Origin of the sequence: Rhizobium sp. CF142, from assembly GCF_000281145.1 — a bacterium.
In the GTDB taxonomy this organism is placed as follows: domain Bacteria; phylum Pseudomonadota; class Alphaproteobacteria; order Rhizobiales; family Rhizobiaceae; genus Rhizobium.
Genome location: NZ_AJWE01000103.1, coordinates 1 through 56005, shown reverse-complemented (window position 1 = coordinate 56005; position 56005 = coordinate 1). Strand labels below are relative to the sequence as shown.

The 56005-nt window shown below is 60.1% G+C and carries 54 protein-coding genes, 1 tRNA gene, 1 pseudogene and 1 riboswitch (1 of these 57 cut by a window edge); of the genes and pseudogenes, 30 read left to right on the top strand and 26 right to left on the bottom strand.

What is annotated here, in order from left to right; translation table 11 throughout:
* From PMI11_RS23935 to PMI11_RS23925, 3 genes are all read right to left on the bottom strand, one after another.
* Positions 1–786 carry the 5' portion of an ABC transporter permease gene (locus PMI11_RS23935; protein WP_025668737.1) on the bottom strand. It extends 6 nt beyond the left edge of the window, so only the first 786 of its 792 coding nucleotides appear in the window; its start codon is at positions 784–786; the stop codon falls past the left edge of the window.
* Positions 787–800: 14 nt separating this feature from the next.
* A complete protein-coding gene (locus PMI11_RS23930; protein WP_007822318.1) occupies positions 801–1409 on the bottom strand; it encodes a YkoF family thiamine/hydroxymethylpyrimidine-binding protein in 609 nt (202 codons plus the stop codon).
* Positions 1400–1513: riboswitch (TPP riboswitch) on the bottom strand. Its footprint overlaps the gene before it by 10 nt.
* A 190-nt stretch (positions 1514–1703) precedes the next feature.
* Complete coding sequence (locus PMI11_RS23925) at positions 1704–2279, bottom strand: NADPH-dependent FMN reductase (protein WP_007822316.1); 576 nt, start codon at positions 2277–2279, stop codon at positions 1704–1706.
* An 81-nt stretch (positions 2280–2360) separates the two neighbouring features.
* Here PMI11_RS23925 and soxR point away from each other — a divergent pair, with 81 nt between their 5' ends.
* From soxR to PMI11_RS23880, 9 genes are all read left to right on the top strand, one after another.
* Entirely contained in the window at positions 2361–2825 is a 465-nt protein-coding gene (gene soxR / locus PMI11_RS23920; protein ID WP_007822313.1) for a redox-sensitive transcriptional activator SoxR, read from the top strand.
* An 86-nt stretch (positions 2826–2911) separates the two neighbouring features.
* On the top strand, positions 2912–3682 hold the full coding sequence (locus PMI11_RS23915; protein WP_007822311.1) for an SDR family NAD(P)-dependent oxidoreductase: 771 nt from the start codon (positions 2912–2914) through the stop codon (positions 3680–3682).
* A gap of 101 nt (positions 3683–3783) precedes the next feature.
* Positions 3784–4125 (top strand): ArsR/SmtB family transcription factor, encoded by a 342-nt coding sequence (locus tag PMI11_RS23910; protein ID WP_007822309.1) that lies wholly within the window; start codon positions 3784–3786, stop codon positions 4123–4125.
* A 72-nt stretch (positions 4126–4197) separates the two neighbouring features.
* On the top strand, positions 4198–5091 hold the full coding sequence (locus PMI11_RS23905) for a LysR family transcriptional regulator (RefSeq protein WP_007822306.1): 894 nt from the start codon (positions 4198–4200) through the stop codon (positions 5089–5091).
* Positions 5092–5226: 135 nt separating this feature from the next.
* Complete coding sequence (locus tag PMI11_RS23900; protein WP_007822299.1) at positions 5227–5706, top strand: formate dehydrogenase subunit gamma; 480 nt, start codon at positions 5227–5229, stop codon at positions 5704–5706.
* Positions 5703–7259 carry a formate dehydrogenase beta subunit gene (locus PMI11_RS23895; RefSeq protein WP_007822297.1) on the top strand — a complete coding sequence of 519 codons (1557 nt, stop codon included), beginning with the start codon at positions 5703–5705 and terminating at the stop codon, positions 7257–7259. The genes PMI11_RS23900 and PMI11_RS23895 overlap by 4 nt, the downstream gene beginning before the upstream one ends.
* A 3-nt stretch (positions 7260–7262) precedes the next feature.
* Positions 7263–10142: a formate dehydrogenase subunit alpha gene (gene fdhF, locus PMI11_RS23890; RefSeq protein ID WP_007822296.1), complete on the top strand. Its 2880-nt coding sequence runs from the start codon at positions 7263–7265 to the stop codon at positions 10140–10142.
* On the top strand, positions 10142–10969 hold the full coding sequence (gene fdhD, locus PMI11_RS23885; protein WP_007822293.1) for a formate dehydrogenase accessory sulfurtransferase FdhD: 828 nt from the start codon (positions 10142–10144) through the stop codon (positions 10967–10969). The genes fdhF and fdhD overlap by 1 nt, the downstream gene beginning before the upstream one ends.
* Positions 10959–11204, top strand: coding sequence for a formate dehydrogenase subunit delta (locus PMI11_RS23880; protein ID WP_007822292.1), 246 nt, complete (start codon positions 10959–10961; stop codon positions 11202–11204). Before fdhD ends, PMI11_RS23880 begins: the two co-directional genes overlap by 11 nt.
* 103 nt (positions 11205–11307) lie before the next feature.
* Here the strand turns inward: PMI11_RS23880 and PMI11_RS23875 are convergent, their stop codons facing one another.
* The 5 genes from PMI11_RS23875 to rocF form a co-directional block, all read right to left on the bottom strand.
* Positions 11308–13068, bottom strand: coding sequence for a methyl-accepting chemotaxis protein (locus PMI11_RS23875; protein WP_007822290.1), 1761 nt, complete (start codon positions 13066–13068; stop codon positions 11308–11310).
* A gap of 319 nt (positions 13069–13387) precedes the next feature.
* Complete coding sequence (locus tag PMI11_RS23870; RefSeq protein WP_007822287.1) at positions 13388–13864, bottom strand: chemotaxis protein CheW; 477 nt, start codon at positions 13862–13864, stop codon at positions 13388–13390.
* Positions 13864–15654 carry a methyl-accepting chemotaxis protein gene (locus PMI11_RS23865; RefSeq protein WP_007822286.1) on the bottom strand — a complete coding sequence of 597 codons (1791 nt, stop codon included), beginning with the start codon at positions 15652–15654 and terminating at the stop codon, positions 13864–13866. The genes PMI11_RS23870 and PMI11_RS23865 overlap by 1 nt, the downstream gene beginning before the upstream one ends.
* Positions 15655–16005: 351 nt before the next feature.
* Entirely contained in the window at positions 16006–17205 is a 1200-nt protein-coding gene (rocD, locus tag PMI11_RS23860; protein WP_007822277.1) for an ornithine--oxo-acid transaminase, read from the bottom strand.
* 13 nt (positions 17206–17218) lie between these two features.
* Positions 17219–18154, bottom strand: coding sequence for an arginase (gene rocF, locus PMI11_RS23855; protein WP_007822276.1), 936 nt, complete (start codon positions 18152–18154; stop codon positions 17219–17221).
* A 131-nt stretch (positions 18155–18285) separates the two neighbouring features.
* On the opposite strand from rocF, the gene PMI11_RS23850 reads away from it, so the two are divergent.
* Entirely contained in the window at positions 18286–18714 is a 429-nt protein-coding gene (locus tag PMI11_RS23850) for an Lrp/AsnC family transcriptional regulator (RefSeq protein ID WP_007822268.1), read from the top strand.
* Between the two features lie 22 nt (positions 18715–18736).
* Here the strand turns inward: PMI11_RS23850 and PMI11_RS23845 are convergent, their stop codons facing one another.
* The 3 genes from PMI11_RS23845 to PMI11_RS23835 form a co-directional block, all read right to left on the bottom strand.
* Positions 18737–24844, bottom strand: a complete 6108-nt coding sequence (locus tag PMI11_RS23845) for a translocation/assembly module TamB domain-containing protein (RefSeq protein ID WP_007822266.1) — start codon at positions 24842–24844, stop codon at positions 18737–18739.
* Positions 24845–24952: 108 nt separating this feature from the next.
* Positions 24953–26878 carry an autotransporter assembly complex protein TamA gene (locus PMI11_RS23840; protein WP_193385628.1) on the bottom strand — a complete coding sequence of 642 codons (1926 nt, stop codon included), beginning with the start codon at positions 26876–26878 and terminating at the stop codon, positions 24953–24955.
* Positions 26879–27051: 173 nt separating this feature from the next.
* The gene (locus PMI11_RS23835; RefSeq protein WP_007822262.1) at positions 27052–27306 is read right to left on the bottom strand and encodes a YMGG-like glycine zipper-containing protein; all 255 of its coding nucleotides are present in this window, start codon (positions 27304–27306) and stop codon (positions 27052–27054) included.
* Positions 27307–27639: 333 nt separating this feature from the next.
* Here PMI11_RS23835 and hemA point away from each other — a divergent pair, with 333 nt between their 5' ends.
* Positions 27640–28854, top strand: coding sequence for a 5-aminolevulinate synthase (gene hemA, locus PMI11_RS23830; protein ID WP_007822260.1), 1215 nt, complete (start codon positions 27640–27642; stop codon positions 28852–28854).
* A 33-nt stretch (positions 28855–28887) separates the two neighbouring features.
* Here the strand turns inward: hemA and dxr are convergent, their stop codons facing one another.
* On the bottom strand, positions 28888–30063 hold the full coding sequence (gene dxr, locus PMI11_RS23825; RefSeq protein WP_037072003.1) for a 1-deoxy-D-xylulose-5-phosphate reductoisomerase: 1176 nt from the start codon (positions 30061–30063) through the stop codon (positions 28888–28890).
* A gap of 375 nt (positions 30064–30438) precedes the next feature.
* On the opposite strand from dxr, the gene PMI11_RS23820 reads away from it, so the two are divergent.
* The 3 genes from PMI11_RS23820 (at position 30439) to PMI11_RS23810 (ending at position 32328) form a co-directional block, all read left to right on the top strand.
* The gene (locus PMI11_RS23820; protein WP_007822257.1) at positions 30439–31086 is read left to right on the top strand and encodes a hypothetical protein; all 648 of its coding nucleotides are present in this window, start codon (positions 30439–30441) and stop codon (positions 31084–31086) included.
* 57 nt (positions 31087–31143) lie between these two features.
* Positions 31144–31434 (top strand): BON domain-containing protein, encoded by a 291-nt coding sequence (locus tag PMI11_RS23815; protein WP_007822254.1) that lies wholly within the window; start codon positions 31144–31146, stop codon positions 31432–31434.
* 105 nt (positions 31435–31539) lie between these two features.
* Positions 31540–32328, top strand: coding sequence for a class I SAM-dependent methyltransferase (locus PMI11_RS23810; protein WP_244430671.1), 789 nt, complete (start codon positions 31540–31542; stop codon positions 32326–32328).
* Here the strand turns inward: PMI11_RS23810 and PMI11_RS37765 are convergent, their stop codons facing one another.
* Both PMI11_RS37765 and PMI11_RS23805 read right to left on the bottom strand, forming a co-directional pair.
* Entirely contained in the window at positions 32329–32490 is a 162-nt protein-coding gene (locus PMI11_RS37765) for a hypothetical protein (protein WP_007822250.1), read from the bottom strand.
* Between the two features lie 104 nt (positions 32491–32594).
* On the bottom strand, positions 32595–32843 hold the full coding sequence (locus PMI11_RS23805) for a hypothetical protein (protein WP_007822248.1): 249 nt from the start codon (positions 32841–32843) through the stop codon (positions 32595–32597).
* 144 nt (positions 32844–32987) lie between these two features.
* Between PMI11_RS23805 and PMI11_RS23800 the strand changes: the two genes are divergently transcribed.
* Positions 32988–33497: a DUF2937 family protein gene (locus PMI11_RS23800; protein WP_007822246.1), complete on the top strand. Its 510-nt coding sequence runs from the start codon at positions 32988–32990 to the stop codon at positions 33495–33497.
* Positions 33498–33502: 5 nt separating this feature from the next.
* Here the strand turns inward: PMI11_RS23800 and PMI11_RS23795 are convergent.
* Together PMI11_RS23795 and PMI11_RS23790 are read right to left on the bottom strand one after the other, a co-directional pair.
* Positions 33503–33579 (bottom strand) — tRNA-Arg (locus PMI11_RS23795).
* A gap of 73 nt (positions 33580–33652) precedes the next feature.
* Complete coding sequence (locus PMI11_RS23790; protein WP_007822244.1) at positions 33653–34816, bottom strand: M20 aminoacylase family protein; 1164 nt, start codon at positions 34814–34816, stop codon at positions 33653–33655.
* 156 nt (positions 34817–34972) lie between these two features.
* Here PMI11_RS23790 and PMI11_RS23785 point away from each other — a divergent pair, with 156 nt between their 5' ends.
* Both PMI11_RS23785 and PMI11_RS23780 read left to right on the top strand, forming a co-directional pair.
* Positions 34973–36106, top strand: a complete 1134-nt coding sequence (locus tag PMI11_RS23785; protein ID WP_007822243.1) for a D-alanyl-D-alanine carboxypeptidase family protein — start codon at positions 34973–34975, stop codon at positions 36104–36106.
* An 8-nt stretch (positions 36107–36114) separates the two neighbouring features.
* Positions 36115–37260, top strand: coding sequence for a CobW family GTP-binding protein (locus tag PMI11_RS23780; protein WP_007822241.1), 1146 nt, complete (start codon positions 36115–36117; stop codon positions 37258–37260).
* 370 nt (positions 37261–37630) lie between these two features.
* Here the strand turns inward: PMI11_RS23780 and PMI11_RS23775 are convergent, their stop codons facing one another.
* The 5 genes from PMI11_RS23775 to PMI11_RS37760 form a co-directional block, all read right to left on the bottom strand.
* Complete coding sequence (locus PMI11_RS23775) at positions 37631–37855, bottom strand: sulfurtransferase TusA family protein (protein ID WP_007822239.1); 225 nt, start codon at positions 37853–37855, stop codon at positions 37631–37633.
* Positions 37856–37860: 5 nt separating this feature from the next.
* A complete protein-coding gene (locus tag PMI11_RS23770) occupies positions 37861–39087 on the bottom strand; it encodes a L,D-transpeptidase family protein (RefSeq protein ID WP_007822238.1) in 1227 nt (408 codons plus the stop codon).
* 194 nt (positions 39088–39281) lie between these two features.
* Positions 39282–40235 carry an acetyl-CoA carboxylase carboxyltransferase subunit alpha gene (locus PMI11_RS23765; RefSeq protein WP_007822237.1) on the bottom strand — a complete coding sequence of 318 codons (954 nt, stop codon included), beginning with the start codon at positions 40233–40235 and terminating at the stop codon, positions 39282–39284.
* 62 nt (positions 40236–40297) lie between these two features.
* Entirely contained in the window at positions 40298–41251 is a 954-nt protein-coding gene (xerD, locus tag PMI11_RS23760; RefSeq protein ID WP_007822236.1) for a site-specific tyrosine recombinase XerD, read from the bottom strand.
* Positions 41252–41255: 4 nt separating this feature from the next.
* Positions 41256–41432 carry a hypothetical protein gene (locus PMI11_RS37760; RefSeq protein ID WP_007822234.1) on the bottom strand — a complete coding sequence of 59 codons (177 nt, stop codon included), beginning with the start codon at positions 41430–41432 and terminating at the stop codon, positions 41256–41258.
* A gap of 148 nt (positions 41433–41580) precedes the next feature.
* Here PMI11_RS37760 and PMI11_RS23750 point away from each other — a divergent pair, with 148 nt between their 5' ends.
* Genes PMI11_RS23750 through PMI11_RS23735 form a run of 4 tightly spaced genes read left to right on the top strand, consistent with a single transcriptional unit; the run spans position 41581 to position 45146 of the window.
* Positions 41581–42171 carry a shikimate kinase gene (locus PMI11_RS23750; RefSeq protein WP_007822233.1) on the top strand — a complete coding sequence of 197 codons (591 nt, stop codon included), beginning with the start codon at positions 41581–41583 and terminating at the stop codon, positions 42169–42171.
* Positions 42168–43298, top strand: a complete 1131-nt coding sequence (gene aroB / locus PMI11_RS23745; RefSeq protein ID WP_007822232.1) for a 3-dehydroquinate synthase — start codon at positions 42168–42170, stop codon at positions 43296–43298. The genes PMI11_RS23750 and aroB overlap by 4 nt, the downstream gene beginning before the upstream one ends.
* Positions 43295–44608, top strand: coding sequence for an HlyC/CorC family transporter (locus tag PMI11_RS23740; RefSeq protein ID WP_081493297.1), 1314 nt, complete (start codon positions 43295–43297; stop codon positions 44606–44608). The genes aroB and PMI11_RS23740 overlap by 4 nt, the downstream gene beginning before the upstream one ends.
* Positions 44609–44666: 58 nt before the next feature.
* Positions 44667–45146: a DUF2938 domain-containing protein gene (locus PMI11_RS23735; protein ID WP_007822230.1), complete on the top strand. Its 480-nt coding sequence runs from the start codon at positions 44667–44669 to the stop codon at positions 45144–45146.
* 57 nt (positions 45147–45203) lie between these two features.
* Here PMI11_RS23735 and PMI11_RS23730 read toward each other — a convergent pair whose 3' ends face one another.
* Positions 45204–45485, bottom strand: coding sequence for a BolA family protein (locus tag PMI11_RS23730; RefSeq protein ID WP_037071995.1), 282 nt, complete (start codon positions 45483–45485; stop codon positions 45204–45206).
* Positions 45486–45590: 105 nt separating this feature from the next.
* Here PMI11_RS23730 and PMI11_RS23725 point away from each other — a divergent pair, with 105 nt between their 5' ends.
* The 5 genes from PMI11_RS23725 to PMI11_RS23705 all read left to right on the top strand — a co-directional run bounded on the left by PMI11_RS23725 (position 45591) and on the right by PMI11_RS23705 (position 51093).
* Complete coding sequence (locus tag PMI11_RS23725; RefSeq protein ID WP_007822228.1) at positions 45591–46211, top strand: J domain-containing protein; 621 nt, start codon at positions 45591–45593, stop codon at positions 46209–46211.
* Between the two features lie 313 nt (positions 46212–46524).
* Positions 46525–47517 (top strand): cobaltochelatase subunit CobS, encoded by a 993-nt coding sequence (gene cobS / locus PMI11_RS23720; protein ID WP_007822226.1) that lies wholly within the window; start codon positions 46525–46527, stop codon positions 47515–47517.
* Positions 47518–47529: 12 nt separating this feature from the next.
* A complete protein-coding gene (gene cobT / locus PMI11_RS23715) occupies positions 47530–49431 on the top strand; it encodes a cobaltochelatase subunit CobT (protein ID WP_007822217.1) in 1902 nt (633 codons plus the stop codon).
* Between the two features lie 23 nt (positions 49432–49454).
* A complete protein-coding gene (locus PMI11_RS23710) occupies positions 49455–50453 on the top strand; it encodes an esterase-like activity of phytase family protein (protein ID WP_007822215.1) in 999 nt (332 codons plus the stop codon).
* Between the two features lie 76 nt (positions 50454–50529).
* Positions 50530–51093 carry an AAA family ATPase gene (locus PMI11_RS23705; protein WP_037071994.1) on the top strand — a complete coding sequence of 188 codons (564 nt, stop codon included), beginning with the start codon at positions 50530–50532 and terminating at the stop codon, positions 51091–51093.
* Positions 51094–51261: 168 nt separating this feature from the next.
* On the opposite strand, the gene PMI11_RS23700 is transcribed toward PMI11_RS23705, so the two are convergent.
* Both PMI11_RS23700 and rpmB read right to left on the bottom strand, forming a co-directional pair.
* Positions 51262–51897, bottom strand: coding sequence for a VUT family protein (locus PMI11_RS23700; RefSeq protein WP_007822212.1), 636 nt, complete (start codon positions 51895–51897; stop codon positions 51262–51264).
* A 137-nt stretch (positions 51898–52034) separates the two neighbouring features.
* Positions 52035–52331, bottom strand: coding sequence for a 50S ribosomal protein L28 (gene rpmB / locus PMI11_RS23695; protein WP_007822210.1), 297 nt, complete (start codon positions 52329–52331; stop codon positions 52035–52037).
* A gap of 242 nt (positions 52332–52573) precedes the next feature.
* Here rpmB and PMI11_RS23690 point away from each other — a divergent pair, with 242 nt between their 5' ends.
* From PMI11_RS23690 to PMI11_RS38535, 3 genes are read left to right on the top strand one after another with little or no spacing between them, the layout of a single operon-like run.
* On the top strand, positions 52574–53356 hold the full coding sequence (locus tag PMI11_RS23690; protein ID WP_007822208.1) for a DUF3108 domain-containing protein: 783 nt from the start codon (positions 52574–52576) through the stop codon (positions 53354–53356).
* A 33-nt stretch (positions 53357–53389) separates the two neighbouring features.
* Positions 53390–54286, top strand: a complete 897-nt coding sequence (locus tag PMI11_RS23685) for an aromatic amino acid exporter YddG (protein ID WP_007822206.1) — start codon at positions 53390–53392, stop codon at positions 54284–54286.
* Between the two features lie 49 nt (positions 54287–54335).
* Complete coding sequence (locus PMI11_RS38535) at positions 54336–54563, top strand: hypothetical protein (protein WP_007822204.1); 228 nt, start codon at positions 54336–54338, stop codon at positions 54561–54563.
* A gap of 12 nt (positions 54564–54575) precedes the next feature.
* Here the strand turns inward: PMI11_RS38535 and PMI11_RS23675 are convergent, their stop codons facing one another.
* Together PMI11_RS23675 and gloB are read right to left on the bottom strand one after the other, a co-directional pair.
* Complete coding sequence (locus tag PMI11_RS23675; protein WP_037072001.1) at positions 54576–55001, bottom strand: cupin domain-containing protein; 426 nt, start codon at positions 54999–55001, stop codon at positions 54576–54578.
* 18 nt (positions 55002–55019) lie between these two features.
* Positions 55020–55790, bottom strand: coding sequence for a hydroxyacylglutathione hydrolase (gloB, locus tag PMI11_RS23670; RefSeq protein WP_007822201.1), 771 nt, complete (start codon positions 55788–55790; stop codon positions 55020–55022).
* 54 nt (positions 55791–55844) lie between these two features.
* On the opposite strand from gloB, the pseudogene PMI11_RS36740 reads away from it, so the two are divergent.
* A pseudogene (locus PMI11_RS36740) lies at positions 55845–56005 on the top strand (SAM-dependent methyltransferase); the annotation flags it as partial.

Sequence of the window (56005 nt, the reverse complement as noted above, 5' to 3'; positions counted from 1 at the left end):
GCGTTTCTCCGCGGGAGATTGCCAGGGCATGACGAAACGCTGCACCGCCAGCGTGAGACCGAAGAGGCAAAGGGTCAGGAGGGCGCTCACGACGACGGCGGCAAGCACGAGGTCGGGCCGGAAATTGTTCTTGGCATTGAGGATATAGATCCCGAGGCCACGTGCGGCGCCTGCATATTCGGCGAAGATGGCGCCGACCACAGCATAGGTGATCGAAATGCGCAGGCCGGCAAAGAAGAAAGGCATGGCGGAGGGAAGCCTTGCCAGGCAGAAGATGCGCCAGCGGCTTGCCTTCATCGAACTCAGAAGCTCGGCGATATCCCGGTCCGTCGCTTCATAACCCTGCAGCAGGGCGACCAGCAGCGGAAAGAAGGTGACGAGAGCGACGAGCAGAAGCTTCGGCAGCAGCCCGAAACCGAACCAGAGCACGACGAGAGGGGCGATCGCGACCAGCGGCAATGTCTGGCTGACGATGAAGAGCGGCAGCAGCGCGCGGCGCATGAAGGGCACGAAATCCATCAGCACCGACGAGGCGAAGGCGAAGACCAGCGACAAAGCGAAACCGCCGAGCGTCGCGCCAAGCGTCGGCCAGGTATTGTCGAGCAGCGCCTGCCTGTTCAGCCAGCCCTGCGTAAGGATGCGCGAAGGCGAGGGCAGGATGGAGGGTTTGATGCCGGAGAGATCCACATAGAGCTCCCAGACGGCCAGGAAGGCAAGCACGGCAAGAATGGCGGGCAAGGCCCGCCTCAGTGGCGCAAATGTCGAATCCGGTTTCGATAAGGTCATTGCCGTCAAGCGTCTCAGGCTTTGCTCGGGCTGTTCGCGGAGACCGTGATATCCAGCGTCACATGACCTTCGGGATCGCCGAAGCGATAGAAGGCTTCATGGATGGTCGCGAAGATCGCGCCGGCATCGCCGCGCAGCTTGGTGCAGAAATTCTTGGAGCGGTCGAATGTGCCCGAGCGCTTCAGGAAATCGATGCAGCCGTAGATCTCGTCCATATGGGTGCCCGTTCCCATAACGTACAGAGAAAATTGGGCGGCCGTTGGCTGGCCGGTTTCTGTGGTGTCCCTGACTGCCGTGATCGCGGCTTCCACCCGCTCGGCGAGCGGCTCGGATCGGATGGAAGACAGGCCGGCGCCGCAGATCGCATCATCCGGTTCGCCGGGGCAGCCGCGCGAGATCGCGGCGGACAACACGCAATGCTCGCCGCTTGCGGCAGCCGAGACGAAGAGATCGCGCATGGCGGCAAACAGCACATCATGCGGGCCGACCATCAGCGTGGAAATATCGTCGGTTTCGATACGAAGATGATCGCGATAGGGCTCGAGAGCCTTGATCGCGTCAAGGATGATGCCGACGAAATTGCCGGACATCGGATATAGAGACACTTGTGCGCCGGAAAACATCTAGACCTCGCTCCGCTGGCATTACCCAGATCAGCTTTGAAGGGTCCGGAGGCATGCGCCTCACATCTCAGCCCCGGCAATTCGGAGCTCCCCCGTGAAATTGTGGCGGAAGCTAGCACCGGGCCTGCGATACCGCAACCGTAAAATTCCTATCCGGCTACACGGTCGGAAAGAGGGCAATGGCAGTTCGGGCGCACCTGTCGGTGTCAGAGGAAGGAAACACCCGGACGGAGGTCCTGTCCGGGTGTCCAGCCGGTTCCGTACCTGCCAGAAACGGAATCGGATGTCGTTGTCTCAGGCGGCGATGCCGGCATAAGGAGAGTCACTGCGGGCAGTGATCAGCGCCTCAGTCCACCATTGCAACTGGGCCATCATTCGGGAAAGCCGGCGCAATGCGTCCTCTGGATCCTGCAGCCGGCCGTCATTGTCGAAACGGCGCCAGGGGGAACTGAAGCTGACGGCACCGCAGATCGTGACGGCATGAAGCTCTGCAAAGACGAGGCGGAGCTGTTCGACCGCCCGCAATCCGCCGGAGACGCCGCCATAGCAGACGAAGGCGATCGGCTTGCCGTGCCAGGGCTCGGCGAAGAGATCGATGAGGAATTTCAGGGAAGCGGTGAAGCTGTGGTTATATTCCGGCGTGACGAGAATGAAGCCATCGGCCTGATGGAGCCTGTCAGCAAGCCGTCTTGCCTCCGGATGATGCGGTGCATGCTCTCGCGGCAGCGAAAATGCCAGCGGGTCGATGATGTCGATCTCGAATTGCGGAAAGCGGGTCAGCTCTCTTTCGAGCCATTTCACAACCCTGTCGCAGATGCGCCCCTCGCGCGTACTGCCGTAGATGACGGCAAGCCTCATCGGTTTCTGCATGCATTGCTCCTTCTCGTTTCGGCTTTACGGCCTCGGGAGCGCAGTCTATAAAACCTCAACTAATATTGAGGTCAATAGGCCATGCGGCAAAATCCGGCATTCTCCCTGAGCAGGCTCCTGACGGTGGGCGAGGTGGCAGAGCGCAGCGGACTTGCGGTTTCCGCCCTGCATTTCTACGAGGCGAAGGGGCTGATCTCCAGCATCCGCACCCGCGGCAACCAGCGCCGCTACGGCCGCGATGTATTACGGCGCCTCGGCATTATCAAGGTGGCGCAACGCGTCGGCATTCCGCTTGCCGAAATCCAGACTGCCTTCGAGACTCTGCCGCAGAGCCGGACGCCGACAGTCGAGGATTGGCAGAAACTGTCGGCGCTCTGGAAGGATGATCTCGATGCGCGCATCAAGCAGCTGAGCCTGCTGCGCGACCATCTGACGAGCTGCATTGGCTGCGGCTGCCTCTCGATCGACGCCTGTCCGCTGCGCAATCCCTTCGACGTGCTCGGCAGGCAAGGTGCTGGCGCGCGGCTTCTCGACCCGGGGGCATAGACCTTCGGGCTTTCTTTTGGCTGATGGCCGCATATGTTAGGCCTGATAGCGCAAGCGGCGGGCCGGCCCGTAAGGAGGAGAGCTTCGTGTTTCATCCCAAATTGTTCGAAAACCGCAATGTCGTCGTGACAGGTGCAGGCCGCGGTATCGGCCTCGAAGTTGCCCGACAGTTTCTGGATTGCGGTGCGCGCGTGCTTGTCCATATCGGGCGCCAAGGGGAACGCGAACTGCCGGATTTTCTGCTGACCGCCGAATCGGAGCGCCGGGCCCTGCTGTTGCCGGCAGATTTCCTGCAGCCGAGCGGGGCTGCGCAGTTTGCGGAAGAGGCGCTCGAATTCTTCGACAAGGTGCATGTGCTGGTCAACAACGCCGGCACGATGCATGGGCGTTTTCCGGCCGGTGAGCTGACCGATGCCGATTATGAGACTGTCGTGCGCCTCAACCAAACGTCGGTGGTGGAGTTGACGCGGGCGTTGCTTCCAGCGCTCCGGGCGGCGCAGGGCGCTGCTATCGTCAATACGGTTTCGATTTCGGCGCTGACGGGCGGAAGCCCGGGTTCTGCAATCTATTCCGCATCGAAGGCATTTGTTGCGACCTATTCGAAAGCGCTGGCCCGAGAGCTTGCGCCTGATGGTATAAGGGTCAACTGCGTCTCGCCCGGCACGATCGAAACCGATTTCCATGCACGCTATTCATCGCGTGAAAAGCTGGAGCAGACCCGCAAGTCGATACCACTGCAGCGGCTCGGAACGGCGGAGGATTGTGCCCCCGCCTATCTCTTCCTAGCGGCTCCATCACTCTCCGGTTACATCACAGGTCAAGTCCTGGAGATCAATGGTGGCCAGCTTATTTGCTGATTTGTTTGGACTTTTTTTGGGATTTCGCGACATTTGACGAATTCGCTTCTGCGAATATGATATTGTACTGATCTATCCTATTACCTCCTTCCGAGAAGCAAATGCCATTGCCTAAACCGAAGCCGGGCATGACCGGCCAGGACTTGCAGAAGCTTGCTGACAAAGCCCACGAGGCGAGCGATCTCCTGAAGGCGCTAGCCCATCAGACCCGGTTGCTCATCCTCTGTATCCTGTCGGAAGGGGAAAAGACGGTCGGCGAAATCGAGGATATCCTTGGTATACAGCAGGCTATGGTGTCTCAGCAGCTTGCGCGACTGAGGCTCGAAGGTCTCGTCAATACGAGGCGCGAAGGGCGGCTTGTCTATTACAGCATGGGCAATGAAAGCGTCATGGCTTTCCTCGAATCACTTTTCAGTCTCTTTCCGGTTGCCGAGACGGGCTGAGCCTGCCGGCTCTTGCGAAGCGGCCGGCAAGCCGCAAAGATAGGCCTCATCCCGAATTCGGCAGGAGGCCGGATGATCGACAAGCTGGAATTCTTCATCGCACTCGCCAACGAGAAACATTTCGGTCGTGCGGCAGAGGAATGCGGCGTCTCCCAACCCACGCTCTCGGCCGCCATTCGCCAGCTCGAAGATCAGCTGGGCGTCATGCTGGTGCAGCGCGGCTCCCGCTTTCAGGGATTGACGCCGGAAGGGCAGCGCGTGCTTGAATGGGCGCGCCGCATCGTCGGCGACACGCGCACGATGCGCGAGGAAATGCGCGCCGCCCGCAAAGGTCTCTCCGGCCACCTGCGTCTGGCTTCCATCCCGACCGCGCTCGCAATGCTGTCGCGAATCACGACGCCTTTCCAGGAAAGGCATCCCGACGTCACCTTCTCCATCGTCTCGCGCAATTCGCTGCAGGTGCTGAGCATGCTCGAAAATCTCGAGATCGATGCCGGCATCACCTATCTGGAAAACGAGCCGCTCGGGCGCGTCACTTCGGTGCCGCTCTATGCGGAGCGCTATAATCTCATCACCGCCGCTGGCAGTCCGCTCTCGGATCGCGAGAGTGTGACATGGCGTGAAGTGGGGGATCTTCGGCTTTGCCTATTGACGGCTGACATGCAGAACCGGCGTATCATCAACCGGCATTTGGCCGAAGCAGGCGCGACAGTCCATCCGACACTCGAATCGAATTCAATGATCGTTCTTTTTTCGCACGTGCGGACTGGCCGCTGGGCAAGCATCATGCCGCGTAACGTTGCGATATCATTCGGCTTTCCTGCGGAGATCCGGATGATCCCGATCGTCGAGCCGGAGGCGCATCATCTCGTCGGTCTTGTCGCTCCTTATCGGGAACCTTTCACGCCGCTTGTCTCCGCCTTGTTGCATGAAGCAAGAACACTCGTTGAAGGCGCGGAACTTTGATAGAAAAAAGCTATCAAGCAACAAGACTGCTTTATTGATTGCGGCCCGCTTCCCTGAAACAGTTCGGTAGAATTCGCAATGACATGGGGAGTTTTGCGGTTTTCACGGAACGCGCAAGCCGAAGGGAGGCTGCTTATGAACATACGTATCGCTCAGGGCGATATCGCCGGGCGTATCCGCTCGATCGTAGCTGATCTTCGATCCCTCGAAGGCCCACTGCTCCCCATTCTGCATGAGGTTCAGGACGAGTTCGGTTACGTGCCGCAGGAGGCCCTGCCAGTCATCGCTGACGAGCTCAATCTTTCTCGCGCCGAGGTCCACGGTGTCGTAACCTTCTATCATGATTATCGTGATCATCCCGCCGGTCGGCACGTGCTGAAGCTCTGTCGCGCCGAAGCCTGCCAGTCGATGGGTGGCGATGCTCTGGCCGAGCGTATCAAGATCCTGCTCGGCATCGATTTTCATCAGACGACACTCGACGGCAGCGTCACGCTGGAGCCCGTTTACTGTCTCGGTCTCTGTGCCTGCGCGCCGGCCGCCATGTTCGATGGCGAGGTGCATGGCCGCGTCGATGACGAACTGGCGGCCGAACTCGTCGAGGAGGCGCGCCGATGACTGTGAAGATTTATGTTCCGCGCGATGCCGCAGCGCTCTCGCTCGGGGCCGAGAAGGTGGCAATGGCGATTACCCAGGAGATCGCCGCCCGCGGCCTCGATGCGACCGTCGTGCGCAACGGCTCGCGCGGAATGTTCTGGCTGGAGCCGCTGGTCGAGGTTGAGATATCCGGGAAACGGATCGGCTATGGGCCGGTCAAGGCGAAGGATGTCGCCGGGCTGTTCGACGCGGGACTGATGGACGGCGGGGCGCATGCGATCTGTCTTGGGGAGGTCGAGGACCTCCCGTTCCTGAAAGGCCAGAGCCGTCTCACCTTCGCCCGCTGCGGCATTACCGATCCGCTTTCGCTTGACGATTACGAGGCCCACGGTGGGCTTGCCGGTCTTCGCCGTGCAGTGTCGATGCAGCCTGCCGATGTCGTCAAGGAAGTCACCGATTCCGGCCTTCGCGGTCGTGGCGGCGCGGGCTTTCCGACCGGCATCAAATGGAAGACAGTGCTCGATGCGGCGGGTTCGCGCAAATATATCGTCTGCAATGCAGATGAGGGCGACAGCGGTACCTTTGCCGACAGGATGATCATGGAAGGCGATCCTTTCGTGCTCATCGAAGGCATGGCGATTGCCGGGCTTGCGACTGGCGCCACGAAAGGTTTTGTCTATACGCGCTCGGAATATCCGCATGCGATCGCCACGATGACGCAGGCGGTGGAGATCGCCCGCAAGGCCGGCATTCTGGGCGCTTCGGTGCTCGGCTCCGGCAAGGGATTCGACATGGAGATCCGCACCGGTGCGGGTGCTTATGTATGCGGCGAGGAAACGGCGCTGCTCAACAGCCTCGAAGGCAAGCGGGGCATCGTGCGCGCCAAGCCACCGCTGCCGGCGCATAAGGGCCTGTTCAACTGTCCGACCGTCATCAACAACGTGATCTCACTCGCGTCCGTACCTGTGATCATGGACAAGGGGGCCGCCTTCTATCGCGATTTCGGCATGGGCCGGTCACGCGGCACCATCCCGCTGCAGATCGCCGGCAATGTAAAATATGGCGGTCTCTACGAAACTGCCTTCGGTCTTTCGCTCGGCGATATCGTCGAGAAGATCGGCGGCGGCACGGCGTCCGGCCGGCCGGTGAAGGCGGTACAGGTGGGCGGGCCGCTCGGTGCCTATTTCCCGCGGGCGCTCTTCGACACGCCGTTCGACTATGAGGCCTTTGCAGCCGAGGACGGCCTTATCGGCCATGCCGGTCTCGTCATCTTCGACGATACGGCCGATATGCTGAAGCAGGCGCGTTTCGCGATGGAATTCTGCGCGGTGGAAAGTTGCGGCAAGTGCACGCCCTGCCGCATCGGCTCGACCCGAGGGGTCGAAACGGCTGACAAGATTGCCCGGGGTATAGAACCTGAAAAGAACCGTGAGTTGCTCGCAGATCTCTGCAACACGATGAAGTTCGGTTCGCTCTGCGCGCTTGGTGGTTTCACGCCCTATCCGGTGCTGAGCGCCATGACGCACTTCCCGGACGATTTTGCTCCGGTCCCTCTCATTGAAGCGGCGGAATAGGCCATGTCTCTCATTCATGAAATCGACTACGGAACGCCGGCTTCGAAATCCGAAACGATGGTGACGCTGACCATCGACGGCCGGCAGGTGACGGTTCCCGAGGGAACCTCGATCATGCGCGCCTCGATGGAGGCCGGCATTCAGGTGCCGAAGCTCTGCGCGACCGATATGGTCGATGCCTTCGGTTCCTGCCGTCTCTGTCTGATCGAAATCGACGGCCGCAACGGAACGCCCGCCTCCTGCACCACGCCGGTGGCGTCCGGCATCGTCGTCCATACGCAGACGGAGCGGCTGAAGAATATCCGCCGCGGCGTCATGGAGCTTTATATCTCCGACCATCCGCTCGACTGTCTGACCTGTGCGGCCAATGGTGATTGCGAGCTGCAGGATATGGCAGGCGCCGTCGGTCTGCGCGACGTGCGTTATGGCTATGAGGGCGACAATCACGTCAAGGCGCGCAACAGCGGCGAGATCAATCTGAAATGGATGCCGAAGGACGAGTCCAATCCCTACTTCACCTATGATCCGTCGAAGTGCATCGTCTGCTCCCGTTGCGTGCGCGCCTGCGAGGAAGTGCAGGGCACCTTCGCGCTGACGATCGAGGGGCGTGGTTTCGGGTCTCGCGTTTCGCCTGGTATGCACGAGCATTTCGTCGATTCCGAATGCGTGTCCTGCGGCGCCTGCGTGCAGGCTTGCCCGACGGCGACGCTGACGGAAAAATCAGTCATCCGCATCGGCCAGCCGGAACATTCAGCTGTCACGACCTGCGCTTATTGCGGCGTCGGCTGCTCCTTCAAGGCGGAAATGCGCGGCGAAGAGCTGGTGCGCATGGTTCCGTGGAAGGATGGGCAGGCAAACCGCGGCCATTCCTGCGTCAAGGGTCGCTTCGCCTATGGCTACTCAACCCACAAGGACCGCATCCTAAATCCGATGATCCGCGAGAAGGTGACGGATCCCTGGCGTGAGGTGACCTGGGATGAGGCCTACGCTCATGTCGCTTCCGAGTTCCGCCGCATCCAGTATCAGTATGGCCGCGAAGCGATCGGCGGTATCACATCGTCCCGCTGCACCAACGAAGAGACCTACCTTGTCCAGAAGCTGATCCGCGCCGGGTTCGGCAATAATAATGTCGATACCTGTGCTCGCGTCTGCCATTCGCCGACCGGATATGGGCTCGGTCAGGCCTTCGGCACGTCGGCTGGCACGCAGAATTTCGACAGCGTCGAACAGTCCGATGTGGTCGTCATCATCGGTGCCAATCCGACCGATGGCCATCCGGTCTTCGGTTCGCGCCTTAAGAAGCGGCTGCGGCAGGGTGCCAAGCTTATTGTCATCGATCCGCGCCGTATCGATATTATTCGCTCGCCGCATGTGGAGGCATCCTTCCATCTGCCGCTGAAGCCCGGCACCAATGTCGCAATCATGACGGCGCTTGCGCATGTGATCGTGACCGAAGGCCTCTACGACGAGAAATTCATCCGGGAGCGTTGCGACTGGTCGGAGTTCGAGGATTGGGCGGCTTTTGTCGCCGAGCCACAGCATAGCCCGGAGGCCGTCGAGAAGTTTACCGGCGTGAAGCCGGAGGATGTGCGCGGCGCTGCCCGGCTTTTCGCGACCGGCGGCAATGGAGCCATCTATTACGGTCTCGGCGTGACCGAACACAGCCAGGGCTCGACGACGGTCATGGCGATCGCCAATCTTGCCATGGCGACCGGCAATATCGGCCGTCCCGGTGTCGGCGTGAATCCGCTGCGTGGCCAGAACAATGTGCAGGGCTCCTGCGACATGGGCTCCTTCCCGCATGAGCTGCCGGGCTATCGCCACATCTCCGACGATGCGACGCGCGATATCTTCGAAAAGCTCTGGGGCGTGAAGCTCAACAACGAGCCGGGCCTGCGTATTCCGAACATGCTGGATGCTGCCGTCGATGGCTCCTTCAAGGGTATCTACATTCAGGGCGAGGACATCCTGCAGTCCGATCCCGATACCAAACATGTCGCCGCCGGTCTTGCCGCCATGGAATGCGTCGTCGTGCAGGATCTCTTCCTAAACGAGACGGCGAACTATGCTCATGTCTTCCTGCCGGGCTCTACCTTCCTGGAAAAGGACGGCACCTTCACCAATGCCGAGCGCCGCATCAACCGCGTGCGCAAGGTTATGACGCCACGCAACGGCTATGGCGACTGGGAAGTGACGCAGAAGCTCGCCCAAGCCATGGGCCTCGACTGGCACTATACGCATCCGTCCGAGATCATGGACGAGATTGCCGCCACGACTCCAAGCTTCGCTTCGGTCTCTTACGATTATCTCGACAAGATGGGCTCCGTTCAGTGGCCTTGCAACGAGCAACATCCGCTCGGCTCGCCGATCATGCATGTGGATGGATTCGTGCGCGGCAAAGGCAAGTTCATCCGCACGGAATATGTGGCGACCGACGAGCGCACAGGTCCGCGCTTCCCGCTGCTTCTCACCACCGGCCGCATTCTTAGCCAGTACAATGTCGGGGCGCAGACACGCCGCACCGATAATGTCATCTGGCACTCCGAAGACCGGCTGGAAATTCATCCGCATGATGCCGAACAGCGCGGCATCCGCGATGGCGATTGGGTGAAGCTCGGCAGCCGCTCCGGCGATACGACGCTCCGTGCATTGATTACCGATCGCGTAGCGCCTGGCGTCGTCTATACGACCTTCCACCATCCGGATACGCAGGCAAATGTCATCACGACGGACTTTTCCGACTGGGCGACCAATTGCCCGGAATACAAGGTGACGGCAGTGCAGGTTTCGCCCTCCAACGGCCCGTCCGAGTGGCAGGTCGAGTATGACGAGCAGGCCCGCCAGTCCCGCCGCATCGCCAGCAAGATGGAGGCGGCGGAATAATGACCGAAAGGCCGACGCGCATAAGCGTGACGGAGGTTGCCCGGAGGGGCGGCGTCATGACACGGGGCGAGCGTATCGTGCCCGAGGAAGTGCCGATCGCCTTTTCCTATGGCGGCAGTTCGCATGCGGTCATGATGGGCACGCCTGGCGATCTCGAGGATTTTGCTGTCGGTTTCAGCCTTACGGAAGGCATTATCACCGACCGCAGCCAGGTCGCTGGTGTCGAGCTCATCGAGGACGAGAAGGGTATCGACGTCCAAGTGACGCTTGTTGATGATGTCGAGGACGCGCTCAGAAAGCGGCGGCGCAGCATGGCGGGGCCTGTCGGCTGCGGTCTCTGCGGTATCGAGTCGATCGAGCAGGCGGTCAGGAAGGTGCCGGATGTTTCCAAGACCGAGCTGTCGCTATCGCATGTCGATATTGTGCAGGCGATCGCGCTGCTCAACGATTCCCAGCCGCTGCATCGCGAGACGCGAGCCGTTCATGGCGCCGGTTTCTACATCCCCGGCAAGGGATTGATCGCCGTGCGTGAGGATGTCGGCCGGCACAATGCGCTCGACAAGCTTTGTGGCGCAGTCGTCAGGGCGGGGGAGGCGGGCGCTTCCGGCGCTGTCGCCGTTACCAGCCGCCTCTCCGTCGAAATGGTTCAGAAGACGGCGATCCTCGGCGCGCCGGTGCTGATCGCCATTTCCGCGCCGACGGCACTCGCCATCCGCACGGCCGAGGAAGCCGGCATGACGCTTGTCGCCCTCGTGCGCGGCGAGGATTTCGAGATTTTCACCCACCCGCATCGCCTGTCGCCCGGAAGCATCGCCGATGTCGCATGATACAAAGACCAAACTCGTCTATATGGCAAACCAGATCGCAACCTTCTTCAAGACCCAGCCCGAAAGCGAGGCTGCGCAGGGGGTTGCGACGCATATCAACAAATTCTGGGAGCCGCGCATGCGGCGGCAACTCTTTGAAATCCTGGAAAAGGAAGATAACGGCCTCGACGCACTCGTGCTGCAGGCGGTGCCCCTGATCCGGAAACCGGAGCCGGTAGAACAGCCATTTCGATAAACCGACATCAGCGGGCGGTTCTTCGGGCTGCCGACCAAAGGCTATGATCAGTAAGAGCTCGTGCCGCCCTCGCGGCGGCACGAGCTCTTCGAATGAAACTGGTTCAGAATTCTTCCGAGCTTTCGGCGGCTGGCGCCGCGGCGCCGTGGGCTCTCGAGATGCGGGCAACAAGATGCAGGGCCGGAGCGGCAGCTGGCTTTGCCGCGTGCCGCGTCGCGGCGATATTGCCGCCGGGGAGCTGGAACTGCGTGAGCAGCCTCCGCAGCGCATCGGCTTCCGCTGCGAGGTTATGACTGGCGGCTGTGCTTTCCTCTACCATCGCAGCGTTCTGTTGTGTTGCCTGGTCGAGCGTGTTGACGGCCTGATTGATCTCCTTGAGGCCAGTCGCCTGTTCCTTCGAGGCCTCGACGATCGCCACGACGTTTGAATTGATGCTGGCGACCTGAACGACGATTTCCTCCAGCGCCTTGCCGGTCTGGCCGACCAGTCCAACGCCGTTTTTCACGAGTTCGCTCGATGTGTTGATCAACGCCTTGATCTCCTTGGCCGCGGTCGCGGAGCGCTGCGCGAGCTCGCGGACTTCCTGGGCGACGACCGCAAAGCCCTTGCCGGCTTCCCCGGCACGCGCTGCTTCGACACCGGCATTGAGCGCCAGCAGATTGGTCTGGAAGGCGATATCGTCGATCACGCCGATGATGTTGGTGATCTCTCGGGAGGATTGCTCGATCTGGTCCATCGCCGCGACCGCCTTGCGCACGACCGTGCCGGATTGTTCCGCGCCTTGCTTCGTCTGTGCAACGAGGCGGCCTGCCTCGTCGGCACGATGACTTGAATCGTTGACCGTGGTCGTGATCTCTTCCAGTGCCGCCGCCGTTTCTTCGATGGAGGCGGCCTGCTGTTCCGTTCGCTTGGAGAAGGAGTCTGCCGAAGAGCCGATCTCGCGTGAACTATCGGCGATAGCCATTGCATTCTCGCCGATGGTCTTCAGCGTCTCTGAGAGTTTGTCGATCGTCGCGTTGAAATCGTGACGCAACTGCTCCATCGAAGGCACGAAGGCCGTGTCCAGAGTCCGGGTCAGATCGCCTTCGGAAAGCTGGCGCAGGGCGGTGCCGAGAAGGGCAATCGCGCTCATACGTTGAGTCACGTCGGTTGCGAATTTCACAACCTTGTAGATCCTGCCATCTGCATCGGTGATCGGATTATAGGCGGCCTGAATCCAGATTTCCTTGCCGCCCTTGCCGTAGCGGACAAATTCGTTGGCGATGAATTCGCCCTTTGCCAACCGTGGCCAGAACTGTCTGTATTCGTCGCTGCGGGCATAGGCGGGATCGCAGAACATGCTGTGATGCTTGCCAACAATCTCCGACAGCGAATAGCCAAGACCATTGCAGAAGTTTTCGTTGGCCGTGAGTATGTCGCCTGTGGGAGTAAATTCGATCACGGCCTGCGAGCGCGAAATGGCTTCGAGCTTGCCGGCGTCCTCGACGGCGCGCTTCTTGGCCTCGGTAATGTTAGAGGCGAATTTCACCACCTTGAAAGGTTTGCCGTGCTTGAAGACAGGGTTGTAGGAGGCCTGGATCCAGATCTCGCGGCCGCCTTTTGCCAGGCGTTTGTAGGCGCCGGCGTCATATTCGCCACGGCCGAGGCGGGTCCAGAAATCCCGGTAGCTGGTGGTTGCCGCATAGGCCGGTTCGCAGAACATGCTGTGATGTTTGCCGGCAATCTCGTTCAGACTGTAACCGAGCGCCTTGCAGAAATTTTCGTTCGCCGTGAGAACATTTCCGGCCAGATCGAATTCGATGATCGCCTGCGATCTGGAAATGGCATCAAAAACGTATTTCGAATCGGATGATAGACCAAACATTTCCGTCCCCTCTGAATATGGCGCGTCTATTCGCACCCAGCCCCTGAAATCGAAGACCAAACAGGCACGGGTTCGCGGCCTGGAAATGCAGCCGGGCAACAGTCGCCATTTCCGCCTATCAGAAATCGTATCGGGTTGATGCTTCACAACCGATGATGATCGGCGGTGGTAAATTTTCTGTATAAAAGCAAATACTAATAAATAAGTATTTTGGAGAGAAAATTACAGGTCGTGCATGTATAGGGGCCGGGTAACAAAAAACCGCCCTCGTGAGGCGGTTCTTCATCTCAATTATTTGCCAAACTGCTTGGCGTGGCGATCAGGCGGCCAGTTCGTCGGTTTCGTTTTCCTTGAACATCTTTGCGAGATTCAGGAAGCAGATCATGCCGTTTTCGGAAGCGATGATGCCTTCACAGAAAGCACGATCGAAGGAAGCGGTCACTTCCGGAACGGGTTGAACATGGCTGGAAGAAATCGTCAGGATGTCGGAAACGCGATCAACCAGCATGCCGATGACCATATTGTGCACTTCTGCGACGACAATGGCGCTGCGCTCATTGGCGACAGTGCTCTTCATGCCGAGCTTATAGGCGAGGTCGATGATCGGGATGACCGAACCGCGCAGGTTCATGACGCCGATGACATCTGCCGGAGAGTGCGGGATCGGCGTCGACGGCGCCCAGCCGCGGATTTCGCGGATGGTCGTGGTCTTCACGCAAAACTCCTGATCGTGCAGGCGGAAGGCAATGATTTCGAGCGTGTCGCCGCTGAAGCTAGTGGAGTTGATCGTGGCCATTAGAATTCTTCCCAACTATCGTAAGCCAGGGCAGAAGCGACAGCGCCACCATTGGCGCGGACGAGCTTTGCCTTCATACCACGCGATGGCTTTGCACCCGGCGAAGCATCGTTACGGTTATCGATGATATTAACGGAAGAGTGTTGCCCAAATCTAAACTGTGAGACGAGATTGCGAAGGTTTTCAGTCTCGGATGAAAGTCGGGCGCTTGCCGCGGTTGTCTCCTCCACCATGGCAGCATTCTGCTGCGTGCCTTGGTCCATGATGTTGACGGCCTTGTTGATTTCCACAAGCCCGGTCGATTGTTCGCGCGAGGACTCGACGATCGCCGTGACGTTGACGTCGATATTGCCGACCTGGGTGACGATCCGTTCCAGTGCCTGGCCGGTCTGGCCGACAAGGTCGACACCGCTTTTCACGTGCTCCGAGGAGGTGGTAATGAGCGCCTTGATCTCCTTGGCGGCGCTGGCCGAGCGCTGTGCGAGTTCACGCACTTCCTGGGCGACGACGGCAAAACCCTTGCCGGCTTCGCCGGCACGCGCTGCCTCGACGCCGGCGTTCAGCGCCAGCAAGTTGGTCTGGAAGGCGATTTCGTCGATTACTCCGATGATATTGCTGATCTCGCGCGAGGATTTCTCGATCTGGCCCATGGCGTCGACCGCCTTGCGGACGATATTGCCGGAATGTTCTGCACCGCGCTTCGTTTCCGCGACTAGCCCGCCTGCTTCGGCGGCGCGGCCGGCGCTGTCGGCAACGGTCTGGGTGATTTCATCGAGCGCCGCGGCCGTCTCTTCAACGGTTGCAGCCTGCTGTTCGGTGCGTTTGGACAGGACGTCGGCGGCTTCCTTCGTTTCGCGCGCACCGCTGGCGATCGCCTCGGCATTGATGAGGACCGTGCGCATGGCGCTGCCGAGTTTGTCGATTGCGGCGTTGAAATCGGTCCGGACTTTCTCCAGCGCCGGCGGGAAAGGATTTTCGACCCGCTTCGTCAGGTCGCCGTCGGCAAGCGCGGTCAGGCCGGTTGCCAGATCATCGACGGCACGGACGCGTTCGGTGACGTCGGTTGCGAATTTGACGACCTTAAAGACGCGGCCGCTCATGTCGAAGATAGGATTATAGGATGCCTGTATCCAGACGACCTTGCCGCCCTTGCCGACGCGCAGAAATTCCTCGGCGACGAACTGGCCGGCGGCAAGCTTCCTCCAGAATTCCTTATAGGCTTCGGAGCGAACATAGGCCGGCTCGCAGAACATGCTGTGGTGCTTGCCGCGGATCTCCTCCAGCCGGTAACCCATGACCGAGAGGAAATTGTCGTTCGCCTGCAGGATCTCGCCATCCGGCGTGAACTCGATGACGGCCTGAGCCCGCGAGAGGGCAGCGATCTTGCCTTCGGCATCGGCGGCTTTCAGCTTGATGGTGGTCACATCGCTTGCCAGCTTGACGATCTTGTAGGGTTTGCCGCCCGACATCAGCGGGTTGTAGCTAGCCTGGATCCAGACCTCGCGGCCATCCTTGCCGATGCGCTTGTATTCACCGGCATCGAATTCGCCCCTGCCAAGCTTCTGCCAGAATTCCCGGTAGGCTGAGGAGGCGACATAATCCGGCTCGCAGAAGATGCTGTGATGCTTGCCGATAATCTCGCCGAGCTTGTAACCGAGTGCCCGGCAGAAATTTTCGTTTGCGTTGAGGATCTTTCCCTGCAGGTCGAATTCGATCGTTGCCTGCGACTTCATGAGAGCTGTGACGGTTGCACGTGAATCCGACGTCGCACCCAGCGAAAACAATGACATTTCAATCCTCCGATGTGTGGTTGCTACCAGCCGATCTCTCGGAGAATGGACCGGATTTGAGTAAGGCGGAGCCACCGCAAAACTGCAGTATATCCGGCAATACTTGAAGTCTGTCCTGCTTCACAAACGAGGCTGATCGGTATCAATTCTATCGTGAATCTCGGTCCTTGGCGCTGAGACGCGGGGATGATCTGTATTCACATCAAATAAATATAATTTTCACGATTAACAATGAGTAACCAAATCCGATTTTGATCGGATTGCGACATCATTTTTACAATTTTTTACAGAGGAGAATTAGTTTTTCTCCTGATAAAATATTAAAAGTTGCAAAATTTCTGTAGTTTTACTTTAGGTTATTGTCTTTTCAATTTGCGAGACCGCCCAATCCACCTGCTGTCTGGTGATGACCAGTGGCGGCGCGAAGCGAATCGTGTGGTCGTGTGTATCCTTGGCGAGAAGGCCGCGATCCTTCAGGGCGTAACAATATTGCCGGGCACCACCGGCCTCCGGCTCCAGTTCGACCGCGAGCATCAGGCCACGGCCGCGCACATCCTTGACGATGTTGGAGCGAATGGAGCGCAGACCTTCGAGGAAATAGTCGCCCATCGTCTCGGCGTTCTCGATCATTCCTTCTTCGGTCAGCACCTTCAGGGCCGCGCGGGCGACCGCACAGGCCAGCGGGTTGCCGCCGAAGGTCGAGCCATGCTGGCCAGGCTTGAGCACGCCGAGGACCTCCGAATTCGAAAGCACGGCTGAAACAGGATAAAAGCCGCCGGAAAGCGCCTTGCCGATCAGCGTCACGTCGGCCTCGATACCTTCATGTTCTTCGGCGAGCAGCTTGCCGGTGCGCCCAAGGCCGGTCTGGATTTCGTCGAGGATGAGCGTGACGTTGTTTGCCGTGCAGAGTTCGCGCACGCGGGTGAAGTAACCGGTCGGCGGAATGATGACGCCAGCCTCGCCCTGGATCGGCTCGATCAGTGCTGCGACGGTATTGGCATTGATGGCCGCCGCGAAGGCTTCTGCATCACCGAAGGGAACGATGCGGAAGCCCGGCGTATAAGGCCCGAAGCCGGTACGGGCGTCGGGGTCAGTCGAGAAGCTAATGATGCTCAGCGTGCGGCCGTGGAAATTGTTGGCGCAGACGATGATCTCCGCCTTGCCCTCCGGGACGCCCTTCACCTCATAGCCCCATTTGCGAACCGCCTTGATGGCGGTCTCGACGGCTTCCGCGCCTGAATTCATAGGCAGGATCTTATGGGAGCCAGTCAGTGCGGCGAGCTCCTCATAGAGATAGGCGAGCTGGTCGTTGCGGAAGGCGCGCGAGGTGAGTGTCAGGCGGCCGGCCTGCTCGACCATGGCGGCAAGGATCTTCGGATGGCAATGGCCCTGGTTGACGGCGGAATAGGCCGAGAGGCAGTCGAGGTAGCGCTTGCCATCCGTGTCCCAGACATGAACACCTTCACCCCGCGTCAGCACGACATCAAGCGGCTTGTAGTTATTGGCTCCAAGGCGCTGTTCGGTGGCGATGAGGTTCGACGAGATGTTCATGGCCGGTGCTCCCTTATGCGGCGCGTGTAGGACGATCGAAGATACGGCGGCCGAAGAGGCTTGCCGTCATCTCCACCATGATGCGGGCGCTCTTGCCGCGGTCATCAAGGAAAGGATTGAGCTCGACGAGATCGAGCGAGGAGACGAGACCGCTGTCGGACAGCATCTCCATGATGAGGTGTGCTTCGCGGAAGGTGGCGCCGCCGGGAACGGTGGTGCCGACGCCCGGCGCAAAATCGGGATCGAGGAAATCGACATCGAAGCTGACATGCAGCAGGCCGTTCGCCTTCTCGATCGTTTCCAGGATCTGGCGGAGGATCACAGCCACGCCCTGTTCATCGAGCGAGCGCATGTCGAAGACATTGACGCCGTGCTTGCGGATTTCGACGCGCTCGGAGGCGTCGACCGAGCGGATGCCCACCTGGAAGATCTTCTTGGGATCGACGAGTGCACGGTCCTTCGGCAGGATTTCGGCAAAATCCGCCAGACCGCAGAAGAAGGCGACGGGCATGCCGTGAATATTGCCTGACGGCGAGGTCTCGGGCGTATTGAAATCCGAATGGGCGTCGAGCCACAGCACGAAGAGCGGGCGGTCGTTTTCGGCGGCATAACGCGCCATGCCGGAGACGCTGCCCATGGAAAGGCTGTGGTCTCCCCCGAGGATCAGCGGGAAGTGGCCGGCTTTCGCCGCATCATAGGTGGCTGCTTCGAGCGCACGCGTATAGGCGCCGACGATGCGAAGATTATGTGCTTTCGAATGATTGGGAAGGTCCCTGGCCGGGACGATGCTGAGATCGCCCGTGTCGACAACAGTGTGGCCGAGTTCAGTCAGCGCCTTGTCGACACCCGCAATGCGCAATGCTGTCGGTCCCATGCCCGCGCCTCTGCGGCCGGAACCTTCTTCAAGGGGGACACCGATAAGGGCGACAGATCGAGATTGTACTTCCATTCCGAGGGCTCCGTTCTGAGGCCTGTTTTGGCCGATAGTGGGATAAAGTGGCGGCGGCAAATAGATGGAAAAGTGTCAGAAATGGATTATGATTGCGCAGATTGATAAAGCTAATTTGACAAAGTGAAACCGTGGACGATCTCGATAACGAGCTTCTGAGTGCGCTTCGGCACAATGCGCGAATCTCCGTCTCCTCGCTTGCGGCGCTGACGGGAGCTTCGCGGGCGACGGTTTCCACGCGCATCGATAGGCTGGTGGAAAACGGCACGATTGCCGGTTTCACCATCCGCACCGGTCACGAGACGCGTTCGGCCGGCGTTCGGGCCATCGTCATGATCGAAGTGCATGGCAAGCTTGCCGACAAGGTGGCAACCCAGCTTCGTGGCTTGCCGCAGGTGCGCGCGCTGCACAGCACCAACGGCAAATGGGATCTCGTTGCCGAGCTTGAGGATCGCGACCTCGTCTCCTTCGACGAGACGCTGCGCCGGATACGTCTCATCGACGGCATCAATACCACCGAAACCAACATTCTGCTGAAGACCAGCAAGGCGAGCTTTTAGGCTTCAAGTTTCCAGGTTGGCCTCAATATTCATGCTCGTAGACGATGCCGGCTTCACCCGAGCCATTGCCGCCGGCGGCACCCCGCAGCTTCACGCCGCGGCCGACATCCAGATTGATGATTGCCTTGGCGCCGGCTTCTCCGCCCTGCTGCAGCTCGAAATAGGTCCGTTCGTTGAGGTAGCGGCCGACACTGACGCTGGTCCGTCCCTTCGCATCCGTGCTGATGTCGAGGTCGTCGACGCCGAGCTGGTTGCGGAGCCCTTCGAAGAGCGAGGTCGAGCGGTTGCCGGCGAGCTGGCTGACGGCATCGGCAAGCTGGGCAATCTGCACTGGTGACAGGCGGGACATGGATTGGCCGAAGATGAGCTGGGCCAGCACTTCGTCCTGAGGCAGGGCAGGCGACGAGGAGAAGGTGATGGCGGGGTCGGTCGCGAGACCCGTGACATCCACCGTGAGCGTCGTCGTACCTGACGTGGAAGTGGCCTCCATGTCGAGGGCGGGCGTCAGGTCGCCGGCAAATGTGATGCGGCTGCGGTCGGAGAAATCGAGACGGCGGTTGAGGATCGTCAGACGGCCGCGGCGCATGGTGAAGGCACCGGCAACTTCGGGCGCGGCAGCCGAGCCGCGGATCGTAATGTTTCCGCCGACTTCCGCATCAATGCCACGGCCGCGCACGAAGATCTGCGAGGGTGCATCGAGCTGGATATCCAGCATGATGGTCGAAGATTTTTCCCGGGGCTGCTGCTGAGCATTGTCCCTGAGCTGGGCGAGCACGGCGGGCGGCGCGTGGATATGACGGATATCGATTTCACGCAGCGATGTCGGCAGCCTCTCCGGCACGGTGATCGAAGCCTTGTCGATGTGAAGCTTACCATCAAGCGTGGGATTGGAAAGCAGCGGTCCCCTCAGGCCGAGCGTGCCGTCGACCGTTGCGACAACCAGCGTGCCGTCGACATAGACCGCGTGGTCCAGGCGGATGGAAAGATCGGCGGGGAAGGTGCCGCTGATGCCAACCGAGCCGCTCGCCGAGATCGAGCCGCCGCTTGCGAGCCTGCCGTTCAGCCGCGAAATGACCGCCTGCTGGCCGTTGAAGGTAATGGTTGCGCCAAGGCCTTCGAGGGCGAGGTTGCGGCGCACGTCGATCAGCTTTGCGCCATCCGTCGTCACTGTGCCGTTGATGACCGGGGCATCCGTCGTGCCGCTGACCTCAAGATTCACATTGGCGACGCCTTCGGCAACGAGACCTTGCTGGGCAAGCTGTGCACCGAGAACGGCGAAGGGAAGACTGCCGTTGAAACGCATCGACATGGTGCGGTTGCCTGTCATTGCGAGAGTGCCGCCGCCTTTCAGTGACAATCCGCCGTCGCCGGCAAGGCTGGTGTCGACCGTCAGACGGTTGTCGGCCAGCTTGCCGCTTGCGCCAAGGGTGAGTGGGGCAAGGCCGGCGCCCTTCGTCTGGCTCGTTTGGGCATTCTTCCAGTCGACCTTGAAATCGACCGAGGGAAGGGGAAGCGATCCCGAGGCAGTCGCTGTCGCCGTGATGGCGCCTTCGGCACCAAGGTTCGGAACAAACCCATTGGCGACGGCCGCCGGCAGATTGGCGATCTCGGCCTTGGCATTGACGCCCTTGATGGTGGTTCCGGCTATATCGAGATTGCCCGCTGCCTTCAGCGAGACACCGCCATTGCCGTTGAGATTGGCGTCGAAATCCAGCCGGTCTTTGCTGAGTTTGCCCGAAGCGGCGAGCGTCAGGCCGGAGAGGCCGGCAGTTCTGGTCTGTTTCGTCCCGGCGTTTTTCCAGTCGATCTTGAAATCGGCGGAGGGGGCGGTGAGCGACCCGGAGGTCGTCGCCGTCGCTGTGATGATGCCTTCGGCTCCAATATCAGGGACGAACCCATTGGCGACGGCAGCCGGCAGATTGGTGATATCAGCCTTGGCATCGATGCCCTGGATCGTGGTGCCCGACAATGCGAGATTGCCGGCCGCTTTCAGCGAGACGCCACCTTTGCCATTCAAATTGGCGTCGAAATCCAGACGGTTGCCGACGTATTTGCCCGAAGCGGCAAGCGCCAGGCTAGAAAGACCGGCGGTCTTGGTCTGGCGCGTTGCCGCGTTTTTCCAGTCGAGCTTGAAATCGACCACCGGCTCAGTCGGTGTGCCTGAGGTGACCGCAGTGCCGGAGATTATGCCCTCAGCGCCAAGACCGGGCACGAAGCCATTGGCGAGGTTTGCGGGCAGGCCGGCAATGTCAGCGTTGACGGCGAGGTCGCGAATGGCGGTGCCATCAATCGTCACACCGCCGTTCGCTTTCAGCAGCGCGCCGTTGCCGCTGCCGAGATTGGCGTCGAAATCGACCCTGTTGTTTTCATATTTGCCAGTGGCCTTGGCGGAGAGATCGCTGAGGCCGTTGCTCTTTGTCTGGCGCGTTGCCGCATTTGCCCAGGCCAGATCGAAAGTGACTGCCGGTGTCGGCAGCGAGCCGGAGGCCGACGCCTTGCCGGAAATCGTGCCTTCGGCGCCCAGATCGGGAACGAAGCCGTTGGCAAGGCCGGCTGGAAGGTTTGCGAGATCTGCATCGACCTTCAGATTGCGCGCTGCCGTCCCAGCAAGCTCGACATTTCCCGTCGCCTTCAGCGACAAGGCTTTCGGTCCGGCGAGGCTGGCGTCGAAATCGAGTTTCTGGTCGGCGAAATGGCCGGTTGCCGCAAGGTCCAGTCCGGTCAGGCCGGCGGTCTTGGTGTGCCGTGTCGTGGCATCCTGCCAGCTGAGCTTGACATCCGCAGCCGGTGCGGCAGGCGTCCCTGACGCCGAGACTGTGCCAGAAATCGTTCCGCCGGCATCGAGATCCTTCACGAAACCGTTGGCGATATTGGCCGGAACATTCGCAAGTTCGGCATCGACCTTGATGTTGCCGATCGTGGTTCCGGTGATAGCGACATTACCGAGTGCTTTCAGCGATAGTCCGCTCTTGCCGGTGAGCGCCGTATCGAAATCGAGCTTGTTATCTGCAAACCTGCCGGATGCGTTGAGCGACAGACCGGCAAGCTTGGCGCTCTTTGTCTGGCTTGTCGCGGCGTTTTTCCAGTTCAGCTTGAAATCGGCTGCTGGTGCTGCGGGCGTGCCCGTTGCCGTGACCGTTCCTGAAACCGTGCCTTCCGCAGCAAGATCGGGAACAAAGCCATTGGCGACCTTTGCCGGCAGGCTGACGATGTCGGCGTTGATATTGAGGGTCGGACCGTTCGGGTCCGCAAGGCCAACATCGCCCGCCGCCTTCAGGGAAAGGCCGTCAGCGCCGCTAATGCCGCCATCGAAGTTCAGCTTGTTGTCGGCGAAGGTGCCTGATGTCGAGATGCCGAGAGGGGCGATGCTGGCGCCTTTTGTATGGCTGGTGGCCGCGTCCTTCCAGTCGAGCTTGAAATTGACCGCGGGGGCGGCCGGTGTCCCGGTTACGTTCACCGTACCGGAAATCGTGCCGTCGGCGGCAAGATTGGGAACGAAGCTGTTGGCAAGGCTTGCCGGCAGGTCGGTGATGACGGCATCGAGCTTCAGGGTCTCACCAGCCGAACCGGTGACCGATACCGAGCCGCTGCCGGTCTTGACGGTCAGGCCGTTCAGGCTGGCAACTCCTTTGGTGACGTTGACCTGTGCGGGTGACGCCAGTTCGACCGGAATGTTGTGCGGCTTGGCGGCGAAGCGGTCGAGACTGAGATCGATCATGCCGCCCGCAGACTGCACGCTGCCGGCGGCCCGCAGCGGATTGCCGTCATAGCCTGCATCCAGATTGAAGTCGGTGCGGGTCTGCTGCTGGACGAAATCAAGCGCAATGCCGGTAAGCTTGTTGGTCCCGACACCGAACCCGTCGGCCCGTATCTTGCCGCTCGCTGCAAAAGCCATGATATCGCTGACGGTCACATCGATCGTCGGCTTGGCGATATCAAGCGTATCGCGGCGAATGCCACTGCCGTTGGCGGCAACCTTGAGCGCGATTCTGCCGTCATTGCCGGTGATATCGACGGAGCCCTTGAGATCGCCTTCCGCCTTCTGGCCACCGAGAGCAGCAAGCAGGCTGATATCAGGGAAGTCGAAGGTAAACGCACCAGCCGGCGTCATGCCTGACGAAAGCGTGAGGTTGCCCGCCAGGCGATTGCTGCCGACATCGGCCGTCAGCGCGGGGATAGAAATGATCCCCTTCTCGGATTTGACGTCCCCATTGATGCCGATCGGCTGGCCGTCGATCGTGCCGGTCGCGGCGATCCGGCCCTGCGGAGCAGCAGGATCGGCGGGGCCCGTCAGGTCGATGTTGAGATCGCCGACCTTGCGATCGGCCATCTGCAGGCTGGCGGCTTTCACATTGGCGGTGAGTGCAAGGGCTGGAAGCTTGCCGCTTGCCTTGATGCTGTAATCCGCTTCCCCGCTCGTGCCTGACAGCAGCTTGCCGATATCGGGAAGCTTGCCGGCGAGATCGGCCGTCAGCACGTCCTCATCGAGCGTGACGTTGCCGCCTGCCTCGATGGTCGGGGATTTGATCGTGATGTTCGACAGCGTCACCTTGGAGGGGATCGTGCCGGCAATCTGGGTTTCGAGGTTGATCGGTGCATTGAATTTTTCGGCGACGGCCGGCGGCAAGGCGGCGGGCTGGACGGTAAATTTCGCATTGCCGGTCAGCGTATTGTCGGCCAAGCGATAGGAGCCGTTGAGATCGGCGCCGATATTGGCGCTTTCGACGGTCGTGCCGTTGAAACCGATGCCATTGCGGGAAATCTGAAGCGGAGCGACGAGTGTGATCGGACCCCGAACCGCACGGTTGAGGTTGGGCTCGGTGAAGGTGGCGTCACCCGCGACGAGGCGCAGCTGGATATCGCCGGCCCCATTGGCGAGATTGAAGGCATCGCTCTTGGCCGTCAGCTTGACGTTGCCGATATCGGCCTGCGGCATTGTGGCGGAATCCAGCGATCCGCTGGCATTGATGCGCACGGCCTGTGCCTGTCCGGTCATCGCCAGATTGAAGCCCGAAATCATGAAGCGCGCTTCGCCATCGGCAAGCGGCCAGCGGAAATCGACCGGACCCGAGGTGCCGAGCACATTGGCATTCAAGCTGTTGTTGCCGGCAGGATCGAGCGTACCCGATGCGGCGATGACGACGCTGCCGGTCGCGAGATTGCCGGTCTGAATATCGATCTTGCCATGATCGTTGAAGGTCGCGGATACATCGATATTCGTCTGGCCTGCAAAAAGCGGCCGGAATGCCATGGGGAGCAGCGAGCTTACATCGCCGCCGCCCTTGAGGTCGAGATGATGCAAGCCGTCGGGCGTGATTGCGTGCTTGCCTTCCAGCGAGGCACGTTGCTGCCCATCGAGGGCAGCCTGCAGCTTGCCGTTCCAGTCCGAGATCGGACCTTCGCCGTTGAGCGCGATATTGACCGCCGGGCTGCCGGGCAGACCGAGAAAGCCTGCGAGCAGGCCGCCCTGCGGTTCGGCAAGCTGGGCGTTCAGCCGCAGATGGTTGTTTGCCGGGGTGAAGGCGATATCGGCGGAGAGCTTTGCGTCGGGAACCTGGTGGCGGTTGACGTTAACAAGCGCTTCGCCGCCATCGCCGTCGGCTCTGAGGTTGCCGGTGGCCGCAAGCGAGAAGGCGCGGCCGGTCAGCGGTGCGCCAAGGGAAATATCGGGCAAAGCGATATGCTCGATATCGATCTTCAGCGGCAGCCGGAAGCCTCCGCTGCTTCCTTCCTCCGGAGTCGCCGGCCTGGAAGGGAGGGTGCGTACCGGCTGGCGGCGCACGTCGATGGAGGCGAGTGATACCTGTCTGGCGTGGAAGGTACCGGTCAGCAGCGCCAGGGGATTCCAGTCGATGGCGATGCCGCGGATTTCTGCAAATGTGCCGCGCGTGTCCGACAGGGTGATCTCGGCTGCGCGCAAGCCGCCGGTCAGCAGGCCTTCGGGTTCGCGCACAGATATCGTCATATCGCGGTTGGAGAGCGCGGAAGCGACATTTTCGGTGATGATGCGGGCACCGAAGGAGGTGAAACCGAAGATCGCCAAAGCAATGACGGCAAGGATAATAGCCGCGCCGAGGCCGTAGCCGACGAGCCGCATTATCCAGTTCATGATTTTCGCCAACATTTGCATAAGAGCGGACACTATCCCGTTTTCATGACAGCTCACAGGTCGGAAAACACTGCGAAATCGGCATTCCCAAAGCATTTCCGTTTCTGGTCACGGAAATGCTCCGTCTTGCTAGAACGACTGGCCTATGCCGGCATAAATTCCATAATCCGTCCCACCGTCGTACTTGTTCAGCGGTACGGCAAAATCAAGCCGAAGGGGGCCGAAAGGCGTTGCATAGCGGATACCGGCGCCCGCGCCGGCCCGGATATCGGAGAAATCGGGCGCAATGCTGTCCGAAACCGTGCCGACATCGAGGAAGGGCACAATGCCGATCGTATCGGTGATCTTGATGCGTGCCTCGAAGGAGCCGGTCACATAGGAGCGGCCGCCGGTCGCATCGCCGTTTTCGTTATAGGGCGAGATTTCCTGATAGCCGTAACCGCGCACCGAACCGCCGCCGCCGGCGAAGAAACGCTGGGTTGCCGGAATATCCTGAACGCCGTCGCCGCCGATCAGCGTGCCGGCCGCGAGCTTGGCGGCCAGCACGATGCCGTCTTCGGCGCCGAGACCGAGATAACCTGATATCGAACCCTCGAAGGCCGAATAGACCGTTCCGTTCATGAACTCATAGCCCGGCTTTGCCGACAGCGTGGCGTGGTAGCCTCCGGTCGGATTGAATTTGTCGTCGCGGGCGTCGCGATCATAGGTAATCGGCAGCGTGAAGGTCAGATAGTTGTTGTTGCCGAAAGCGTCGTCGTCGTTCTCGAAGCTCACTTCGCCGGCGGCAGAGATGGTGTCCTGGTCCGTCAATTCATAGGAGAGGCCGAGCGAGGCGGTGACAAGCTTTGCATTATAGGCATCCGGATTTTGCGTCTTGGCAACGATCCCGGCCTTAAGGGTGGCGGACGGATGAATGAAGCCCGGTTTCGTGAAGAGGATACCGGCGGAGTAATCGAGATCGCCGAGGTCGGACGCTTCGCCGAGACGCGAGACGGCGCCTTCGATGCGCAGCGATTCGGCCCCGCCGAACAGGTTGCGATGGCCCCAGTAGCCGTTGACGCCGAAACCGTCGATCGTCGAATATTGCGCGCCGATGCCGAGGTAGCGCCGCTTGCCTTCGGAAACCTCGATCGTCATGGGCAAGGTACCATCGGAGGCCAGTGCGTCGCCTTCGTGGATCGTCACACTGGAGAACACGCCAAGCGCTCGCAGGCGCTCGCCTGCCTTCCTCAGTGCCTCCGGTGAATAGGCTTCGCCCTTCTGCAGGCGGGAATAGCGCTGGATGAATTCCGGCTTGACCCTTTCCTCCCCAGTCACGCCGACGTCGCCGATCGGAGCAACCGGACCACCTTCGGCAGCGAGAACGATATCGACGGTGTTTTTCCTGTGGTCGGCGACCACGCGCCGCTCGGTCAGCTTGGCAAAGGGCCTGCCTTCGCTCTTCAACTGGTCAACGATCGTATCGCCGGCCTTGATGATGGCGAGCGAGCCGGCTTGCTCGCCGGGTGCGAGATCATAATCTGCGGGATTGCGGTGCGCGGCATCGCCGCCGAACTGCACTTCATTGACAGTGAAGATCGGGCCAGGCGCTATATCCACCTTGACCGGGACGGGCTTTGAACGATCGAAAGTCGGGTTCGGCGGCAGATCGTCCATGTTGCGACCGTCGATGGTAATCGTCACCACGCCGCCGTAGCGCGCCTTTTCGTAGAGCGTGGCGATCAGCCTGTCGCGGTCGTCGCGCGCCTTCACGACGACGCCAAGATCGCCTGAAACCGGACGGTTCTTGTCGCCAACGAGACGAGAGCTGTTCTCCAGTGCCTCCTTGAGGTCGCTGTCGGTTGTCCCTGCTTCGAGGTCGACATCATAGCGCACAGGATCGGGCACCTGCAGGTTCTCGTCCTCGTCCTTGCCGAATATGGTGATGCCAAAAAGCTTGAATGCGTAAGCATTGCCCACGAGGACTGGTGAAAATGCAGCCGCCGCTGCGACCACAACCATGGCGCCTGCTCGATACGCAATACCCGTTCTCAGGCCCGTCCCTCTAATCCGCATCCGCTGCTTTTTGGTTACATTAAAATGAAGCTCTGCGTTGCCCAGCCGATGACAAGCTTAGCGGCAAAATCGCGCCACGTGTACCAATTTAAACTGCTGGCGCACTAATTTAGTACAAAAAAATCCCGGACGAGGGTCCGGGATTTCCATTTTTCCCATTCTGATTGCAGATCTCAGCGGCAATCATCGATGTAGCGGCGACCGTACCGGTCCCGGTAGTAGCATTGGCCGGGCTGCTCTGCGACCCTACCAATAAGCGCGCCCGAAACGCCACCGATCGCTGCGCCGACTGCCGCGCCGCGCACGTCGCCGGTGACCACGCCGCCGATAACGGCACCAGACGCTGCGCCGATACCGGCACCTTGTTGCGTGGGTGTGCAGCTTGCGATCGAAAGGCCGATCAATGCGAGTACGAGGACTTTTTTCATTCTTCTCTCCGAGGTTTTTGGCGCCCCAGCGGGCGGATGTCGTCCCTAACCTGTTTTTTTCCCAGGCTAGCCCGAAAACTATGTCGCAAGAAGGGCTTGTCCACCTTCATCGAGCTTTTTTCGTAAGGCGCAGGTTTCTTGTCCACGATTAAAAACGAATTTGTCGCCGGAATTGACGTCGATCAATTTCCCCGATCACGGCTCGCATATTTTTTATCTGGAATCATTCAAAAGTCTGCGCCTTTTGCCGCAGTTGATGTTAAATCAGGGACGTAAGGGTTGACGTCCGGTTGCCGTCTCAGCAAGAAACAGCCGTACGAACTGGAGCATATGATGGATTTCGAAGCGTTTTTCAAAAGCGAGCTGGACGGGCTTCACACTGAGGGCCGTTACCGCGTTTTTGCCGATCTGGAGCGCCATCGCGGTAACTTTCCGCGTGCGACGCGTCACACGGCGAATGGCGAACAGGAAGTGACCGTCTGGTGCTCCAACGACTATCTCGGCATGGGCCAGCACCCCAAGGTGATCGAGGCGATGAAGGAAGCCATCGATCACTGTGGCGCGGGTGCGGGAGGCACCCGGAATATCTCTGGCACCAACCATTACCATGTTCTGCTTGAACAGGAGCTCGCCGATCTGCACGGCAAGGAAGCCGCGCTGACCTTCACATCCGGCTATGTTTCCAACTGGGCAGCGCTTGGTACGCTCGGCTCCAAGATCCCCGGCCTCATCATCTTCTCCGATGCTTTCAACCATGCCTCGATGATCGAGGGCATCCGCTACGCCAAGTGCGAGAAGGTCATCTGGAAGCACAATGACGTGGCCGAACTAGAAGCCAGGCTCGCTGCTGCCGATCCCAAGGCGCCGAAGCTGATTGCATTCGAATCCGTCTATTCGATGGACGGCGATATCGCGCCGATAAAGGAAATCTGCGATCTCGCCGACAAGTATGGCGCGATGACCTATCTCGATGAAGTGCATGCCGTCGGTATGTACGGTCCGCGCGGCGGCGGCATTGCCGAGCGCGAAGGCCTGATGGACCGCATCACCGTCATCGAAGGCACGCTCGCCAAGGGTTTCGGCGTCATGGGCGGTTACATCGCGGCTTCCGCGGCGCTCTGTGATTTCATCCGCTCTTTTGCATCGGGCTTCATCTTCACGACGTCGCTGCCGCCGGCCCTCGCTGCCGGCTCGATCGCTTCGATCCGGCATCTAAAGGCAAGCCCCTTCGAGCGAGCTCGCCATCATGATCGCGTGCGGAAGCTGCGCACGCTGCTTGACCAGCAGGGTATTCCGCACATGCCGAACCCGAGCCATATTGTGCCGGTCATGGTCGGCGATGCGGCCAAGTGCAAGTGGATCTCGGATCTGCTGCTCGACAATTTCGGTGTCTATGTGCAGCCGATCAACTATCCGACGGTGCCGAAGAAGACCGAGCGCCTGCGCATCACGCCGACGCCGCTGCATTCGGATGCTGATATCGAGCATCTCGTCGGTGCGCTGCATTCGCTCTGGTCACGCTGCGCGCTTGCTCGTCACGTCGCTTGACGTCACGGCGCCTGATTTTTCAGGAAAATTTCTTTATCGGATGAGCCCGGCAGCCCGCTGCCGGGCTTCCTTGTCTGCGGCGAAGACATCGTCCATCGTCGCGGCCGCCGGCAGACCGATGAGATCGTCCATCACTTTTTCGGTGATTTCGGCCATGGCGAGGAAGGGCAGGCGACCCTCGATGAAGGCTTCGAGCGCCACTTCCTTGGCGCCATTCAGCACCGCGCCCTGGACGCCGCCGCGCGTCATCGCCAAGCGGGCAAGCCGGAGGGCAGGGAAACGTTTTTCATCCGGAGCCTCGAAGTCCAGCCGCGCGAGCTTGGCGAAATCCAGCCGCTCGATCGGCAGGTTCGCCCGGCGCGGATGGGAAAGAGCGTAGCCGATTGCGGTGCGCATATCCGGCGCGCCGAGCTGGGCCAGCACCGAGCCATCCGTATAGCCGACCATCGAATGGATGACCGATTGGGGATGAACGATCACCTCCACCTGCTCGGGGCGCAGGCCGAAAAGGTGCTTCGCCTCGATCATCTCCAGCGCCTTGTTGAACAGCGACGCACTGTCGATGGAAATCTTCAGGCCCATCGACCATCTCGGATGGGCGCGTGCGGTCTCTACCGTGACGTTGGCCATCTCCTCCAGCGAGGATGTGCGGAAGGGACCGCCTGATGCCGTCAGGATGATGCGTTCCACGGCATGGCGCTGGTTTTCCTCCAGCACCTGGAAGATCGCATTGTGCTCACTATCGACGGGCAATAGCTTGCCACCGCCGTTTTTCACCGACTCGATGAAAAGATCACCTGCCGAAACAAGACATTCCTTGTTGGCGAGCGCGATATCGGCGCCACGGCGTGCCGCGGCAAGGGTGGGAGCAAGACCGGCCGTGCCGACGATGGCTGCCATCACCCAGTCCGCCTCGCGGTCTGCTGCCTGCATCAGGCCGGATTTGCCGGCAGCGACTTCAATGCCGCTACCCGAAAGTTCGCTCTTCAGTGATTCGTAATGCCGGTCATTGGCGATGACGGCCAGCCGCGCGCCTGACGATTTCGCCTGTTGCGCCAGCAATTCCACATTGCCATGGCCGGTCAGGACGGAAATTTCGAAATTGTCCCGGCCGCCCAGATGATCGATGACATTGAGCGTATTTTGACCGATCGAGCCTGTCGAACCGAAGATACTGAGGCGCCGGGGCGCGGTTTTGCTCGTCATCATCGTCGATTTCGCAAGAAATTGCATATTCGGCATCGGCTCTACAGGGGATCGCGGGAGGCAGCAAGTGTGCGGTGCAGCAAATTTCAACCCCAGAGGGGTTTACATGCCTTCGCCATGATGTGATCCTGATGACAGTCCTCACGGGGATGATCATTTGCTGCGGTCGGTTACGGCCGAAAAAGGCAAATCCGCTGGCCACTGATGTGTCCGACGAGCAACCGGCACTTATGCCACTGGCCGCGGGCCAAACAAAAATCGAAGACTGAACCGGGATTGCGTGTCCGCGCCATCCTTCATGGCGTTCAACTCGAGCGCTTCCACGTCTGCTCTGCGCCTATCAGTGCTCGGCGTGCTAGTTCAAAACGATGCGATATTATGACGAAAATAAAGATTGCGTGCTTTGTTTTTGCCCTTCTGCCGCTGGCCAATCCGGTATTTGCGGATGATCTGGTGATCTGGTCGCCGGTGAAGGTATCCAGCGGTTCCTACAAAACGACGGTCGGGTTCCGCCTGCCGATGGAATGGGAGACGAGCGCCGGTGCAGATCTGGCACTTGCCTCCAACAAGAGTGGGGCACCGCTGCCGAATTCCGGCCAGGCGATGCTATGGGGCAAGCTGCAGAAGGTGAGCGTTACGCCGGCCAGCCGTGCGCAGCAGGATGTGACGCTACAGGTCGATACTTTGCGCGGCAGCGGCGCGCTTATGCTCAGCCGCTCGCGAAGCTGGATACTCTCTGACACACTCGACATGCAGACGACACGCGCGGTGAGCCTCGGTTACAACGCCGTCGATGCGCGGCAGGCGACGGTGTCGGCTTCGCAGGCGGTCAAGCTGATCTATCCGTGGACCGGCACATCGATTTCGGCTGGCAGCAGCATTGGTGACGTGGGTGGCGACTTTTCCAGCACCGTTGCCGTCAGTCAGAACATCCTGCCCAATCTCGGACTGAGCGCGTCTGTGTCCGATCCGCTTTCGACGGGGCGGACGGGAAATGTCCATTTGAACTATCAGCTTCGCTGGTAGGCGAAACCAAAGTCCTGTCAGCCGCGTTTCTTCCTCACCGTCAAGGAGGACAGAACGATGGTCTTCAAGGAACAGACATTTCACGGTCATCAGCCCGAGGTTGAGGCTGAATATGCCAATCGTGCGACATTGGAATCTGCGGTTGCCAATGCGCTGGCCGTTGCAGGCGGTATCGATGCATCCGATGTCGAGGTTACGGCCGAGGGCGATGAGGTCGTTTTGAGCGGTCGTGTCGGTACGGTTGATGAAATCGAGCGGGCAACGGTCATAGCAAGAACAGTTGAAGGTGTTTATACGATTCGAAACCGTATTTTGCTTGCGGATCCGATAGTTAATGTTCGGCATTAACTATTAACCAAATATTAACTTTCTGTAAGTTTATCCGTGTCGTCCCCTGACCTAGGTTTGACCTATTCCACAGCCCCCGGAAAGTCAGGTATTTCGATGCATCAGATGGAAATCATCAATCGTCGGACATGGAGCAGCCCGCTCTCCCGGCGCGACTATCGCAACAGCAGCGGCTTCATCAATGAAGGCGAGCGCATGGTGCTTGGCATCGGCCTTGCGAATTCCAGGGGCGGCAGCGTCCTCGATATCGGCGTCGGCGGAGGCCGCACGGCAGCACTTCTCGCCAAGGAGGCCGGCAACTATATCGGCATCGACTATACGCCCGAGATGGTAACGCTTGCGCGCTCCAACCACCCGGGTCTTTGCTTCGAAAATATGGATGCACGTGATCTTTCGGCCTTTGCCAACGGCTCCTTCGATCTCGTCGTTTTCAGCTATAATGGCATCGACTCTGTCGATGCAGATGGACGCAGATCGATCCTGCGTGAAGTCTCGCGCGTGATGAAGGCCGGCGGCACCTTTGCCTTTTCGACCTTTAATCGCAATTGGCATGGTTTTGGTGAAAACCGTGCCCGCTCTTCGATCGTCTGGTCCAACCACCCGGTGAAGCTGAGTTTCCGGCTCCTCAAGCACGCGGTGGGACTGGTGCGGGAGCGCCGTTTCGCACCGCTGGAGCAGCGGCATGGCGAACATGCGATCCTGCTGCACCGCGCCCATGATTTCGGCATCATGGTCTACGCCACCACACACGGCCAGCTGCGCTCACAACTCAGCGAAAGCGGTTTTACCGGTGAGCCGTTGCTCTTTTCGGTCGATGGTCGCCCGCTCGGTGGCGAAACGCTGGCAGACGAGGAATATTTCCACGTCGTGGCACGCAAGCCGTCGTTCAGCTGATCAGCCGAAGCGCTCGGTCAGGAAGCCGGCGGGAGCCTTTTCGCCAACGAGACGATCGGTCTTATGTGTGGTGACGGGGCCTTGCGGCTGGTAGCTGATGGCGATGAGCAGACCGCAAGCGATTGCGCCGCCGATTGCAAGCAGGGTCATTCTAATACGCATGACGGATACTCCTGTTTTGCCGGTAAAACGCGGGAAAAATTCCGAAGTTCCTCATGCTTCAGAACAGATGATCCCGGCTCGCCTCCAGCCGGGATCATCTTGTCTTAGCGGCAGACACGGGTCTTCTTGATCACGGTCTCGCCGTGGCTATGGAAGCGTTCCGTGCGGGTATAACAATCATGTGAAACACGGCGCGGCGGCAGGTGATGGCGGTAGTAAGGACGGTCCATCATGCGGTGATATCCGTATCCATCATTGTCGGTCGTGATGGTTACGCTGGCAGCCTGGGAAGGCAGAGCACCTGCGAGAATCGTCGCCGCAGCAAATGCGGAAGCGATGATAATATTCTTCATGACAAGCCTCTCTTTCTAAGTTGGTCGGGTGATCAACTCGAACGAAGCGCAATCAGTTCAATCACATAGCGTTACCAATTGTGTCAGTGGCAACCTTTGCCCGCTCGAAATCGTTCTCATGTCGGAACAGCCGGAGACATCGTCATGGGACAGATCGGAAGGGCCGTCACATTGGCCGTCGGACTTGCCGGCGGCACGCTCTTCTCGCAGGCGCCGGAATTCGCACAGCAATATCGCCAGCGCATCGGCGGGGCGATCGACGAGCTCAGTATCATCGTCGACGACTTCACGAAACAGGCCGCCGACCATCATCTCGATCGTCAGCAGGCGCTCGATGTCTATGCCCGTTCTCCTGACGATTTCCTGCGCGATCGCGGCCTTTCGATGCGAAGTACGCTGGAGCGCTATGAACTCCTCATCACCCAGCAATCGGATCTCGGTGCAGCCCTGCCGGTCGCAAAGCCCTTCGTTCTCATGCGCAGTGCAGATGAAGGCATCCTTGCCAATACATGGCGCGACTTCGTGCCAGGAGTCCCCGTCAGCTTCGCCGGCCTCGTCTGGGCGGCAATCGGCTTCATCGGCGGATGGATCGTCGCGGGACTGTTCGGGGTAGGCGCAAAACGCGCCGTGCAGTGGCGACCTGGTTATCGATGAGAGAATGGTGATCCCGACGCGATTCGAACGCGTGACCCCCAGATTAGGAATCTGGTGCTCTATCCTGCTGAGCTACGGGACCACTCCGCTGCCATGCATACAAAAGGCTTGGCGGGAAGCCAAGCCTTTTTCAGTGTTTCCAATGTCGTTTCGTTTCAGGCGCCGAGGCGCTGTTCGGCAAGGCGCACCCAGTAGGAAATGCCGTGGGCGATTGCGTCGTCGTTGAAATCGTAGGCGGGGTTATGCAGGCCGGCGGTGTCGCCGTTGCCGATGAAGATGAAGGCGCCGGGACGGGCATTCAGCATGTAGGAGAAATCCTCGCCGCCCATCATCGGATCGACCTCGGGATTGACGTTGGCTTCGCCGGCTATGTCGCTGGCGATGGCGACGGCATATTCCGTTTCATCCGCATGGTTGAAGGTGACGGGGTAGTTGCGGTGGAAGTTGATGTCGGCTGCCGCACCGTGGGCGGCGCAGATGCCTTCCACGACTTCCCGCAGGCGTGCTTCGGCCTGGGCGCGCACCTCATCGTCAAGCGTGCGGATCGTGCCGGCGAAGGTTGCGTCATTGGGAATGACGTTATGGGCGAAGCCGGCATTGAACTTGGTGACGGAGACGACGACCGAACGCAGCGGATTGACGCTGCGCGAGGCAATCAGCTGCAGGTTCGAGACGATCTGCGCGCCGATGGCGATCGGGTCGATCGTGCGGTGCGGCTGCGCCGCGTGGCCGCCGCGGCCCTTGATGGTGATGGTGAACTCGTCGGTGGCCGCCATGATGGGGCCCTTGCGGGTGGCGAACTGACCGACGGGCAAGCCCGGCAGGTTGTGCATGCCGTAGACCTCTTCGATGCCGAAGCGCTCCATCATGCCGTCCTTGACCATCAGATTGCCGCCGCCGCCGCCTTCTTCGGCGGGCTGAAAGATCACAGCGACATTGCCATTGAAGTTGCGGGTCTCTGCGAGATATTTCGCGGCACCCAGCAGCATCGCGGTATGGCCGTCGTGACCGCAGGCGTGCATTTTACCTGGTGTTTTCGAGGCCCAGGGCTTGCCGGTGATTTCGGTGAGCGGCAGGGCATCCATATCGGCGCGCAGACCGACCGTGCGGCTGCCTTCGCCCTTGCCCTTGATCAGGCCGACGACGCCGGTGCGGCCGATGCCGGTGACGATTTCATCGACGCCGAATTCCTTAAGCTTTTCAGCAACGAAGGCAGCCGTATTTTCGACGGCGAAGAGAAGTTCCGGCCGCGCATGGATGTGACGGCGCCACTCTGCGACTTCGTCCTGAAGTTCGGCGGCTCTATTCAGAATCGGCATTCTTGGCTTCCTGTGAATGAAATGCGTGGGGCCTGTCTGAAAGCATCACAAGGGCGTGATGCTTTGGAAATAACTTAGTCAATGACCTTTGCCATGTCATAGCCATATAGGGTAAATAGGGGAAGGTTTCGAGATAATTCCCTGAAGGACGAGCACTTGTCGACGCGCCACGATCGTTTGTTCGCCGCTTTGCGGCCCTTTTCTTTTATAGCGACAGCAACAGCGGTTCTTGTCTCGTCCGTTACACTTGCCGAGGCCAACCCGCATATTCTCGTCGACGTGCAGACTGGCCGCGTGCTGGAGCATGAGGAAGCCTTTCGCAAGTGGTATCCGGCTTCGCTGACCAAGCTGATGACCGTCTATACGGTGTTCGATGCGATCCGCTCCGGCCAGATCAACCTCGACACACCCGTCGTCATGAGCAAGCGGGCCGCGTCGGCGCCACCGGCCAAGATGGGCTTCAAGCCTGGCCAGAAATTCACGCTCGACAGCGCGTTGAAGATCCTGATGGTGAAGTCGGCCAATGACATCGCCGTTGCCGTTGCGGAAGCGGTCGGCGGCACCCAGGAAGCTTTCGTCGTGCGCATGAATTCCGAGGCGGCGAAGCTTGGCATGTCGGATTCGCATTTCGTCAATCCGAACGGCCTGCCGGGCAACGGCCAGTATACGACGGCCCGCGACCTTGCGATCCTGACGGTGGCGCTGCGCCGCGACTTCCCCCAATATGCCGGTTATTTCTCGCTGGAAGGCTTCACGAACGGCAAGCAGAACGTTCCGAACATCAACATGCTGATCGGCCGCTTCGCCGGCGCTGATGGCATGAAAACCGGCTTTATCTGCGCTTCGGGCTTCAACCAGATCGGTTCTGCGACGCGCAACGGCCGCACGCTGGTTTCCGTCGTGCTCGGCACCGACAGCCTGGCGGCCCGCGCCGATGCCACTGCCAACCTGCTGCAGAAGGGCTTCACCACGCAGTTTGCGGCAAATGATACACTGGGTTCGCTGAGGCCCTACGGTCCTGGGCAGGACCAGGTAAATGACATCACCGCCGATATCTGCAGCGCCAAGGGCGCGAAGGTGCGCAGCGAAACGCGCGACGAGGTCGGCCGCATGAAGGTGCAGTCACCCTATATTCACGAGATGGATCACGAGCCGCAATTCGTGTTCGCCGGCCTCATTCCGGGGCAGGATCCGCAGCCGGTTGCGCAGAACGACAAGACCGCAAAGGGTGACGCGGTCGAGGCGCTCGCCAATGTGCCGGTTCCGCTTCCGCGGCCGAAATCCTTCTGAGGAAAACCATGAGCACGTTTAGCGACAAGATCCCGGTTACAATCCTGACCGGCTTCCTCGGCGCCGGAAAATCGACGCTTCTGAACCGTATCCTCAAAGATCCCGCCATGAAGGATGCGGCCGTCATCATCAACGAATTCGGCGATGTCGGCATCGACCATCTGCTGGTCGAAAGCTCCGGCGATTCCATCATCGAGCTCTCCGACGGCTGCCTCTGCTGCACCGTGCGCGGGGAACTGGTCGATACGCTGGCGAACCTCGTGGATGCCGTGCAGACGGGCCGTGTGAAGCCGGTCAAGCGCGTGGTCATCGAAACCACCGGCCTTGCCGATCCGGCTCCCGTCATGCAGGCGATCATGGGCAATCCTGTGATTGCGCAGAATTTCGAGCTTGATGGTGTGGTCACTGTCGTCGATGCCGTGAACGGCCTGCAGACCCTCGACAATCATGAGGAGGCGCGCAAGCAGGCGGCTGTTGCCGATCGGCTGATCGTTTCGAAACAGAGCGTAGAAGGCGATACGGATGCGCTGATGGCACGTCTGCATGGCCTCAATCCGCGCGCCGCCATCATGGATGCCGACAGCGATGAGGCAGGCTCAGCGCGTATTTTCGTCAACGGGCTTTATGATCCCGGTACAAAAATCGCCGATGTCCGCCGCTGGCTGCATGATGAGGATGAGCATGAAGGGCATCATCATCACGACCATGGCCATGATCATCACCACCATCATCATCATGGCCACGAGCATCAGGACCCGCACGACGTCAATCGTCACGATGCGTCGATCCGCTCCTTCTCGATCATCGAGGAGAAGGCAATCGATCCGATGGCGCTCGAAATGTTCATCGATCTCCTGCGCTCGGCGCATGGGGAAAAGCTTCTGCGCATGAAGGCGATCATCGCCACATCAGATCGGCCGGAGAGGCCGCTGGTGCTGCACGGCGTCCAGAGCATCTTCCACCCGCCGGTGCGGCTTGCTGCCTGGCCGGACCCTGAGGATCGGCGCACGCGCATGGTGCTGATCACCAAGGATCTGCCTGAGGCTTTCGTGAAAGATCTCTTCGATGCCTTCCTCGGCAAGCCGCGCATTGATACACCGGATCGCGCCGCGCTCAGCGACAATCCGCTCGCCATTCCGGGCATGCGGATCTGAAAGATCGCGACGCGCTTTGAAGCGTTGCGTCGGCCCGGATCATCAAGAACCGCGCGATTGGATCGCGGAGGGGCCCGGAGGGGGCGGAGGGAGCATTTCCAAGACTCTCCAAGCGTTGTGCATACCGCCTGTATCAATGCCGGCATAAGTGGCTTCCGGCATGTTTGAGCAAATCGCTCCCTCCGCCCCCTCCACTTGTTTAAATGCATATATTTCAATTGGTTGAACCGGAGGGTGCGGCACCCTCCATTGAAGGTTCGCCCCCTCCACCGAGAGCACCGAGCGCCCGTTCGGACGCATAAGGGACACTCTCTCTTCTTGAATCTGGGCATTTTGCGGAGGGGGCTCCCTCCACTTCAATAGGGCTGTTCTAGCCCTTACGGATCAGGAAGCGGTGGCCGCGCTCGGTCTTTTCTGTGCTGACAAGCTCGTGGCCATCTTCATTGCAGAAATGCGGGATATCGATGACGGCAAGCGGATCGCTGGTATCGACGAGGATCATTGCACCGCTCGGCATGGCCGTCAGCTTCTTGCGCGTCTTGATAACGGGAAGCGGGCATTTCAGCCCGCGCAGATCATAGAGAACGGCGTCCAAGCCGATCAGTTCCTGGCCCAGAACTTCCAGAACGGCTTCTTGGTGGCGTCGGCGGTTTCCTGCGGCGCGGGCTCGGGCGCGGCATAGGCCAGCGGATTCTGCATCGGCACCGGAATATTGGCCGGCAGCGCTGCAGCGACGGTCGTGGCTTGAGCCTGCGTCGTCGGCGTCGCAGTCGCTACGGTCTTGGCAGCAACGCTCTTTGCGGCCTGATTGGCCATCATGTCTTCGAGTTCGGCAACCTTGACCATGCGGCCGGCTTCCAGCGACGTGCCCGTCGGCGCATAGGCGAGTTCGCGACCCTTGCGCTGCTTGGCGACCACAGCCTTGCGTTCTGCTTCCGTCGGGTCGTACCAGGCAAGCCCGTCATATTTCTTCAGCGCCGTCTGATAATCGGCATCATAGGTCTTGCCGTAGGAGGCGAGCGCTGCCGTCAGCGCCGGCGGCGTAGACATGGCCGGGCAGGCGCCAGCCGGATTAAAGCTGCCACCGTTCGTGGCCTGCTGGTTGAAGACGTATTTCTTCTCACAGACATTCACTTCCGGCGGGCGTTTGGTGACTTCGAAATTGTCGTAGCCGACCTTCAGCATCTTCCAGAAATCGTAGTTCGTATCGAGGCGGTGCTTGACCATGTTCTCGGCGGTCATGCGGAAGGGAAAGGCCTGAAGCTGCACGCTTTCCTGGCCGCCCTTGAAGGCGTCACGGGCAAAGGCGTAGATTTCCAGAACCTGCTGATCGGTCATCGAATAGCAGCCGGACGATGAGCAAGCACCGTGGATCATCAGATCGCTGCCGGTGCGGCCGTTTACGGCATCATACCGGTTCGGGAAACCGGTGTTGATCGCCAGATAATATTTGGAATTGGGGTTCAGGTTGGCGCGGCTCAGGTTGTAGAAGCCTTCCGGCGCCTGCCGGTCGCCGGTCTTGACCTTCGGGCCGAGCTTGCCGGACCAGGCGCAGATCTTGTAGCCGGCGATCTTCTCAAACCGATTGTCCGTCTTCGCCTTCCAGACTTCCAGCGCACCTTCTTCCTTGAAGATGCGGATCATGATCGGCGAGTTGCGGTCCATGTTCTTGGCCGACATATCGGCAAGAATATGGGCGGGAAGCGGCTGCTCCACCTTGTTCTTGACGCTCGAAAGGTCGATGCCTTGAGCCGATTCCAATGCGTCATTGCAGCCGGTCAGAGCCAGCGCTATGAGCGAAACATAGGCAAAATGACGTATGCGCATTCAATCAGCCCATCAATAATGCGACCCAACCCGCTTACAGAAACCGGGCGTAGCGCGGAATCATAGGCGGCTTATACTTGATAAATCCTTACCAGCCTATGACTTGCGCGGACGTGTCCTGCAAGCGCAATGTTACAGATAACATTATTGTGGCCAAGATTTGGCCCCAATCGGCTGCCCCCGGCCTGTGGAACTTACAGATTGCGGCCCATGGCGAGGAACTTCTGGCGGCGGTCGTTGCGGAGTTGTTCGCCGGAACGGGAGGCCATTTCGGCAAGCGCGTTGGAGATCATATCGCCGGTGGCGGCGATGACGCTGTCGGGATCGCGGTGAGCGCCGCCGAGCGGTTCGGGGATGATGCCGTCGATGACGCCGAGTGCCTTCAGGTCCTCCGCCGTGATCTTCATGTTGGTCGCAGCTTCCTTGGCGCGGGTGGAATCGCGCCAGAGGATCGAGGCGGCACCTTCCGGCGAGATGACGCTGTAGATCGAATGTTCGAGCATGTAGACGCGGTTGCCGGTAGCAATCGCTATCGCGCCGCCCGAGCCACCTTCGCCGATGACGATCGAGATCAGCGGCACCTTGACGCCGAGGCACATCTCCGTCGAACGGGCGATGGCCTCCGCCTGACCGCGCTCTTCGGCGCCGACACCCGGATAGGCGCCTGCGGTATCGACGAGGGTGATGACCGGAAGCTGGAAACGGTCGGCCATTTCGAGGATACGGATCGCCTTGCGGTAACCTTCAGGACGGGCGCTGCCGAAATTGTGCTTCAGGCGGCTCTTGGTATCGTTGCCCTTTTCCTGGCCGATGACGGCGACCGGCTGGCCACGGAAGCGGGCAAGACCAGCCTGGATGGCGGCATCCTCGGAAAACTTGCGGTCGCCGGCAAGCGGCGTGAATTCCTGGAAGAGCGTCTTGGCATAATCGACGAAATGGGGACGCTGCGGATGGCGCGCGACCTGCGTCTTCTGCCAGGCGTTGAGCTTCGAATAGATCTCGACGATCGCCTCGCGGACGCGGACTTCGAGCCTGCCGACTTCGTCGGAAGTGTCGATGCTTTCGTCTTCCGTCGCCAGCTTCTTAAGCTCGATGATCTTACCTTCGAGGTCGGAGATCGGCTTTTCGAAGTCGAGATAGTTGTGCATGAGGTGCGTTTCCGTTCCTTGTGCGCGGGGCAGTTTCCTGGTTCCGCCCCTTGTCGCCGGTCCTATTCGTGCTTTTTCGCCTGTTTTGCAAGGGGGTGGTGCGTATGGACGAGCTGCTGGAGGCGTTCTTCCAGAACATGCGTATAGATTTGTGTCGTCGAAATGTCTGAATGGCCGAGGAGTTCCTGCACCACGCGCAGGTCCGCGCCATTAGCCAGAAGATGGCTCGCGAAGGCGTGCCGCATGACGTGCGGCGAAATCATCGACGGCGTGAGGCCGGCGCGGATTGCCAGATTCTTGAGATCGCGGGCGAAAACCTGGCGCGGCAAGTATCCCTCTTTCGAGGCGGCCGGGAAGAGCCAGGGGCTCTCCTGGGGCTGTTTTGATGCGGCGTTTTCAGACGCCAGCATGCGGCCGTAGGATTTCAGAGCGGCAATGGCCGATTGGGAAAGCGGTACCAGCCGCTCCTTGTTGCCCTTGCCGCGGATCATCAGGAAACGGCCTTCCTGATCGAGAACGCGGGCCGGAAGCGAGACGAGTTCGCTGACACGCATGCCGGTGGCATAGAGCAGTTCCAGCAGCGCCAGCATGCGCATGCGATGAAGCTGGCCGGGGGCAGGGTCAGCGGCCTCGGTTTCTGCCTGAGTAAGCAGCTTGGTCACTTCCTCGACGCCCATCGTCTTCGGCAGGGAGCGGCCCTTCTTCGGCGCATCGAGAATGCCGGTCGGATCGTCGGTGCGCAGGCCCTCGGCATAGAGGAATTTGTAGAACTGCCGCATGGCGGCAAGGCGGCGGGCCTGTGAGGAAGGTTTGAAACCCTGCGCGGATAGCGAGCCGAGATAGGCGCCGAGATCGCCCGATGCCGCCTCTGTCAGGCGGATGCTGCGGCCGTGGAGGAAGGAGCGTAGGTCGTCCAGATCGCGTTCGTAGGATTGCAGCGTATTGACCGCAGCACCCCGCTCGGCACTCATCATTTCCAGGAATGATTCCACGTGGACGCGGCCGAGATCCTTCATCGCGTCACTTCTTCGTGGTGTTGATCGTGCCGGTCGAGGGCGGGTTTACCCGCTCGGAGGGGATGCGGATCGTCACGTCACGTTCCTGCGGCTCGACGAAGGTGACGAGCGCCCACATCGCTCCATAGATCAGTCCGGCGATGACCGCCAGGACGGACAGGAAACGGATCAGGCTCGGCATCCGGCTACTCCTTAGAACTCTGCTTCTGTTATAAGAAGCATGTTTGCAAGTGCAAGAAGCGGCAGTGAGACCATGATTCCCTTGCCCGCGACTTGACGCTACACCCGCATTTGTCGATACCGTTTGCAAACAAAGTGTGAATGGACCGATGAGTGAACCCCCAGTTTCCGTTGCAGACAGCCTGAGAGACAGAGCTCGCGCCGCGCTCGGTTCACGCAATCTGATCCTCGTCGGCCTTATGGGGGCCGGAAAATCCTCGGTCGGCCGCCTCCTTGCGCAGCAGCTCGGCGTTCCCTTCATCGACAGCGATATAGAGATCGAGCGCGTCTCGCGCATGACGATCACGGAGCTTTTTGCGGCTTATGGAGAAGAAGAGTTCCGCGCGCTCGAAGCGCGGGTGATGAAGCGTCTGCTGAAGGGCGGCCCGCGCGTCGTCTCTACCGGCGGCGGCGCCTTCATCAACGCCCGTACGCGCAGGCATATAAAGAAGGGCGGCCTTTCGGTCTGGCTGAAGGCTGATCTCGACGTGCTCTGGGACCGGGTCAACAAGCGCGATACGCGTCCGTTGCTGAAGACCGAAAATCCGAAGCAGACGCTCGAAAATCTGATGAACGCCCGCTACCCCGTTTATGCCGAAGCCGATCTCACGGTGCTTTCGCGCGACGTGCGCAAGGAAGTCATGGCCGATGAAGTGCTGAGAGCCGTGGTCGAGGCCCAGAAGGAAAGTGCAGTATCATGAACGCGATCACCTCCGCTTCCGCCGTCCGCAAGGTGCATGTACCGCTTGGCGAACGCGCCTATGACATTCTGATCGGATCGGGGCTGATTGCCAGCGCCGGCAGCGAGATTGGCTCGCGGCTCAAGGGCCGCAAGGCGGCGATCATCACCGACGAGCATGTGGCGCCGCTTTATCTCAATGCCTTGAAGGCGAGCCTCGATGCCGCCGGCATCGTCTCGGCTGATGTCGTGCTGCCGGCCGGAGAGAAGACCAAGAGTTTCGAGCATCTGATCAATGTCTGCGACAAGGTTCTCGAAGCGCGCGTCGAACGCAATGACTATGTCATCGCACTTGGTGGCGGCGTCATCGGTGACCTCTCGGGTTTTGCGGCCGGCATCGTCAGGCGCGGCGTGCGCTTCGTACAGGTGCCGACCTCGCTGCTCGCCCAAGTGGATTCCTCCGTCGGCGGCAAGACCGGCATCAACAGCCGCCACGGCAAGAACCTCATCGGCGTCTTCCATCAGCCGGATCTGGTTCTCGCCGATACCGATGTCCTGAATTCCCTGAGCAAACGCGAATTCCGCGCCGGTTACGCCGAAGTCGCCAAATATGGCTTGATCGACAAACCGGATTTCTTCGCCTGGCTGGAGAAGAACTGGCAGGCGGTCTTTGCAGGCGGCTCGGCGCGTATCGAGGCGATTGCAGTGAGCTGCCAGGCCAAGGCGGATGTCGTGGTTGCCGACGAGCGGGAAAACGGCCAGCGGGCGCTGCTCAATCTCGGCCACACCTTCGGCCACGCGCTGGAAGCCGCGACCGCCTATGACAGCAGCCGGCTGGTTCATGGTGAAGGCGTTTCCATCGGTATGGTGCTGGCGCATGAATTTTCAGCGCGTATGAACCTTGCGAGCCCCGATGATGCCCGCCGCGTCGAGGTGCATCTGAAGGCTGTCGGCTTGCCGACCCGCATGTCGGAAATCCCGGGCAACCTGCCGCCAGCCGAAGTGCTGATGGATGCGATTGCGCAGGACAAGAAAGTCAAGGGCGGTAAGCTTACCTTCATTCTCACCCGCGGCATCGGCCAGTCCTTCGTCGCCGATGACGTGCCGGCTTCCGAAGTCATCAGCTTTCTGAAGGAAAAACATCCCTGATGTCAGTCGAGGGCACCCTGGCGTTTTTATCGGTCTACTGGCCGGAGATCGTTTCGATCGTGGCCCTGGTGCTGATGTCTGCCTTCTTTTCGGGATCCGAAACCGCGCTGACCGCCGTTTCGAGAAGCCGGATCCATACACTGGAAGCCAATGGCGATGAGCGCGCCGGTCTCGTCAGAACCCTCATCGAGCGTCGTGACCGGCTGATCGGTGCGCTGCTGATCGGCAATAATCTCGCCAACATCCTGTCGTCATCACTGGCGACAAGCGTATTTCTGGGGATCTTCGGCAATTCCGGTGTGGCACTGGCAACGCTTGCCATGACGATCATCCTCGTCATCTTTGCAGAAGTGCTGCCGAAGAGCTGGGCGATCTCCACGCCTGAGCGTTTTGCTCTCAATGTTGCGATGCCGACGCGGCTCTTCGTCGCCGTTGTCGGACCGCTCTCTTCCTTCGTCAACGCGATCGTACGCCGGATCCTCGGTCTTTTCGGGATCAACCTGTCGCGCGAAGTCTCGATGCTGTCAGCGCATGAGGAGCTGCGCGGCGCCGTCGACCTGCTGCATCGCGAAGGTTCCGTTGTGAAGGCCGACCGTGACCGTCTTGGCGGCGTGCTCGATCTCGGTGAGCTCGAGCTTTCCGATATCATGGTCCACCGGATGGCGATGCGGGCGATCAATGCCGACGATCCGCCGGAATCCGTGGTCCGAGCGATCCTCGAAAGCCCCTATACACGCATGCCGCTATGGCGCGGTACGATCGACAACATCATCGGCGTCGTACACGCCAAGGATCTGTTGCGGGCGCTCGCCGAGCCAAATATGGAGCCGCAGCAGCTCGACATCGTGAAGATCGCCCAGAAACCCTGGTTCGTGCCTGACAGCACCAATCTTGAAGACCAGCTCAATGCCTTCCTGCGCCGCAAGCAGCATTTCGCCGTCGTCGTCGACGAATATGGCGAGGTGCAGGGCGTCGTGACGCTCGAGGACATTCTGGAGGAGATCGTCGGCGATATCTCCGACGAGCACGATATTGATATACAGGGTGTGCGCCAGGAGGCCGACGGCTCCATCGTCGTCGATGGTGGCGTATCAATCCGCGATCTCAACCGCGCGCTGGACTGGAACCTGCCGGACGAGGAAGCCACGACGATCGCCGGTCTCGTCATCCATGAATCGATGACCATTCCCGAAGAGCGGCAGGCCTTCACCTTCTACGGCAAGCGCTTCGTCGTCATGAAGCGGGAAAAGAACCGTATCACCAAGCTGCGCATCCGCCCCGCCGAGGAAGACGAGACCAAGCCCGCCTGACCAAGATTTCCGTTACCGGCGGCATTTCCGTGCGCCGGCTCATCCTACAGGATCTGACATGTTCGACATTCTCTGGCGATCCGTCGCCATCGGCATCGGGGCAACCGTCCTCATGGATATCTGGGCGATCCTGCTCGCAAAGCTCGGCGTGACGTCGTCGCCGAACTGGGCGCCAGCCGGCCGCTGGTTCTGGCATCTCGGCAAGGGCAAGGTCTTTCACGATAATATCGCTGACGCCGCGCCTTATGCCAGCGAGCTGGCGCTCGGCTGGATCGGCCACTACGCGGTCGGAATCCTCTACGGCATTCTGCTGGCGATCTTCGTCGGTCCGGCCTGGTTTGCCGAGCCGACTTTCCTGCCGGCCTGGATTCTCGGCATCGTCACTGTCGGCGCTGGCTGGTTCCTGATGCAGCCGGGGCTTGGGCTTGGCTGGGCGGCTTCGAAGACGCCGAACCCCACGAAGGTCAGGGTGCTCAATCTGCTCGCCCATACCGTCTTCGGTTTCGGGCTTTACGCGACGGCGCTCATTATCCGCTAGAGCAATTCACGTAAAAGTGCGCAGCGGTTTGTGTCCGGAATTGCGTGAAAGTAGGCTCTACCAGCGCGTCGGTTCGCCCGGCGCTGCCGGCTCGACGGCCAATGCGTGAAGCCCGGCATCCAGCTCGGGCTTCAAGAGGTCGGTGATCGCCCTATGCCGTTGCAGCCGAGACATGCCGACGAATTTTGCAGAGACAATGCGAACGCGCATATGCGTCTCACCGGTGCCCGTGATGTCCGGCTGGTGGCCGGCGTGCAGATGGCTCTCGTTGATGACGGAGAGGCGTTCGGGTGCGAAGGTCGCCTTGAGCTTCTCTTCTATGCTGGTCTGGAGTGTCATCACCGGGTCTTCTGAGTTCACGAAAAAGGTTCCCACCAAGCCAGCAACATTCCCGTTTGTCAATTCTTGTTGTCATCAGTCAGCAGCCCCATAATTAGCGCCGTCATGAGACTTGATTCCAAATACTTCGATCGCATCCGAACGCGCCGCAGGCGAGAGCAGGAGCCCGAACAGGCGCCTCCAAGCTGTCAGTGGGACGGCTGCGACAAAAAAGGCACGCATCGCGCTCCTGTGGGACGCAATGCGGAAGGCCAGTTCTTTTTGTTCTGTTTCGAGCACGTCAAGGACTACAACAAGGGATACAATTATTTCTCCGGCCTCTCGGACGGCGAAATTGCACGCTACCAGAAGGAGGCGATCACCGGTCATCGCCCCACCTGGACGGTCGGCGTCAACAAGGATGCAAAGAACAGCCCGCTGCATGCCGAAGTTCGCTCCGGCGCCTATTCGCGCGTGCGTGATCCCTTCGGTTTCGTGAAGGAAGGTGGCGGCAAGGGCAGCGGCCCGCGTTTCCCGCAAGCCCGCAAGCTGAAATCCCTGGAAGCCAAGGCTTTCGATACGATGGGACTTGCGGCGAACGCCACCTCGGCGGAGATCAAGAGTAAGTACAAGGAACTGGTCAAGAAGCATCACCCCGATGCGAATGGCGGCGACCGCGGCTCGGAAGAGCGTTTCCGCGCCGTCATCCAGGCCTATCAATTATTGAAGCAGAACGGTTTTTGTTAATTCCCGTCCTTGCTCTTAAGCTTCAATCGGGTATGGTCCACATCGGCTGAGGCCGCAGGCAACCGCGGCATATATATTTGTGCGTTTTCCCGACATCGCCTCTGCCGACCTTCCGGACGCGGCGTTTCTTGTCCGGGACTCTTTCAAGAATGCTCGCCAGCGGTCATTATCCCGCCGAGGTTTCGTTTCAGTCCCGGAGAAGTATCGCCGACGTTCCGACTCTTGGAGAACGCGGAAAAGATACTACGGCGCCATGGTTGCGCAATGGCTGAGATAGTGTGGTCGGGTGACCGTCACCCGCCTTGGAGACATGATGAGCAAGATTGACCTTGATATTTCCGAACTGCCCGATACCACCGTTTCGGTCCGGGAGGTCTTCGGCATCGATTCCGACATTCGTGTGCCCGCCTACAGCAAGGGTGACGCCTATGTTCCGGATCTCGACTCCGACTATCTCTTCGACCGCGAGACGACGCTCGCGATCCTCGCCGGCTTTGCCCATAACCGACGCGTGATGATCTCCGGCTACCACGGCACGGGCAAGTCTTCGCATATCGAGCAGGTTGCCGCGCGCCTCAACTGGCCTTGCGTGCGTATCAACCTCGACAGCCATGTTAGCCGTATCGATCTCGTCGGCAAGGACGCGATCGTCGTCAAGGACGGGCTGCAGGTCACCGAATTCAAGGACGGCATCCTGCCCTGGGCCTACCAGCACAATGTCGCGCTCGTCTTCGACGAATATGATGCCGGCCGGCCGGACGTGATGTTCGTCATCCAGCGCGTGCTGGAATCCTCCGGCCGCCTGACGCTGCTCGACCAGAGCCGTGTCATCCGTCCTCACCCGGCCTTCCGCCTGTTTGCGACCGCCAACACCATCGGTCTTGGCGATACGACGGGCCTCTATCACGGCACGCAGCAGATCAACCAGGCGCAGATGGACCGCTGGTCGATCGTCTCGACGCTGAACTATCTGCCGCACGACCACGAAGTGAATATCGTCGCCGCCAAGGTGAAGAGCTTCGGCAAGGACAAGGAAGGCCGCGATACGGTTTCCAAGATGGTTCGTGTTGCGGATCTCACGCGCGCGTCGTTCATGAACGGTGATCTCTCCACGGTCATGAGCCCGCGTACCGTCATCACCTGGGCCGAGAATGCCGAGATCTTCGGCGATATCGCTTTCGCCTTCCGCGTCACCTTCCTCAACAAGTGCGACGAGCTGGAGCGTCCTCTGGTGGCCGAGCACTATCAGCGCGCCTTCGGCGTGGAACTGAAGGAAAGCGCGGCCAACATCGTGCTGGGGGCTTAAGGCCAGTCGATCATGGCATCTCGTGGTGACAATTCGAAAGCAAAGCCTGGTGCGCCCGTCGATGTCGAGCCGTTGCGGCGGGCGATAACGGGCTGCGTGCGCGCAATCGCGGGCGATGACCAGGTCGAGGTAGCCTTCGCCAATGAGCGCCCCGGCATGACGGGCGAGCGCATCCGCCTGCCGGAGCTTTCCAAGCGTCCGACGGCGCATGAGCTGGCGGTGACGCGTGGCCTTGGCGATTCCATGGCACTGCGTATCGCCTGTCACGACGAGAAGGTCCATTCCAGCATGGCGCCGCAGGGCTCGGATGCCCGGGCGATCTTCGACGCTGTCGAGCAGGCGCGCGTGGAATCGATCGGTTCGCTGCGGATGGAAGGCATGGCCGCCAATCTGCGTTCCATGACCGAGGAGAAGTATGCCAAGGCGAATTTCACCGGCATCGAACGGCAGGAAGATGCACCGATCGGCGAAGCCGTTGCGATGATGGTGCGCGAAAAGCTCACCGGCCAGAAGCCGCCGGCTTCGGCCGGAAAAGTTCTCGACCTGTGGCGTTCCTTCATCGAAGACAAGGCTGGCAGCCAGCTCAACAATCTCACCGGTGTCATCAACGATCAGCAGGCCTTCTCCAAGGTCATCCGCAATATGCTTTCGGCCATGGAAATGGCCGAGGAATATGGCGATGACGACAGCGATCCTGATGCCGACGATCAGTCCAACGAGGATGATCAACCGACGGGCGACGAGCAGAACGAGGATGAGGTCGACGAGGATGCCGGCAGCGATGCCGCACCCGTCGAAGATAGCGAAGTCTCCGACGAGCAGATGGAGGACGGCGAAACCGAAGGTGCCGAAATCTCCGACGACGACATGATGGAAGAGGGCGACGACGATTCCGAGACGCCGGGCGAAACCCGCCGTCCGAATACGCCGTTTGCGGATTTCAATGAAAAGGTCGATTACCACGTCTATACGGAGGAATTCGACGAGATCATCACGGCCGAAGAGCTGTGCGATGCCGCCGAACTGGAGCGCCTGCGCGCCTTTCTCGACAAGCAGCTGGCGCATCTTCAAGGCGCTGTCGGCCGTCTTGCCAACCGCCTGCAGCGCAAGCTGATGGCGCAGCAGAACCGTTCCTGGGATTTCGATCTCGAGGAAGGCTATCTCGATACGGCGCGTTTGCAGCGCATCATCATCGATCCGACGCAACCGCTCTCCTTCAAGATGGAGCGCGACACGCAGTTCCGCGATACGGTCGTGACATTGCTGATCGACAATTCCGGCTCCATGCGCGGCCGGCCGATCACGGTTGCCGCGACCTGTGCCGATATCCTGGCGCGTACGCTGGAGCGTTGCGGCGTCAAGGTGGAAATCCTCGGCTTCACGACGAAGGCCTGGAAAGGTGGTCAGGCACGCGAGAACTGGCTTGCCAATGGCAAGCCGCAGACGCCCGGCCGTCTCAACGACCTGCGCCACATCGTCTACAAGTCAGCCGATGCCCCGTGGCGGCGCGCCCGCACCAATCTCGGCCTGATGATGCGCGAAGGCCTGCTCAAGGAAAACATCGATGGCGAGGCGCTGATCTGGGCGCATAATCGCCTGCTGGCGCGGCGCGAGCAGCGCCGCATCCTGATGATGATTTCGGATGGTGCGCCAGTCGATGATTCCACGCTTTCGGTCAATCCGGGCAATTATCTGGAGCGGCATCTGCGCGCCGTGATCGAACAGATCGAGACGCGTTCTCCCGTCGAGCTCCTGGCAATCGGCATCGGCCATGACGTGACACGTTACTATCGCCGCGCCGTGACGATCGTCGACGCGGACGAGCTTGCCGGCGCCATGACAGAGCAGCTTGCCGAATTGTTCGAGGATCATGCCGCACAGCCGCGCGGTGGCCGCCTGCGCCGCGCTGGCTGATACAGTCTCGAGGAAACATCAGCATGGCGTTTGAAAACCTGTCTCGCGCGGCTCTGGTCGTCCTTGGCCTCGCGACAGGCTTGTCAGGCGCTCATGCGGGCGAGCCTGCGAAGATCATCAGCCGCAAGATTTCGGATTTCCATATCGGTCGCGACGAAACCCGCTTCGGCCCCTTGGAATTTATCGGCGGGCTGGAGATGGTGTCGAACAATTCCCTCTTCGGCTCGCTTTCCTCCATCCGCATGCGCCCTGACGGCAACAGTTTCATCGGCGTGCTCGATACCGGGCACTGGCTGACGGGCAGCGTCGAGCGCGATGCCAAGGGCAGGCTGTCCGGTCTTTCCGGTGTCGAGATCACGCCGATGCGGGATCGTGTTGGCCGGATCTATGAGGGAAAGGGGCGCATGGATGCCGAAGGGCTCGCGCTCGATGGCGACCGGATTCTCGTTTCCTTCGAGCAGGACCATCGCGTCGACGTCTATCCGGATCCCGGTTTTCTCGACTCGCGATCCTTGTCGACGGTCGGGATACTCATTCCACGCGACGAGATGCGGGCAAACCGCGGTATTGAAACCGTTGTCGTAGCCCCCGCCTCGAGCCCGCTGAAAGGCGCGCCCGTAATCGTGGCGGAGCGTAGCCTCGACGAAGACGGTAACCGGCTTGCGGCTATTCTGGGCGGGCCGCTGAAGGGGCAGTTCACGGTCGAGAAGGATGGCGGCTTCGATGTGACTGACGGTGCCTTCTTGCCGGATGGCGACCTGCTGCTGCTGGAGCGGCGCTTCAACATGGCCGAAGGTATCGGCATGCGCATTCGCCGCATCAAGGGAGCAGACATCAAGCCCGGCGCCATCGTGAACGGCGAGCTGCTCGTCGAGGGCAACTTCAATTACAATATCGACAATATGGAAGGGCTCGATGCCTTCCAGGCAGCCGACGGCACGACGCATATCATCCTGGTGTCTGACGATAATCACTCCATTCTGCAGCGCAATCTGATGCTGGAGTTCCGGCTGGTCGATTGAGCGGCCATCGAACGGCTGTCATAACTCTGCGCTATCCGGTCCGTCCCCTCGCGGACAATACCCTTTAAGAGAGCGTATCATGCACATCCATATCACGGGAGCCTCGGGCTCCGGCACGACCACGCTTGGCCTGGCGCTGGCCGAGCTGCTCGGCATCCGTCATCTCGATACTGATCATTTCTTCTGGATGCCGACCGATCCGCCCTTCACGACGCAGCGCGAGGTTGGGGCGCGTATCGCGATGCTCAGGCAAGAAGCGCTGCCGGATGCCGGTTGGGTGCTTTCCGGCTCGGCAGTGAAATGGGGTGCGGAATTCGAGCCGCTCTACGATCTGGTGGTCTTTCTGAGGATCGATCCCATGGCGCGTATGGAGCGCATCCGCAGGCGCGAGGAGGAGCACTACGGCGAGAGGATCAGGCCCGGTGGCGACATGGCGGTGAAAAGCCGCGAATTCATGGATTGGGCAGAGAGCTACGATACGGCGGGACCGGAACGCCGAAGTCTCGTTGGACATGAAGAGTGGCTGAAGACGCTCACAAGGCCGATCTTGCGGCTCGATTCATCACGGCCTGTCGGAGAACTCGTTGGGGAGGTGCTGAGCCACCCGGCGGTCATTGCAGGGCGCCCGCAGGCGTCGTGAGATCTGCAGTTGGCGCTGTGATTGGTTGGTGCGGGCTGGTTGCAAGGTCTGCAGCCAGCCCGTCCATCATTCATGATCAGAGCGTTTTCCTGGGTCGCTCGATCAGAAATGATCGGAAAGGTGATGAATGCGAAGATTCCGATCCGAGGACGGATTGTGGGACGGTATTTACCGTGCTGTGGCGGATTGCATCGGGCGCAGCACGTTCATGAGTGCGCCATAGGGCAGCAACATTACCAGGCCGACAAGCATCTTCACCGAGAAATCACCGAGTGCCCAGGAGATCCAGCGCGGAGCCTCCGTGGAGAGGACGCCGAAGATCGGCGCATTTTCCAGCGCAAAGGGTTCGTTCGGGCCGAGGAAGACGAAGAAGGCGGCAAAGGACAGCGAAAAGAACATCACCGTATCCAGCGCCGAACCGATCAGCGAGCCGACGAGCGGTGCGCGCCACCAGGCCTGACGACGCAGGCGGTTGAAGACGGCGATATCGAGAAGCTGGCCGGCGAGATAGGCTGAGCCGGAGGCGATCGCGATACGCGGCACCGCGGTGAAGAAAGAAAGCGCCACACCAACCACAAAGCCGGCGAAGACCACCTTGCGTGCAGCCTGCGGGCCGAACTGGCGGTTCGTCAGATCGGTGATCAGGAAGGCGATCGGATAGGAGAAGGCGCCCCAGGTGAGAATGTCGGCGAGATTGATGCCGGCAACCGTGGCGTTCAGCGGAAACTGGACGAGGAAGTTGGAGGCGACGACGACGAGCGTCATCAGGGCGACATAGGCAAACGTATAGCGGGTCTTCAGCATTTTTTTATCCTGGGTGATGCCACCAGTTCGAGTAAAAATTTCAGGCTGGAACTAGGGCCAACCTGGCAAAGCAAAAGGCTTGTCCGGATATTATCCGTGCAAGCCTTTCAAAGCTTTAGAAGGACGTGGGCCGAAGCTTAAGCAGCAGCGGCTTCAGCGGTCTTCTTGACGATCTGACGACGCAGCAGACGGGCGCGCATCGAAAGTTCGCCTTCGTTAGCCTTCAGCAGGAAGGCATCAAGGCCGCCACGATGCTCGACGGAACGAAGAGCAGCAGCCGAAACGCGAAGACGGTAACGCTGGCCGAGCGCGTCGGAGATCAGCGTAACCTGGCACAGGTTCGGGAGGAACCGGCGCTTGGTCTTGTTGTTGGCATGGCTGACATTGTTACCAGTCAGGACTGCCTTGCCGGTCAATTCGCACATGCGGGACATGGAACACCTATTTCTTGTTTTTCTCGGGCCATTGAATGACAATCCGGCAACAACCGGCTGCGCAATCCATCAGGCCATGATTGGAAAGTTGCGGTTCTATAGTCAGACCGGTCGCGCGCGTCAAGCCAAACCTTGGCCTTTCCCGCAATTCTGTCAAAAAGCTGCTGTTTTCTTCGCAATGCGGCAGGAGTATAGACCGCAGTGCAAGGGCGCAAGCGGCCCGGCAAGACAAGGCTCTCACCATGGCTCATCTGGGCAGACGGATTTTAGTTTCGGCATTTGCGGCGCTTCTGGCCTTGCCGGCCGGCGCGAGCGAAGTGCAGCACCGCACGGAGTACAAGGTAGCCCTTGCCGGCCTGACGATCGCGCGGGCCGCCTTTCTCACCAAGATCGAAGACGATCACAGCTACAAAATCGACGGTGACATCAAATCGGCCGGGCTTGCCGATCTCGTCACCGATATCCTGGCAAAGACCAGCGTTACCGGGGTGGTACGCGACGACCGGCTGCAGGCGGCAAAATATGTCCTCTATTACAAGACCGGCAAAAAGGTTCGCACCTATGAGGTCAGCTACCGCAACGGCAATATCGTTTCGGCCACCACGACACCGGAGCCGCGCCGACCGAAGGAATGGATTCCGGTAACACAGGGCGATATGCGCTCTGTGCTCGATCCGATTTCAGGGCTCATCTTCACCGGCGATACCGATGTCTGCTCGCAGAAGCTGCCGATCTTCGACGGCGAGACGCGCATGGACCTTGTGCTTTCACCGAAAGGCGACGAGGATTTCTCGACTGATGGGTTCAAAGGCAAGGCGACTGTCTGCGGCGTGCGCTTCATTCCGCGCTCCGGCTACAAGAAGGGCCGCAAGGATCTCGTTTATCTCAGCAAGAGCAACCGCATGGAAATCTGGTTTGCCAAGGCGGAGGCGGCAAATGTATATGCTCCGGTCTACGTCCGCATTCCCACGGAATACGGGACGGTGACGATCACGGCTGTGAAGTACGGCCGCGTGAACAGTTGACGGAGCTTTCGTAAGTCTCCGCGAGGGGGACGGGTGAAGCTTCGGGCAACGTTGATCGGTTTTACGGCCATTCTCATGTGGTCGTTCCTGGCGCTCTTTACGGCTGCCTCCGGCAAGATGCCGCCGTTCCAGCTTTCGGCCATCTGCTTTGCCATCGGCAGCATTCCCGGCATTCTCGTCCTTGTCCTCAACCCGTCGCGGATCGCGCTCCTGAAACAGCCGGCAAGGGTCTGGATCACCGGCATTGCCGGCCTGTTCGGCTACCATTTCCTCTATTTCACGGCGCTGAGAAACGCGCCGGCCGTCGAGGCGGGATTGATTGCCTATCTCTGGCCGTTGCTGATCGTCGTCGGTTCGGCACTGCTGCCGGGCGAGAGGCTGCGCTGGTACCATATCGTCGGCGCTCTGGCCGGTCTGTGCGGCACCTTCATGATCGTCGGGCGCAATGGCATCGATTTCGACGGCGCCTATGCCGTCGGTTATGGGGCGGCCTTCCTCTGCGCCTTCACATGGTCGGGCTATTCGCTGCTGACGCGGCGTTTTGATGCCGTCTCCACCGATGTCGTCACCGGCTTCTGCCTTGCGACATCGGTGCTTTCGCTGCTCTGCCATCTGGGACTTGAGACAACGGTCTGGCCGGAGACGAGCTTCGAATGGCTTGCCGTGGTCGGCCTCGGTCTCTTTCCGGTGGGGGCTGCCTTCTATGCCTGGGATCATGGGGTCAAGAACGGCGACATCCAGATCCTTGGTGCTGCAAGTTATGCCGCGCCGCTGCTTTCGACGCTCATCCTGACCGTTTTCGGCATTGCCGAGCCGAGCTGGCGCATCGCGCTTGCCTGCCTGCTGATCACGGGTGGTGCGGTGCTTGCGGCACAAGAGATGTTCCGCCGCAAACCACAGATGCAGCCGGTCGCGGCGGAGCAGGCCTAGAGCCTTTCCTGGTCAGATTGAATCATTCTGTTGGCTCAAACGGAGTCGGATGGTCGACCGGCTGGCGCGCGTCGTAGCCCAGATCTACGGCCAAGCCGGCCGGTCGATCAGGCGGCCCGTTTCAGCCAACCCCGGTGGTTTGCTTGCAAACCAGCTAGGGCCGGGCATCTTTCCGCCAGGATCAAAGGCGATCGGCTCGGACGTACCTTGGGGTATGCCCTTCGCCAATCGCCTTTGCCCTGACGAAAACCTGCTCCGGCAGAATGCTTCAATCTGACCAGGAAAGGCTCTAGATAATACCGGGCTTCCAGTCCGGCGGCGCCATCTCGAATTTGGAAAATTCAAAGCCGGGCGCCACCGTACAGCCGACCAGCGTATAGTCGCCGAGCGTCTCGGCCGATTGCCACCAATTGGCAGGGATGATGGCCTGCGGCCGCTCACCGCCGGCAATATCCGTGCCGAGCTTCAGCGTCTCGCTGTGGCGACCGTCTCCTGAGCGGTGCAGTGCGAGCGGCGCGCCCGCATAGTAATGCCAGACCTCTGCCGCATCATGGACACGGTGCCAGTGCGAGCGCTCTCCCCTTGCGAGCAGATAATAGATCGCCGTCGAATGGCCGCGTTCGCCGCCATTGATGTCGCGGAAGGTCTGTGCATACCAGCCGCCTTCGGGGTGCGGCTGCATGCTAAGCTCGCGGATGATCTCCTCGGTGGTCAGTTCTCTCCCGGCCATGTCCTAGAAATTGTCCTTGCGCTTGCGGATTTCGGCGAAGACCTCTTCATTGGTCTTGCCTTCCATCAGCAGATTGCGGCGGACGGCGGGATCGGCCGCGCGCAGGAAGGGGTTGGTTTCCTTTTCGAGCGCCAGCGTCGTCGGAATGGTGAACTTGCCTTCGGCCCGCAGTGCCTCAATCTCCGCCGCGCGGCTCTTCAGGCGCTCATTGCCGGGATCGATGGTGACCGCAAAACGGGCGTTGGAGAGCGTGTATTCGTGGCCGAAATAGACGGCGGTCTCATCCGGAAGAACGGCAAGCTTCTGCAGCGAATGCCACATGTCGGCGGCGGGGCGTTCGAACAGGCGGCCGCAGCCGAGCGCAAAGAGCGTATCGGCGGCAAAGAGCAGCTTGTCGTCGGCAAAGTGATAGCAGATGTGGCCGGCAGTATGGCCGGGCGTTTCGATAACGTTGACCGTATGGTCGCCGAAGAGGAAGCTGTCGCCGTCGCCCACCGTCTTGTCGAGGCCAGGAATCGCCACCGCTTCGTTGACCGGGCCGATGATCTCCAGGCCGTACTGTTCCTTCAGCGCCAGGTTGCCTTCCACGTGGTCGATATGGTGATGGGTCGTGAAGATATGGGTGATGGTCCAGCCACGGCGTACAGCAGCAGCTTCCACGGCTGCCGCATCAGGCGCGTCAATCGAGGCGGTCTGCCCGGTTTCCGGGTCATGGACGAGAACGCCGAAATTGTCGCTGCGGCAGAGAAAAACTTCTAATTCCAAAGGTTTCATCGTTCAAATAGTCCCTTATCCCTCGTACTGACCGGGAATGTAGAGGTTCCGGCCTTGAAGTCCAACCGGTCACTGATAACATTTGTCTTAATGCACGCCGATATCGTCGACCTTCGCCAATTCTATCATTCCGAGCTTGGACACATGGCCGAGCAGTCGATTGCCATGGCGCTGTCGTCGCTCTGGGTGCGCCTGCCGCAGGAGCGGCTTTTGGG

Bases quoted from the DNA above. Each gene is read 5' to 3' on its own strand.
- PMI11_RS23925 (WP_007822316.1), bottom strand. From the start codon at position 2,279: ATGCAGAAACCGATGAGGCTTGCCGTCATCTACGGCAGTACGCGCGAG.
- PMI11_RS23910 (WP_007822309.1), top strand. From the start codon at position 3,784: ATGCCATTGCCTAAACCGAAGCCGGGCATGACCGGCCAGGACTTGCAG.
- PMI11_RS23895 (WP_007822297.1), top strand. From the start codon at position 5,703: ATGACTGTGAAGATTTATGTTCCGCGCGATGCCGCAGCGCTCTCGCTC.
- PMI11_RS23930 (WP_007822318.1), bottom strand. From the start codon at position 1,409: ATGTTTTCCGGCGCACAAGTGTCTCTATATCCGATGTCCGGCAATTTC.
- PMI11_RS23865 (WP_007822286.1), bottom strand. From the start codon at position 15,654: ATGTCATTGTTTTCGCTGGGTGCGACGTCGGATTCACGTGCAACCGTC.
- xerD (WP_007822236.1), bottom strand. From the start codon at position 41,251: ATGAAGGATCTCGGCCGCGTCCACGTGGAATCATTCCTGGAAATGATG.
- fdhD (WP_007822293.1), top strand. From the start codon at position 10,142: ATGACCGAAAGGCCGACGCGCATAAGCGTGACGGAGGTTGCCCGGAGG.
- PMI11_RS23880 (WP_007822292.1), top strand. From the start codon at position 10,959: ATGTCGCATGATACAAAGACCAAACTCGTCTATATGGCAAACCAGATC.
- PMI11_RS23735 (WP_007822230.1), top strand. From the start codon at position 44,667: ATGTTCGACATTCTCTGGCGATCCGTCGCCATCGGCATCGGGGCAACC.
- PMI11_RS23820 (WP_007822257.1), top strand. From the start codon at position 30,439: ATGACGAAAATAAAGATTGCGTGCTTTGTTTTTGCCCTTCTGCCGCTG.
- PMI11_RS23840 (WP_193385628.1), bottom strand. From the start codon at position 26,878: ATGCGGATTAGAGGGACGGGCCTGAGAACGGGTATTGCGTATCGAGCA.
- PMI11_RS37765 (WP_007822250.1), bottom strand. From the start codon at position 32,490: ATGCGTATTAGAATGACCCTGCTTGCAATCGGCGGCGCAATCGCTTGC.
- gloB (WP_007822201.1), bottom strand. From the start codon at position 55,790: ATGAAACCTTTGGAATTAGAAGTTTTTCTCTGCCGCAGCGACAATTTC.
- fdhF (WP_007822296.1), top strand. From the start codon at position 7,263: ATGTCTCTCATTCATGAAATCGACTACGGAACGCCGGCTTCGAAATCC.
- PMI11_RS23780 (WP_007822241.1), top strand. From the start codon at position 36,115: ATGAGCACGTTTAGCGACAAGATCCCGGTTACAATCCTGACCGGCTTC.
- hemA (WP_007822260.1), top strand. From the start codon at position 27,640: ATGGATTTCGAAGCGTTTTTCAAAAGCGAGCTGGACGGGCTTCACACT.
- PMI11_RS23765 (WP_007822237.1), bottom strand. From the start codon at position 40,235: ATGCACAACTATCTCGACTTCGAAAAGCCGATCTCCGACCTCGAAGGT.
- PMI11_RS23810 (WP_244430671.1), top strand. From the start codon at position 31,540: ATGGAAATCATCAATCGTCGGACATGGAGCAGCCCGCTCTCCCGGCGC.
- aroB (WP_007822232.1), top strand. From the start codon at position 42,168: ATGAACGCGATCACCTCCGCTTCCGCCGTCCGCAAGGTGCATGTACCG.
- PMI11_RS23725 (WP_007822228.1), top strand. From the start codon at position 45,591: ATGAGACTTGATTCCAAATACTTCGATCGCATCCGAACGCGCCGCAGG.
- PMI11_RS23900 (WP_007822299.1), top strand. From the start codon at position 5,227: ATGAACATACGTATCGCTCAGGGCGATATCGCCGGGCGTATCCGCTCG.
- PMI11_RS23835 (WP_007822262.1), bottom strand. From the start codon at position 27,306: ATGAAAAAAGTCCTCGTACTCGCATTGATCGGCCTTTCGATCGCAAGC.
- rocF (WP_007822276.1), bottom strand. From the start codon at position 18,154: ATGGAAGTACAATCTCGATCTGTCGCCCTTATCGGTGTCCCCCTTGAA.
- PMI11_RS38535 (WP_007822204.1), top strand. From the start codon at position 54,336: ATGGTCGACCGGCTGGCGCGCGTCGTAGCCCAGATCTACGGCCAAGCC.
- PMI11_RS23800 (WP_007822246.1), top strand. From the start codon at position 32,988: ATGGGACAGATCGGAAGGGCCGTCACATTGGCCGTCGGACTTGCCGGC.
- rpmB (WP_007822210.1), bottom strand. From the start codon at position 52,331: ATGTCCCGCATGTGCGAATTGACCGGCAAGGCAGTCCTGACTGGTAAC.
- PMI11_RS23730 (WP_037071995.1), bottom strand. From the start codon at position 45,485: ATGACACTCCAGACCAGCATAGAAGAGAAGCTCAAGGCGACCTTCGCA.
- PMI11_RS23750 (WP_007822233.1), top strand. From the start codon at position 41,581: ATGAGTGAACCCCCAGTTTCCGTTGCAGACAGCCTGAGAGACAGAGCT.
- dxr (WP_037072003.1), bottom strand. From the start codon at position 30,063: ATGATGACGAGCAAAACCGCGCCCCGGCGCCTCAGTATCTTCGGTTCG.
- PMI11_RS23700 (WP_007822212.1), bottom strand. From the start codon at position 51,897: ATGCTGAAGACCCGCTATACGTTTGCCTATGTCGCCCTGATGACGCTC.
- cobT (WP_007822217.1), top strand. From the start codon at position 47,530: ATGGCATCTCGTGGTGACAATTCGAAAGCAAAGCCTGGTGCGCCCGTC.
- PMI11_RS23870 (WP_007822287.1), bottom strand. From the start codon at position 13,864: ATGGCCACGATCAACTCCACTAGCTTCAGCGGCGACACGCTCGAAATC.
- PMI11_RS23710 (WP_007822215.1), top strand. From the start codon at position 49,455: ATGGCGTTTGAAAACCTGTCTCGCGCGGCTCTGGTCGTCCTTGGCCTC.
- PMI11_RS23790 (WP_007822244.1), bottom strand. From the start codon at position 34,816: ATGCCGATTCTGAATAGAGCCGCCGAACTTCAGGACGAAGTCGCAGAG.
- rocD (WP_007822277.1), bottom strand. From the start codon at position 17,205: ATGAACATCTCGTCGAACCTCATCGCCACCGAACAGCGCCTTGGAGCC.
- PMI11_RS23690 (WP_007822208.1), top strand. From the start codon at position 52,574: ATGGCTCATCTGGGCAGACGGATTTTAGTTTCGGCATTTGCGGCGCTT.
- PMI11_RS23905 (WP_007822306.1), top strand. From the start codon at position 4,198: ATGATCGACAAGCTGGAATTCTTCATCGCACTCGCCAACGAGAAACAT.
- PMI11_RS23770 (WP_007822238.1), bottom strand. From the start codon at position 39,087: ATGCGCATACGTCATTTTGCCTATGTTTCGCTCATAGCGCTGGCTCTG.
- PMI11_RS23845 (WP_007822266.1), bottom strand. From the start codon at position 24,844: ATGCAAATGTTGGCGAAAATCATGAACTGGATAATGCGGCTCGTCGGC.
- cobS (WP_007822226.1), top strand. From the start codon at position 46,525: ATGAGCAAGATTGACCTTGATATTTCCGAACTGCCCGATACCACCGTT.
- PMI11_RS37760 (WP_007822234.1), bottom strand. From the start codon at position 41,432: ATGCCGAGCCTGATCCGTTTCCTGTCCGTCCTGGCGGTCATCGCCGGA.
- PMI11_RS23815 (WP_007822254.1), top strand. From the start codon at position 31,144: ATGGTCTTCAAGGAACAGACATTTCACGGTCATCAGCCCGAGGTTGAG.
- PMI11_RS23805 (WP_007822248.1), bottom strand. From the start codon at position 32,843: ATGAAGAATATTATCATCGCTTCCGCATTTGCTGCGGCGACGATTCTC.
- PMI11_RS23875 (WP_007822290.1), bottom strand. From the start codon at position 13,068: ATGTTTGGTCTATCATCCGATTCGAAATACGTTTTTGATGCCATTTCC.
- soxR (WP_007822313.1), top strand. From the start codon at position 2,361: ATGCGGCAAAATCCGGCATTCTCCCTGAGCAGGCTCCTGACGGTGGGC.